The organism is Klebsiella sp. HN106, from assembly GCF_051209435.1.
Lineage (GTDB): Bacteria > Pseudomonadota > Gammaproteobacteria > Enterobacterales > Enterobacteriaceae > Klebsiella > Klebsiella oxytoca.
Map to the genome: position 1 here is coordinate 115,343 of NZ_JBLURD010000003.1, position 57,671 is coordinate 173,013.

Here is a 57,671-nt window from a genome sequence, read left to right on the forward strand (position 1 = left end):
AAAGCTTGGCGTTGACGCTATCTGGCTGACGCCGTTCTATGTCTCGCCGCAGGTGGATAACGGCTACGATGTGGCCAACTATACCGCTATCGACCCTGCCTACGGCACGCTGGACGATTTCGATGAGCTGGTGGCTCAGGCGAAGGCGCGAGGAATTCGTATCGTGCTGGATATGGTGCTGAACCACACTTCGACCGAGCATGCCTGGTTCCGGGAAGCGCTCAGCAAAGAGAGTCCGTATCGCCAGTTCTATATCTGGCGCGACGGCGAGCCGACCACCCCGCCGAACAACTGGCAATCTAAGTTTGGCGGCAACGCCTGGCAGTGGCACGCCGAAAGCGAGCAGTACTATCTGCATCTGTACGCCGTTGAGCAGGCAGATCTGAACTGGGAAAACCCTGCCGTGCGCGCAGAGCTGAAAAAAGTCTGCGAATTCTGGGCCGATCGCGGCGTCGATGGCCTGCGCCTGGACGTGATCAATGTTATCTCCAAAGACCAGTCCTTCCCGTCCGATACCGCTGGCGATGGCCGCCGCTTTTATACCGACGGTCCGCGAGCGCACGAATTTTTGCAGGAGATGAGCCGCGATGTCTTCACCCCGCGAAATCTGATGACGGTGGGCGAAATGTCCTCCACCACGCTTGAACATTGCCAAAAATATGCGGCGCTCGACGGCAGCGAACTCTCGATGACCTTTAACTTCCACCATCTGAAGGTGGACTACCCCGGCGGAGAGAAGTGGACGCTGGCGCGACCGGATTTTGTGGCGTTGAAATCGCTGTTCAGGCACTGGCAGCAGGGAATGCACAATCGCGCCTGGAATGCGCTGTTCTGGTGTAACCACGATCAGCCGCGCATCGTCTCCCGTTTCGGTGATGAAGGGGAATACCGCGTCCCGGCGGCGAAAATGCTGGCGATGGTGCTGCACGGCATGCAGGGCACGCCCTATATTTATCAGGGCGAAGAGATTGGCATGACTAATCCGCACTTTACGCGCATCACCGATTATCGCGACGTTGAGAGCCACAACATGTATATCGAACGCGCGGCTCAGGGCCGGGACGCGGATGAACTGTTGGCGATTCTGGCCAGTAAATCGCGCGATAACAGCCGCACGCCCATGCAGTGGAACCGCGGTGAAAACGGCGGATTCACCGCAGGCGAGCCGTGGATTGCGCTGTGCGACAACTATCGCGAGATTAACGCCGAAGCAGCGCTGGCGGACCCGGAATCCGTGTTTTATGCCTATCAGCAGCTGATTGCGCTGCGCAAGAGCACGCCGGTGCTGACCTGGGGCGATTACCAGGACCTGCTGCCGGAACATCCGTCGCTGTGGTGCTACCGCCGTCAGTGGCAGGGACAAACGCTGGTCGTCGTGGCGAACCTGAGCCGCGAGTTCCAGCGCTGGCAGCCGGAAGTCATGAGCGGCGACTGGCGGACGCTCATGAGCAACTACGCGGAAGTGGCGAACCGCCCTGCCGATATGACCCTGCGCCCGTTTGAAGCGGTATGGTGGCTGCAGGCGTAACCCCCTCCCCGGCTTGCGCTACGCTTAGCCGGGCTTCCGATTCACAGCCGTCTGCGGGCCGGTGGCCCGGACAGGCGCGTCAAGCGCCTGTCCGGGAATACGCTTTAAATACGATCAGCCGCAGACAGCGTCGCGCTGGCTTCCGGCTGCGCGGACGCCTGCTCTTCTTTCGCCTTCAGGCGATCCCATACCCGGAAGAACGGATAATAGATCACCAGCGAGATCGCCAGGTTCACCACCTGCAGCACCGCGCCGGAAATATGCCCTCCGGTCGCCAGATAGCCGCTCATAAAAATAGGCGTGGTAAACGGTAGCGCAATCCCCGCCGGCTTCATCACCAGCCCGGTGGCCATCGCGGTATACGAGACAATCACCAGCAGGACCGGCGTCAAAATAAACGGCAGGAAGAAGTACGGGTTCATCACCAGCGGAATGCCGAATACCATCGGCTCGCTGATATTAAACAGCGCCCCCGGCGCGGCGATTTTTCCCAGCTGTTTCATCTGCTGGCTACGGCTGTGCAGCAGCATAAAAATCACCAGCCCCAGCAGCGCACCGGTACCGCCGGGCGCAATCCACAGATCATAAAACTGCTGGGTAATGATATGCGGGATCGGCAGTCCATTCTGAAACGCTTCCAGGTTTTCCGACATATTCGACAGCCAGACCGGGCGAATAAACACCAGCACAATGGTGTCGCCGTGCAGCCCCAAGGTCCACAGGATACCAATCAGGATCACCGAGATAATCATCCCCGGCAGCGAACCGCCGACGTGCGACATGGGAATACCGATAAGGGTGGTAATCATGCTATTGATATCGCCGAACGGCGAAGCTTCAACGATCAGGCGCAGCGCCAGCACCACGGCCAGCACGCAGAAACCGGGGATCAGGGCGAGAAAAGATTTCGCCACCGCGGGCGGTACGCCGTCCGGCATGCGGATCACCAGATTACGGCTGGCCACCAGGCGATAAATCTCTGTAGAGAGCAGCGAAATCACAATCGCCACAAACAGTCCCTGGCTGCCAATCATCCCCACCGGCAGCACGCCTTTGACGATTTGCGCCGCTGAACCGTCTGCCGGCGTAAAGAGCGTCACCTGGGGGATCGTCATCACAAACGCCACCAGCGACATCGCCCCGGCGCTTAGCGGATCCAGGGTGCGATATTTCTCCGCCAGCCGGTAGGCAATGCCGAAGGCGGAGAGCAGCGCCATGATGTCATAGGTCGCTTTGACCGGGTACAGCATCTTATCGCGCCAGGCATCGCCAAACACGCTGGCCATCAGCTCACCGTAACCAGGGATCGGCAGATAAGCGAATATCAGGAAAAACGAACCGATCAGCATAAACGGCATATTAAGGATAATGCCGTCACGTACCGACAGGACATGCTTCTGCCCGCCGATTTTCAGCGCGGCGGGCATGACATAGCGTTCAATAAATGAAGTACGAGACATAGTGGTATCCCCGAAGGCGGAAAAGTTTAGTTAAACTGCGTTAACCAGGGGCGGTTGATGGTTAACACCTCATCAAGCAGCGCCCGGGCATCGGTCACATTCCCGACCAGCGGGTTACTCACCAGCGCCAGCAGCGCGCTATCCCGGCAGCCGTGGACCGCGGCCTCAATCGTCAAGCGCTCGAAGGCTTTCACCTGTTGCGTCAGTCCGTTCATGATCGGCGGCAGCGCGCCAAAGGCCAGCGGTCGTGCGCCCTGCGCGTCAATAATGCTGTTAATTTCCACCACCGCATCATCATCGAAGCCGTGAATCGCGCCGTTGTTGCGGGTGTTGACGACCATCTCCTTGCCAAGATTGTTGTAGATGGCGTTAATCAGCTCCACCGCCACTTCGGAGTAGTACGCACCGCCGCGGAAGCTCAGCTGTTCGGGCTTTTCATCCAGATCGGGCCGGGCATAGATATCAAACAGCTCCTGTTCCACCTTCATCACCTGCTCTGCGCGGGTGCCTTTGGTTTTTGCCGCTTCAATCTCTTCCGCCAGCATCGCCGGCGTCAGCCAGTAATAGCGATGATAGGGACAGGGGATCGCCTTCAGGGCCCGCAGAAACTCCGCCGGCCACGGCAGCGATTGAATATTGTTCATCGAGAGCGATTGACCGTCACACAGCATGTCGATGACGTTGCTGGTCACCTCTTCCCGCCCCTGCATCACCTTGTGTACCCAGACCATATGATTCAGCCCGGCGAAGCTCAGCCGAACCTCCTCTTCTTTTGCGTCCAGCATTCCGGCAATCATATGCTGCATATTGATGGGCACGTTGCACAGGCCGATGATTTTGGCGCTGCTGTAGCGACTCACCGCTTCCGTCACAATCCCGGCCGGATTGGTAAAATTGAGGATAAAGGCATCGGGCGCCAGCGCTTCCACCTTGCGGGCAACCTGTAAAATCACCGGAATAGTGCGCAGCGCTTTGGCAAATCCGCCGACGCCGGTAGTTTCCTGGCCCAGCAGCTGATACTTCAGCCCCAGACGCTCATCCGCCGCCCGCGCCGCCAGCTGACCAACCCGCAGCTGAGTCAGCACAAATTTAGCGCCGCGAATGGCCTCATCCAGGCTGAAATGCACGCTGACCTTAACCTGTTCGAGGCCATGGCGCTTAAACATACGTTGGGTCAGCGCGGCGATAATCGCCACTTTCTCGCGCCCGGCGTCAACATCGACCAGCGCCAGCTCCGTGACCGGAATCTGCTGATGGCGAAGGATGATGCCTTCGATAAGTTCCGGCGTATAGCTGCTGCCGCCGCCGATTACAGCTATTTTCAATGCTTGCATAGTGGCCTCATTTTTGGCGTACAGATCCCCGCGCAAGGCCGCAGTGGCTTTGCGAAATGAACGCGTTGATGGGAAAGCGTTAGTGGTTCAGCAGAGCGAGCGCTTTATCCAGTACGGCGGCCCCGCGCATCATGCCGTAATCCGCCATGTCGATCACCGCCACGGCTTTTCCGTGCGGGGCAGCAAGCTCCGTCAACCGGGCCGCTTCATATTTCACCTGCGGCCCCAGCAAAATCACGTCGGCATTGGGCAACTCGCGCTCAAACTCGGCGACGGGTACAGCGTAAATCTCCAGCGCCAGCGCGCGCTGTTGCCCCTCGGCTTTCATTTTGTTAACCAGCATGCTGGTGGACATTCCGGCGGCGCAGCACAGGACAATACGTGGCATAATTCCTCCCCATGGGTTTTGCTTGAGCGAGTGCTAAACAGGCACCATCGACTATAGGGCGAGGTGCGGGTACAGAAGAAGGCTATATGAAAATTTTTTTCATGTACGTGATCGAGGCGTTATTTTTCACCCTTATAATTGCCCATAAAAAGCCGAACCAGCAATAATCCCAGGCATTACGCGTGATTAAGTGGTATAAAGAGTCATCATTATTTGAAAAATATTTTCAATCTGGCGGTGGCAGAGAGAGGCTGAAAGCATGGATATCGTAGGACAGTTACAGGAAGGCATGACTCGCTTAAGCGCTCAGGAATCGAAGGTCGCGGCATTTATTCTGCAGAATTTAAGTTTTACCGCCAGCGCCTCGATTGATGAACTGGCGGCGCGCGCTGGCGTGAGCGCAGCCACGATTACCCGCTTTGCCCGCTCCGTAGGCTGCGAGGATATTCGTGATTTGCGTAAGCAGCTGGCGCAGGCTTGCGAACGGCGCACCGGTTGGCTAAACGAAGAGAGCGCCGCGCTGCCCGCCGCGTGGCGCAACAAATTAAGCCTGATTAGCACAAGTCTGGAACAACAGCTGGTAAGCACCCCCGAATCTACGCTGCAAAAGCTGCGCACGCGTCTGCAAAATGCCCGCGCCGTACACTGTTTCGCCCTTGGCGCACAGGATATTGCGCTGGCCACGCTGCTCCAGCACCAGTTGCTCTCCATCGGGATCGTGATGAATCTCTGCCAGGACAGCGCCCTGATGCGCATGATAGCCAGTACCCTTAGTGACGATCATCTTCTGCTGGTGCTGGCAACCGGCGAGGCCGATGCGATTTTGCAGGGCGCGACCCTGCTGGCCCGGGTACAAGAAGCGACAATTTTCGCCCTCACTCCCGCCGACCATTCATTAAGCAATATGGCCTCCGCGCTGCTGCCCCTGCCCGAGAATGCACAAGCCGCCCGCTACGCCCTGCTGCTGCTGGTCGACCTGCTTAACGACGCGCTGCTCGCCTGACGTTATCCCTATCGGGCCTGAATTTCCTGCGTTCAGGCCCCATTTTTGCTTATTTTATAAGCGGATAAATTTACATTAAGCGCAAGCGCCCATCATTCCTGCTCTCCTCTTTTTACTTTGTTCTGCATCAATAAAATTGCAAACATCTTTGATGCAAAGCACTACATATAGAACTTAAAATGCGCCCCGGCCCCACATATTGTATTAATAGTCTATTATGTCACCACAACCCATCGTACCCGGGCGGTGATGGGATGTGGATAAAAAGGGCCGGGATCGGAGGGAAACGGCGGCAGCTATAGCGCCCCGGGACTTCGGTTAACCTTCCGCCTCTGTGGATAACCTGTTCTATAAAAAGTATGGAGTGATCATGACACCGCATGTGATGAAACGCGATGGCTGTAAAGTGCCGTTCAAGTCAGAGCGCATTAATGAAGCAATTCTACGTGCAGCTAAAGCAGCGGGAGTCGATGACGCAGACTATTGCGCCACCGTCGCAGAAGTCGTTAGCCAGCAAATGCAGGGCCGCACCCAGGTTGATATCAACGAGATCCAGACCGCCGTTGAGAATCAGCTGATGTCCGGCCCTTACAAGCAGCTGGCGCGTGCCTACATTGAATATCGCCACGACCGCGATAGCCAGCGTGAAAAACGCGGTCGTCTGAACCAGGAAATTCGCGGCCTGGTTGAGCAGACCAACTCGGCGTTACTCAACGAGAACGCCAACAAAGACAGTAAAGTTATTCCTACCCAGCGCGATCTGCTGGCGGGTATCGTGGCTAAACACTATGCGCGTCAGCACCTGCTGCCGCATGATGTAGTGATGGCGCACGAGCGCGGCCTGATCCACTATCACGATCTCGACTATTCGCCATTCTTCCCGATGTTCAACTGCATGCTGATCGATCTTAAAGGCATGCTGACGCAGGGTTTTAAAATGGGCAACGCCGAGATTGAGCCGCCGAAGTCCATCTCTACCGCCACCGCGGTAACGGCGCAGATTATCGCGCAGGTCGCCAGCCATATTTATGGCGGCACGACCATCAACCGCATCGATGAAGTGCTGGCGCCGTTTGTTACCGAAAGCTTCAATAAGCACCGTAAAATTGCCGAAGAGTGGCAAATCCCCGACGCCGAAGGTTATGCCCGTTCCCGCACCGAGAAAGAGTGCTACGACGCCTTCCAGTCGCTGGAATATGAAGTGAACACCCTGCATACCGCCAACGGTCAGACGCCGTTCGTCACCTTCGGTTTCGGCCTCGGTACCAGCTGGGAATCGCGTCTGATTCAGCAGTCCATTCTGCGCAATCGCATCGCGGGACTCGGTAAAAATCGCAAAACGGCGGTGTTCCCCAAGCTGGTCTTCGCCATTCGCGACGGCCTGAACCATAAGTTTGGCGACGCGAACTACGACATTAAACAGCTGGCGCTGGAGTGCGCGAGCAAGCGCATGTATCCGGATATCCTCAACTACGATCAGGTCGTGAAGGTGACCGGCTCGTTCAAAACCCCGATGGGCTGCCGCAGCTTCCTCGGCGTGTGGGAAAACGAGGACGGCGAACAGGTGCACGATGGCCGCAACAACCTCGGCGTTATCAGCCTCAACCTGCCGCGTATTGCCCTGGAAGCCCGCGGCGACGAAGCTGTGTTCTGGAAACTTCTGGATGAGCGTCTGCAGCTGGCGCGTAAAGCGCTGATGACCCGCATCGCCCGTCTGGAAGGAGTGAAGGCTCGCGTTGCGCCGATTCTGTATATGGAAGGGGCCTGCGGCGTGCGCCTGAAAGCGGATGACGACGTTTCGGAGATTTTCAAAAACGGCCGCGCGTCGATTTCTCTTGGCTATATCGGTATCCATGAAACCATCAACGCGCTGTTCGGCAATAAGCCTATGTACGATAGCGAAGCGCTGCGTGAAAAAGGCGTCGCCATCGTTCAGCGTCTGCGCGAAGCGGTAGACCAGTGGAAAGACGAGACCGGCTACGGCTTTAGCCTGTACAGCACGCCGAGCGAAAATCTCTGCGACCGCTTCTGCCGTCTGGACACCGCTGAGTTCGGCGTGATCGAAGGCGTCACCGACAAAGGGTATTACACCAACAGCTTCCACCTCGATGTGGAGAAGAAGGTGAACCCGTACGATAAAATCGATTTTGAAGCGCCTTACCCGCCACTGGCTAACGGGGGCTTTATTTGCTACGGCGAGTACCCGAATATTCAGCACAACCTGCGGGCGCTGGAAGACGTGTGGGATTATAGCTATCAGCACGTGCCCTATTACGGGACCAATACGCCTATCGATGAGTGCTACGAGTGCGGTTTTACCGGTGAGTTCGAGTGTACCAGCAAAGGCTTCACCTGCCCGAAATGCGGCAACCACGATGCCTCTCGCGTGTCGGTAACCCGCCGGGTATGCGGTTATCTCGGAAGCCCGGACGCCCGCCCGTTCAACGCCGGCAAGCAGGAAGAAGTGAAGCGCCGCGTGAAGCATCTGGGCAACGGGCAGATCGGTTAATTCCAGGTGGTTTAGCCCCTCCCCCTCTCCCCAACGGGGAGAGGGGGCCGGCCCCGTAGCCGTTTGGCCACTAAAGAGCCGTTCCCGGATCGCGGCGCAAAGCGCCTCATCCGGGCTACAACCGCGTATGCGGCTTTTCGTAGCCCGGTCGAGCGCAGCGACGCCGGGAGTTGTTCCCTTTACAAATGCACAGCCCCTCCGTTTTCGCAAAGCAATTAGCGTCAGAGCAAGGCGGTAAACGAGGGAATCCCCGGGAGCGTACATTAAGTACGTGAATGGGGTGAGCGAGCGCAGCCAACACGGCTATGGCGTTAATTGAGAAGCGAAAAATGAATTACCATCAGTACTACCCGGTAGATATTGTTAACGGTCCGGGCACCCGCTGCACCCTGTTCGTTTCCGGCTGCGTTCACGAGTGCCCCGGCTGCTACAACAAAAGCACCTGGCGGCTGAACTCCGGCATGCCGTTTACCGCCGAGATAGCCGACCGCATCATTGCTGACCTCAACGATACGCGCATCAGGCGCCAGGGGATCACGCTTTCCGGCGGCGACCCGCTGCACCCGCAGAACGTGCCGGAGATCCTTAAGCTGGTGCAGCGCGTTCGCGCCGAGTGCCCCGGCAAAGATATCTGGGTATGGACCGGCTACAAGCTGGACGAACTTAACGACGCGCAGATGCAGGTGGTGGATCTCATCAACGTACTGGTTGATGGCAAATTTGTGCAGGATCTCAAAGACCCGGCGCTAATCTGGCGCGGCAGCAGCAATCAGGTTGTGCATCACCTGAGATAGCCTCTCGCGACAGCCGTTTATTGACGTTCCGATAGACGGCTAGTTTTTCTCGTTTTCCCACAGGAATAACCTAAACCTTCAATCACCACCTCATCCCGAACCTGATACACCAGTCGGTATCCCGCTGATTTCAGCTGAATTTTATAGCAGTCGGGTCAGCCGCGAAGATTCAATATGAAGGTTCTCCAGCACAACCGCCAGCTGACTTTTGAACTGCTCTTTTACGGTTTCACCCAGCTTATACCATTCTCTGGCAGCGCATCTCAAAACCGGCTGACGCACTCCATGGCCACCGCTTTAAACTCAGCAAAGCTGCGGGTGGCAGCAAGGCGGGTCATTGCGCGCTCGCGCAGGAAGGTGACGAAAATATCGTAGATCGCCATCGCCTCTTCATACTCGCTTTTACTGATGGCGAGCAGGAAGATGATATGCGCGGTTTCATCGCCCCAGGCGATGCCGTGCGGCGCAATCACGGTATAAACCACGGTCTTTTTTGCCAGCAGCCCGAGGGCGTGAGGTAGCGCGATCCCGTCGCCAAGCATGGTACTGACGATAGCCTCACGCTCCGCGACCGAATCATGGAACTCCGCCCCGACAAACCCCTCCTGCTGCAGCTGCTGGCACAGCGTAGCAAACAGCGCCTGCTGATCCATCGGGGTATCTATCACCTGAAAGTGGGTCTCATCAAAATACTTATTCAGCATCCAGGGACGGGTGCGGTCCACCAGCACCAGCTTGCCGATTTGGTCGAGCTGGTAGTCGGTAGGAAATGGCGCAATGGTAACTACCGGCTTATCTTTCTCGCTGATGCGCACGGTGGAAATGACAAAATCTTCCGCGATCTCTTCCCGCTGTTCATATTCGCGCTGCGAGAGGGTGGCGGCAATTTCCAGCTGCGGATACTTACGCTGCAGGATGGCTTCAATCATCCTCACCATCGCGTTGCTGGTATCGCAGACCAGCAGCACCTGAGGCTGGCGCTGGTAGCCGATATTGTAATGGCGCTCCAGCCCGACGCCGATATGCAGCACCAGAAAGCCGATCTCGTTTTCGCTGATGGCGTAGGGGGTATATTTTCCCCAGCTGGATACCGCCGCCAGGGTCATGTCCCACGCCATGGGGTAGTGCTGTTTGATATTTTCCAGAAGCGGGTTGGGGATCATTATCTGGTAGCGCACGCGGGTGATCATGGTCTTAATATGGGTCAGCAAATCCGCATGCAGCTGGGCATCCTCCAGCAAATTATAGTTATATTGCTGATTGATATAGCGCAGGATGTAGTTCACCAGCGCTTCGTCGTCGTCGGCGCTGATAGTCCCCGGATCGACATCCTGCACCTGGCGGGCGGCAAGGTGGACGCACAGCCACTCCTCTTCCGCCGGAGCAAGCGGTTTGCCCGCCAGCTGCTGCATCGTATTTGCCAGCTCGCGGGCGGCATCGCGTACGTTTTGCGCGACATCCTCGGCGCTAAAATCGGCTAAAGGATATCCTTCGCTCACTCGGCGCACGGCAACCGCGCCGTACAGGCAAATAAAGCGCTCCCCGGCGTCGGTCAGGCGAACGTGATGGCGGGTTAGCGTTTCCTGCAGCACGCCAGCCAGCAGCGTCGGTACGCTGGCATCAAACGCTTCTTCACCGATAAGCGGGTTCAGCGGCCCCTGCTGACTTAGCTCCCACAGCAGATCGGTCAGGCAGGCGCGAATGGAGACCTCGCTGCCGAACAGCTTCATACCGTGACGTGGCCGGGTCTCGAGGGTGAGCTGATAACGCTGAAAGCGCTCGCGTACGTCAACCATATCGCCCTGTAAGGTAGCGCGGCTGACGAACCACGCATCGGCCAGATCCTCCAGCTTGATTGAGAAAGCGGAAGTTAAAAAGCGCACCAGCAAAAAGTGGATGCGATCCGCCGCGGTTCGCGGGATATGCTGCGCTTTCGGCGCACTCTCTGCCAGCGTCTGATAGCGCGACGGATCGTGAATCACCAGCTGATAACCGCTGCCGCGGGTGAGGATAAACTGCGCGCCATAGTGCTGCAGCAGCGCGTTCAACGCGGTGATGTCCGCGCGCACCGTGCGAGTAGAAACCGACAGCCGCTGCGCCAGCTCCTCCTGGGGCAGCGTTTCGTTTTGCAACAGGGTAAACAGCTGCGCTAAACGTTGATTGGGAAATCGCATGTCAGTTCCTTTTTCTTACGGCTCAGGGTTGAGCGGATATCACCATCTGCGACGGGCTGCCAACTGGGGTATAGTCCGGAGAGAACGTCAGCCTGCCATCCTTCGGCGCGACGCGAAAGCGGGTGATGTTGTCGCTACGCTGGTTCATGACGTACAGCCACTGCCCCTGACTGTCGAGCGTCAGCGTGCGCGGATAGTCGCCGCGGGTCCAGATATCGTCCTGATGGCGCAGGCTGCCGTCGGCCAGCACCGTAAAGTGGCCGATGCTGTTATGCAGTCGATTAGCAACGTACAGCTGCTTGCCGTCGCGGCTCAGAACCAGACCGGCGGCAAAACTGGTGCCCTTATACGCTTCCGGCAGCGCCGAGACCGTTTTCCCCTCGCGCAACAGGCCGCTTTGCTTATCGAGATGATAGAAAGTGAGCGTCGACGCCTCTTCGTTAATTAACCATAGCCCGTCGCCCTGCGGCGTAAACACAAAATGGCGCGGTCCGGCGCCGGGAGATGAGGCCGCAATAAACGGCGGATCGTTCGGCGTTAGCTTCCCGGTGGCGTTATCCAGCCGGTACTGATAGATCCGATCCAGCCCGAGGTCGGTGGAGTAAACGAACTTACCGCTGGGATCGGCGGCGATCATATGGGCGTGGGGGCCGTTATGATCGCTAATGGCAAAACTGCCTTCGACGGCTGCCGCCGGGCGTTCCGCACCCGCAGGGCCTTGATCCTGATGCACGTCCACCGCCTCGCCCAGGTTACCATCTTCTTTCACCGGCAGCACGGCGATACTACCGCTGACGTAGTTTGCCACCAGCAGATGGCGTCCATCGGAAGTCAGGGAGAGATAAACCGGCCCGGCGCCGCCGGAAGCGACCTGATTCAGCTCACGCAGTTCGCCGTTACTGCCGATGCGCCACGCCTGCACCACACCCTTTTCCACTTCGCTGGCGGCGTACAGGGTTTTGCCATCCGCCGAAACGGTGAGCTGGGCCAGGTTAGGTAGCTTAGCGACCAGCGCTTTATCGCGCAGTTCCCCAGTCTGGTTATCGACGGTAAAGCGATACAGGCCTTCCCCATTGGGGTTGTAGGTACCGACCCAGGCGTACTGGGTTTGCGCAGCGGCGCCGGCGGCAAGCAGAGAGAGTGAAGCAACAAGCAGGTGACGAGCGGTTGGCATGGTGACTCCTTGATGGTTCGGTGGAGGTTTCCCCTTACCCTAATCCTCGCCCATAGGGCCGAGGGCGCAGTTCGGTATTTCTTCGCGCGATCGGCGCAAAAGGCTCCGTCTCTGCTTTTCTCCCTCTCCCTGTCAGGGAGAGGGCCGGGGTGGAGGGGCAATCGGCGCTATTGTACTAACTGTTTGGTGATCGAAAGCAGCTGACGCACGTCCGCCGGGCGGGTATTACCGCTGGCTTTATCAATAATCGAACTGTAGATATGCGGGATAATTTTACTCACGCCGGCGTCCAGCGCGATCTGCAGGATCTCGCCGTAGTTTTCCAGATCGATCCCGCCGGTGGGCTCCAGCCAGAAATCATGACGGGCGCAGGCCTCGGCCACCGCAATAAACTCGTCACGATGCTTTAGCCCGCCCATCGGAAAGTATTTGATTGAACTGCCGCCCATATCTTTCAGCAGGGCAATCGCGGTTTCCAGCGGCACGATGCCATCCGGCGCGCCGCTGCTGAGCGGACCGGTGGAGATCTTCACCCTTCCCGGCGTACCGGTTGGCGACACCAGGCCGTTAACCACGGTTTCGTTCTGGCCCAGCAGCGCGCGGCTGGTCGCCACGCCGGTAAATACCTGGTTGACGTGCTGCGGCTGCACCTGGCGCGAAATTTCGCTGACCATCGCCGACTGGTTCGGGTCGCCCGCGCCCAGCCCCACGGAGAGCGCGTTATCAATCCGCTGCGCGTATTCACGCATATCGGCAACCGCGCTGGCGACGTCCGGGTAATTTTTGGAGAGCACGCCCACCAGTACATGACCTTCCGCCGCCTCATAAATCTCGCTGGCGTTCTCTTTGCTTCCCGCCAGCACGTTCAGGCAGACGCGGTCACGATAAAAATTAGGGGTCAGTTTCATGCGTTTTTCTCCTTGTTCAAAACCTCTGCGATGCGACGGGAGACAATCTCCAGCTGCTGCGCGTTCACGCTGCGGACATCGGCTTCAATAATGCCTTCATTTGCTTTATAGCCACGGAAGTAGATGGCGTATTCGCCCTGCTTCAGCGCATTGACCAGATCGCCGGTGTTGACGCCGGTCACCGCTTCATCAAACTTAATCTCCGCCCGCGCGATATCGCGGCCGGCGCTGTCCCAGACCACGCGCGCGGTGACGCCATCGAGCGTATTAAGCTGCTGAATAAACGGCGTCATCTTCGCCACCATCTCTTCACCGCTCTCTTTGCTCGCCGTCAGATAGTGTTCAATGGCGCAGGTCAGGCCGAGGATCCCCTCTTTACCCACCTTCATCGCCCGGCCAATGCCGTTCGACTGGCGTTTGACCCACTCAACGTATTGGGTTTTGCCGATAACCAGCCCGCTGGTCGGCCCTTCTATCGCCTTCGCGCCGCTATAAATCACCAGATCCGCGCCGGCGCGATAGTAGGCCTGGAGGTCTTCTTCCGCCGCCGCATCGACAATCAGCGGCAGATTATGGCTCTTCGCCACCGCTGCCGCCTGCGCCACGTTGAGCATGCTTTTCTGCACGCAGTGGTGGGATTTGATATACAGAATGGCCGCGGTGCGCGGGGTGATAGCCGCCGCCAGCTGCCCGGCGGAACATTCGTTGGCGTAGCCCGCTTCCACCAGCCTGCCGCCGCCCAGCGCTACCATGGTGCCCACCGGCGCGCCAAAGTTGACGTTGTGGCCCTTAGGCAGCACGATTTCGTTGTTTTCAATCGGCGTCACGTGCAGGTTTTCCAGCAGCCAGTCGCTGTCTTTTACCAGCACCGCCGCCACCGACTGGGCGATGCCCGCCGAGGCGCAGGAGACAACGGTCGCCCCTTCCACGTCCAGCAGCTTCGCAATATACGCGCCGGTTTTATTGACCAGATCTTTCATCTCGAAGTACTGGTTCATCCCCGCCATCGCGGCTTCCACGACTTCCGGTCGCGGCGTCGAGACGCCGAGAATGGTCATGCGTCCGGAGGTGTTAATGACCTGCTTTAAATCATATTTCTCAAAAATCGAAGGCATTTTCCGCGCTCCCTTGTTCGGTCAGATAGCCCTTGCCCGCGCGAATGGCGGCAAGCGGCAGCAGAATCTTGTCGGCCTGAAGGCTCTCTTTTTCAGCATCCACCAGCACCGTTGGCATCTGCGCGAGAGTAAACAGCGTCAGGTCGGCGTCATAGCCCACTTCCAGCCGCCCTTTATGGGAAAGATGCAGGCCTTCCGCGGCGTTGGCGGTCACGCAGTCGATAACCTGCGGCAGCGACATCCCTATAGCGAGGAATTTCGACATCACCAGCGCCAGCGAGCGCACCGGACCGTCGATACGGTTGCGGCAGTAGATATCGGAGCTGATGGTGTGCGGCAGAATGCCCATGGCAATCGCCCGGCGCGCCACTTCGAAGCTGAAGCTGGCGGTGCCGTGGCCGATATCAAGGCGCACGCCGCGCTGTAGCGCGCGGGTAATCGAACTCTTCAGCTCGCCGGACGGCGTCAGAATGCGATTGGGCTTGCCGTTATAGCAGTGAGTAATAATGTCGCCGGAGGTCAACAGATCGGCGATTTCATCCAGATCGGGCGGATTGTTGCCGATATGCACCATCAGCGGCAGGCCGCCGTTTTCCTGCTGAATTGCCTTTGCGCGCGCCAGCGGCGTAATGCCGTTTTCACCCACCACGCTGCTGCTCATCCGCGCCTTCAGGCCGACGATAAAGTTCGGGTAGCGGTTGACCGCCTGCTTCACCGCCTCTGCGTCAATATTCGCCATATTGGCCAGTTCATTCTGGGCAATCAGCCCGACGCGGGAAATGTTAAGCAGGGCATAAACCTCGGTCGCGGCTTTGCGGGTCAGTTGGTAGAAGTCATCAACGTCGTCCGCACCGGTGCTGCCCGCGTCAATCACGGTGGTCACGCCGGTAGCAACCCCCACGCTGTCCGGCTCATCATGGTAAATCGGCGAGTTCGGATAGCAGTGAACGTGAGAGTCAATCCAGCCTGCGCTGACGTAATAGCGGCCGTCCAGTTCAAGGGTTTTGCGCGCAGGCGCGCTAATCTCGCCAAGCGCCGCGATTTTACCGTCCCGGATGGCGATATCGGTCAGGGTATCGTCGACGAGGCGCGCACGGCGCAGGAGTAAATCAAACATATCTCTCTCCTGTTAACGCGGGCGCCGAGGCGCCCGCAGGACTTAACTAATCGCCACCGGGAAGATTGACCCAAGAAGCATGGCGCCAAGGATCGCGCCGCCGGTGATAGGCTTCTGCCAGATGTAGAACAGCAGCGCGCCCACCAGGGAACCGATGCCGATTGGAATAGAAGCGGTCATGGCGCTGAGGATAATCAACGGTCCGAGGAAGCGGCCTGAGGCGTTACCGGCCCCCATCATGACGTCCGCGCCGTAGGTGGAGTCGCTCTGGTTGATGGTGAATTTGCGCGCCAGGATAATGATGTAGCCAATGGCGAGCCCCAGCACCAGGCCAGTGACCAGTGAGGCGGCAAAGTTGGCGACCGGGAAAACAAAGCCCGCGCCGAGCAGCAGCGCCGGAACGCCTAAGCCGACGCCGGTCTGGATCGCCCCGCCGATATCCAGAATCCCCACCAGTGAGCCTTCGATAATACGCGCGAACAGGAAGCTGGCGCCGAACGCCGCTACCGCGCCGTAGGCACCGGTATCAATTCCCGCTTTCAGCATCGCCACGAAGGCGACTTCATTAAACGCGCCGATGCCGTAGAGGTAGTACATATGCGTCCCGGCAAAAACGCCGGCGGAGAGCAGACCAACAAAGATCGGGAACGACCAGTCGGCATACCAAAAACCTTTATTTTGTTCCATGAGAGGCCCCTGTTATTTACCGCTGAGCGAGTTGTGGATCAGTTCCAGCCAGTTCGGCACGGTCAGATGGAAGGATTCAATCATCTTCATGTCGAAACCGCGGAAGAAGCCGCTCAGAACGAACAGCGCGACGATTGCTACCATCATCACTTTGGTGACGCGGTGCCAGCCGCTCTCTTCCACGCCTTTCCCGATCAGGATGCCCAGCACCAGGCCCGGGACGGCGTTACCCATAATCAGCTGCGCCGCGCCGCCGAAAATCGTCGCCCAAAAGCCCGACTTTTTGCCGGCATCAATCGCCGCCAGCCAGAAGATGACCGGCATCACCGTGTTCACCAGCAGGTTTGCCGCCGGAACCAGCACTTTGACCGCCGTCACCTGTAGCGCTTCCGGTACTGAAGAGGCGGTCAGGTTGAGGAAAGCCACAACGATCATGCCGATAATGCCGCAAGCGATGGCCATCTTTTTCGGATCGTGCAGCGTCTCGCCGACGTTGCGGTTTTTGATCATCAGCGCTGCCGCCCCCCAGTTGGGGATGATGCGGTGGTCAACGTCCTGAGTGAAGGAGCCTGCCGCGACGGAAGAGGCCCAGGCGTTGAAGAAGAAGCCCAGACCAAAAGAGAAGTGTGAAGCCGGATCGCCTTCACATGAATTCAGCTCGCCCAAGGTACGAAACGCCCCCATCCCCTGCGTGGTGGGCGCATGAAACATGCGTGCCGCTCCGGCGCCTACGCCGACGCCGACCAGGCCGCCGATGATGAGCGATTTTATTAAAATTATCAGGAACATAGTCTGACCCTTTGGTGAAAATCAGGTTTGCGTGACGAAATCCACTTTATCGAGATTAATGGCGGTCACGGTGACGGTAACGTTCAGCTCCACGCTGTAGGTCCGTCGCTCACGGCGCAGAAAGAAGAATAAAAATGCCTCTTTCCGTACCGCTTCACGCGCATGAACAACCTCCACATCCTGTGGTTCAATACGCAGTAAGATGTGCGGCGACGTTTTCATCACCGCCGCCTGGACATGGTTCAGGGCATCGGCGAAAGCACGCGTTTTGCTCTCGCCTTTGCCGGTAACGCTCACCGTGGTGGTGAATTGCTCTTTCATACTCACGCGCCGTATTTCTTCTTCCAGGCTTCCACCAGGCGTTCGCCCAGTTCTTCTTTATCCATAAAGCCGAAGCCCAGTACGTTGTAGCCTTCGTTGATCGCGGTGACGCCCTCATCAACGGAACGCATGCCATATTTTGCTTTGTAGCCATGCTTATTCTGCGCGGTGATTGCCCCTGCGCCGCCGCTGCCGCAGAAAGAGATACCGAAGGTAGCGTTTTCGGCTTTCATCATGTCGCCCAGTTTCATATCCGCAGCAACGCCCGGAACGACAACGGCGCGAGCGCCAGCTTTTTCCGCACCTGCGGCAACTTTTTGACCTTTACCCAGGCGATCGCCAATAACAACGGTGATTTGTTCCATTTGTATGCTCCTTACAGGTTATCTTTCGCGACTTCGAAGTGGACGGACAGCAGCCAGGCTTCTTCATCTGGCAGATTGCCGAACTGCGCGACCACTTCGCGGGCCAGCATCATTGAATCTTCTGAGATCTCTTCGAACAGGCTGGCATCCACTTCCGGCAGCGGCTCGCCGCTGATTGACCGATGGGCCATCGCCCGAACGTGGGAAGTCAGCATTTGCTCCTGAACGTCGTTGGGAACGATGTTGCGGCGGCTTAATAGCGCGAAAACCTGCTGCAGCATCCTGTCGGCCAGCTGTTCGGTTAGCGTGGCCTGCTCCTCTGGGACGTGTGTTACCGCTCCGTTATTCACTTGAATTACCCCGTTGATGTCTCTGGGGATAACACTAATGCCGGGGGATAAGAGTTTGTAGCGAGTTGTTTTCCACTTCGAAGTGGAAAGAACGACGGCATGTGTGATTCATTTCACATAACCACAGAGAATGTGTTCACTTAGCCAAATTCGCGTGATGGATATCACATAATCGCAGCGCTGGCGGCGCGGAACGACCTGAAGAGAAAAACGCAAAAATGTGATGGAACAGGTTTTTTATCCGCCCGCCAGGCTGCCTGGACAGCGGAAAGGGTTGGGATCAAGGTTGAGGATAGGAACAGGGCTTGAGGTTACCGACCGAGGATTCAGATTTAGATTTGGGGTCTGGTAAGCCGGGCAAGGCGTCAGCCGCCGCCCGGCAGAAATACCTGAAACCTGCAGACGATTAACGATACTTTTTATGATACGTATTGCGGGTGGTTTTAAACTCTTCCGCTGCGGCCTGAGCCTCTTTGACTTTACCTTCGTCAGCCAGCTTCAGCGCGCCGTCAATCTGGCCGATCAGCACATCAAAACCGTGACGATAGTCCTTCATTTCCGCGCTGTCATCCGCTTTACCTTCCAGCTTCGGCGGCGTCTCTTTCTGGGCGTCAACCGCCGCTGTACGCATCTTATTCAGCGCCGCTTTCAGCTCACCGGCATCTGAAGTTTTCTGCACCACTTGCAGGTTCTCGGCAAGGGTATCCATATCTTCGCCCAGATCGGCGAAAGCCGATGCCGAACCAAGCGCAAAAGCCGATACGGCCAGCATCGCTAACAGTTTTTTACGCATTGCTCACTTCCTTTTTTATTATTAAGCACACAGGTGTTATTGACCGGCGATCTTCATCTCCGGCAGCAGTACAGAACCGCACTGAATGTTGCTGCGCGTTTCGATATCGTCGCCGATGGTCACGATATTACGCCACATATCTTTCAGATTTCCTGCAATGGTTATCTCACTGACCGGATACTGAATTTCGCCGTTTTCTACCCAGAAGCCGGATGCGCCGCGTGAGTAGTCGCCGGTGACGCCGCTTACACCCTGCCCCATCAGTTCCGTGACGACAAGACCGGTCCCCATCTCTTTAAGCAACTTTGCAAAACTCAGGCCGCGACCGTTAATACGCCAGTTATGAATGCCGCCCGCGTGGCCGGTGCTCTTCAATCCCAGCTTGCGCGCCGAGTAGTTGGTCAACAGCCACTGGGTTAGTATGCCGTCTTTAATGATATCGCGGCGTTTCGTACGCACGCCTTCGCTATCAAACGGCGTAGAGGCCAGCCCCTTCAGCAGATGCGGATGCTCTTCAATGGTCAGCCAGTCCGGCAGGATCTGGGTTCCCAGCGCATCAAGCAGGAAGGTGGATTTACGGTAAACCGAACCGCCGGCAATCGCCCCGACCAGATGACCAAACAAACCGGTAGCCACTTCATTGGCGAAAATCACCGGCGCTTTCATCGTCGATAGCTTACGCGGCGCCAGGCGCGACAGGGTGCGGCGGGCGCACTCTTCGCCAACCCACTCCGGCGATTGCAGATCGCCAATCGCCCGGCCAATGGTGTAAGCGTAATCGCGCTCCATATCGCCATTCTCTTCAGCAATCACGCAGCTGGAGAGCGAATGGCGAGTCGAGCAGTAGCTCTGCAGCATGCCGTGGCTGTTACCAAACACTTTGATGCCGTAATGGCTGTTAAAGCTACCGCCTTCGGTATTGCTGATGCGTTTATCAGCTTTCAGCGCCGCCTGTTCCGCGCGGGAGGCCAGCTCAATGGCTTCATCCGGGGAAACATCCGCCGGATGGAACAGGTCCAGATCCGGGGCATCAAAAGCCAGCAGTTCTTTATCCGCCACGCCCGCGCACGGGTCCGGCGAGGTGTAGCGGGCAATATCCAGCGCCGCCTGCACCGTGCGGGCAATGGCCTGCGGGCTAAGGTCGGTCGAAGAGGCGCTGCCTTTACGATTCTGATGATAAACGGTGATGCCTAGCGCACCATCGCTATTGAATTCTACGTTCTCCACTTCGCCGTAGCGGGTGCTAACGCCGATACCGGTGGTTTTGCTGACGGAGACTTCCGCGCCGTCGGATTTGCCTGCCGCCAGTTCCAGCGCCGTGGTCACGGCCTCTTCCAGCGTCTTACGCTGTTGTGCAACTTGAGAGATGACTTTCATCGCTAATGCCATAATGTAAGAAGGAGTTAACTGAAGTCTAACAGAGAACCGTTTTTCAGTGCGCGCCTTAACTGGTAACATTAGTCTCTTTTTTAAGGAGCCTGAGATGACAAAGCAGCCCGAAGACTGGCTCGACGACGTCCCTGGTGATGACGTCGAAGATGAAGACGATGAAATTATCTGGGTCAGTAAAAGTGAAATAAAGCGCGACGCCGAAGAACTGAAGCGTCTTGGCGCGGAAATGGTCGAGCTGGGTAAAAACGCGCTCGATAAAATCCCGCTGGATACCGACCTGCGCGACGCGATTGAGCTCGCCCAGCGTATCAAGAAAGAAGGCCGCCGCCGCCAGCTGCAGCTGATTGGTAAAATGCTGCGCAGCCGTGACGTCGAGCCGATCCGTCAGGCGCTGGACAAGCTGAAGAACCGCCACAACCAGCAGGTTGCGCTGTTCCATAAGCTTGAACAGATCCGCGATCGTCTGATTGATAATGGTGATGACGCCGTTGCGGAAGTGCTGAACCTGTGGCCTGACGCCGACCGTCAGCAGCTGCGTTCGCTTATCCGCAACGCGCAAAAAGAGAAAGAAGGTAATAAACCGCCGAAATCCGCGCGGCTTATCTTCCAGTATCTGCGTGAACTGGCCGAAAACGAAGGCTAATTCTGCATGACTCCCCCGGATTACGGCGCTTGCCCGATCCGGGCGACCCGCCCGCCCGTACAAGCGACATTATCGATCTCTCCCTTCTCCTTTCCCCTGCATTCTGATTGGTTTTAATTTTTCATTTTAATTTCTAATAAGCGTTTAATTTTAACCTTTATTTCACAATAAAACCTGACACGGCAAGACAGCCAACCGCTCTCTTTTCACCACCCTTGAAAAATTAAAATTATAATCACATGATTTTAATGAATTAAATAATATCACCTCGCCTTTAACAGGCTGCCTTTAACAGCAGTTTGCTTATCTTTGATCCATCTCTCAAAACGGTTTTTGTATTTCATACATCATTATAATGAAAAATTAATTTCACTAGCGAGCGAATAAACGCAACGGTACCCGAGAAGTTTCTGGTCAGTCAGTTCTGTTAATTAAAACCAGGCATCTGCAGTGGCGGAAGGTTTGGCGTCATTACAGGAAAGGCACATGTTTTACTTAAGAGAATTCAATCCCTTACGGAGAAAACTTATGTCACTCATCACCAGTAATGACGACCTCGATGCCCTGGTCGCGCGGGTACGAAAGGCGCAACAGGCCTATGCCAGCTTTTCTCAGGAGAAGGTCGATAAAATCTTCCGCGCCGCCGCGCTGGCCGCCGCCGATGCCCGCATTCCGCTGGCCAAAATGGCGGTTGCCGAGTCCGGCATGGGCATCGTGGAAGATAAAGTCATCAAAAACCACTTTGCCTCCGAATATATCTACAACGCCTATAAAGATGAGAAAACCTGCGGGGTGCTGTCTGAAGATGACGCCTTTGGCACCATGACCATTGCCGAACCCATCGGCCTGATCTGCGGGATTGTCCCCACCACCAATCCGACCTCCACCGCCATTTTTAAGTCGCTGATTAGCCTCAAAACCCGCAACGGCATCGTTTTCTCCCCGCACCCGCGGGCGAAAAACGCCACCAACCGTGCGGCGGAGATCGTGCTGCGCGCGGCGGTAGAGGCCGGCGCGCCGCCGGATATCATTGGCTGGATTGACGAGCCGACCGTGGATTTGTCCAGCCGCCTGATGCACCACCCGGACATCAACCTGATCCTCGCCACCGGCGGGCCGGGCATGGTCAAAGCGGCCTACAGCTCCGGTAAACCGGCGATTGGCGTCGGCGCGGGCAACACCCCGGTGGTGATCGATGAAACCGCCGACGTGAAGCGCGCGGTGGCTTCGATTCTGATGTCAAAAACCTTCGATAACGGCGTCATCTGCGCCTCCGAGCAGTCGGTGGTGGTCGTGGATGCGGCCTACGACGCGGTACGCGAACGTTTCGCCAGCCACGGCGGCTATCTGCTGCAGGGGCAGGAGCTGAAGGCCGTGCAGGGGATTCTGCTGAAAAACGGCGCACTCAACGCGGCTATTGTCGGGCAGTCAGCGGTCAATATTGCCGGAATGGCCGGGATCGCGGTGCCTGCGGACACCAAAATCCTGATTGGCGAAGTCCGGGACATCGACGACAGCGAGCCTTTTGCCCACGAAAAGCTGTCGCCCACGCTCGCCATGTACCGGGCGAAGGATTTCGCCGATGCCGTGGAGAAAGCGGTGAAGCTGGTGGATATGGGCGGCATCGGCCACACCTCCTGCCTGTATACCGACCAGGATAACCAGGCGGATCGCGTCAGGCTGTTTGGCGAAAAGATGAAAACCGCGCGCATCCTGATCAACACCCCGACCTCCCACGGCGGGATCGGCGACCTCTACAACTTTAGCCTCGCCCCTTCCCTGACCCTCGGCTGCGGCTCCTGGGGCGGCAACTCGATCTCGGAAAACGTCGGGCCGAAGCACCTGATTAACAAGAAAACCGTGGCTAAGCGAGCTGAAAACATGTTGTGGCACAAACTTCCGAAATCTGTCTACTTCCGTCGGGGCTCACTGCCAGTCGCGTTGGACGAAGTGATCACCGATGGTCACAAACGCGCGCTGATCGTCACCGACCGCTTCCTGTTTAACAACGGCTACGCGGATCAGATCACTTCCGTACTGAAAGCGGCTGGCGTTGAAACAGAAGTTTTCTTTGAAGTGGAAGCTGACCCGACTCTGACCATCGTCCGTAAAGGCGCTGAGCTGGCGAACGCTTTCAAACCGGACGTGATTATCGCCCTGGGCGGCGGCTCCCCGATGGACGCGGCGAAAATCATGTGGGTCATGTACGAACATCCGGAAACCCACTTCGAAGAGCTGGCGCTGCGCTTTATGGATATCCGTAAACGTATCTACAAGTTCCCGAAAATGGGGGTTAAAGCCAAAATGGTGGCGATCACCACCACGTCTGGTACCGGCTCGGAAGTGACGCCGTTCGCCGTTGTTACCGATGACGCCACCGGGCAGAAGTACCCGCTGGCTGACTATGCCCTGACCCCGGATATGGCGATTGTTGATGCCAACCTGGTCATGGAAATGCCGAAGTCCCTGTGCGCCTTCGGTGGTCTGGACGCGGTGACCCATGCGCTGGAAGCTTACGTTTCCGTACTGGCTTCCGAGTTCTCCGACGGCCAGGCGCTGCAGGCGCTGAAGCTGCTGAAAGAAAACCTGCCGGCGTCTTACCATGAAGGTTCTAAGAACCCGGCAGCGCGCGAGCGCGTACACAGTGCTGCAACGATCGCCGGTATTGCGTTTGCTAACGCCTTCCTGGGTGTATGTCACTCCATGGCGCACAAACTGGGTTCTCAGTTCCACATTCCTCATGGTCTGGCGAACGCGCTGATGATTTGCAACGTCATTCGCTATAACGCCAACGACAACCCGACCAAACAGACGGCATTCAGCCAGTATGACCGCCCGCAGGCCCGTCGTCGCTATGCGGAAATCGCCGACCACCTGGGTCTGACTGCACCGGGTGACCGCACCGCAGCGAAAATCGAAAAACTCCTTGGCTGGCTGGAAGCACTCAAAGCTGAACTGGGCATACCAAAATCCATCCGCGAGGCGGGGGTGCAGGAGGCCGATTTTCTCGCCCACGTCGATAAGCTGGCGGAAGATGCGTTCGATGACCAGTGCACCGGCGCCAACCCGCGCTATCCGCTGATTTCTGAATTGAAACAGCTGCTGACAGACAGCTTCTACGGCAATCAATACGCTGAAAAATCACCGACCGCAGCCGGAAAATCGCAAAAAGCGGAGGCCGTTGTCCGGAAATAAGCGCTTATTCAATATTCAAGAAAGTGGCTGACCCGGCGGTAAGTGATTTACCGCCGCTCAGAGGCTGATTATGAGAGAAAGTCGACAGATATTATCATGGAGAAAAATATGACTACTGTACCAAGACTGAAATATTTCGTTGATGGTCAATGGCGCGTTTCGCAGACCGAACGCTATATGGACGTCTATAACCCAAGTACCGGGGAAGTCATGGCTCAGGCCCCCTGCTGCACCGAGCAAGAAGTGCTGGATGCCGTTGCCGCGGCGCGCAAAGCCTTTCCGGCGTGGTCAGATACTCCGGCGATTAAACGCTCGCAAATTATGTTTCGCGTTCGTGAATTATTAATCCAGCATCAGGATCGCTTAACCGAGCTGGTGGCGAAAGAAAACGGTAAAGCCTGGGGAGATGCTCAGGGCGATGTATTAAAAGCGAAAGAGGGCACCGAGCTTGCCTGCTCTATCCCGACTCTGCTGGCGGGTGAAAATCTGATGGACGCGTCAGCCGGGATCGACACCAACCTTTACCGTGAGCCGATTGGCGTGTTCGCCGGCATTGTGCCGTTTAACTTCCCGGCGATGATTCCGATGGGATGGATGGCGCCGCTATGCGTCGCATCCGGTAACACTATGGTGATTAAAGCGGCCAGTATGACGCCGATGACCTGTATGGAAATCACCAAACTCTATCAGGAAGCGGGCGTACCGGATGGCGTGATTAACATCGTGACCTGTTCACGTAACGAAGCCGATATTCTGCTGACCCATCCGGACGTTAACGGCGTCTCATTCGTCGGCTCGACGTCCGTCGGCCTGCACGTATACTCCAAAGCCGCCGCCCACGGCAAACGCGTCCAGGCGCTGTGCGAAGCAAAAAACCATGCCCTGGTGCTGGCCGATGCGCCAATTAACCGTACCGCCGCCGGTATTATCAACGCCGCGTTCGGCTGCGCGGGCGAACGCTGTATGGCGCTGCCGGTCGTCGTGGTGCAGGAAGAGATTGCCGACAGGCTGATTGCCGCCGTCGTCGAAAAAGCCAAACAGCTGAAAATCGGCCCCGGCTATCTGCGCGATACCGACATGGGTCCGGTGATTTCTAAAGACCATAAACAATCCGTCATCAACTGGATTAATAAAGGCATCGAAGAGGGTGCGAAGCTGGTGCTCGATGGTCGCGATATTAAGGTGCCGGGCCAGGAAAAAGGCTTCTATGTCGGGCCGACTATACTCGATGGCGTGACCGAGGAGATGAGCGTCGGGACGCAGGAAATTTTCGGGCCGGTCCTGTGCTTTAAGCGGGTAAAAACCTTCGAAGAAGGTCTGAAATTAATGAACAATAACCCGTTTGCCAACGGCTCGGTTATTTTCACCCAAAGCGGCTACTACGCCCGCGAGTTCCAGAAACGCACCCACGGCGGTATGGTCGGTATTAACGTCGGCATCCCGGTGCCGGTCGGCGTATTCCCCTTCTCAGGTCATAAACAGTCGTTCTTCGGCGACCTGCACTGCCTGGGCAAAGATGGTGTTCGTTTCTATACAGAGTCCAAATGCGTGACTTCGCGCTGGTTTGATGAAGAAGAAGCAAAACGCGAAAAAGTCGACTCCTGGGACGGTACGATTTAATAGCCATTTAAACCCAACATATAACGAGTTGCGGGACAGGTAGCAACCCAGCGAATCCTCAGTCATTTACTGGCGTAAATGGCTGAGGTCAACAAATGCGGGCAACGTACAAGCAGCTTGAAATATGACGGTCAGCTCCCTCCAGATATTGCTTCGGCAGTATCTGGAGCATTAATTCGATTTTTTTATTCTGCACGTGTCGCTGAATCGTTAATAACGACTGCACACTAAAAAAATCCTTAATATTAAATGGAGTTTCCTATGACCCAGGCCTTCTCAATTCCTCGCAGTATTATTTATGGCGAAAATGCTTTAGAGCATCTTTCCACCCTGAGCGGAAAAAAAGCCGCATTAGTCACCGGCGGCAGTTCAATGAAGCGTTTTGGCTTTCTGGATAAAGCCGTCAGCGAACTCAATAAAGCGGGTATAGAGTGCATTATTATCGATAATGTTGAACCCAATCCGTCCATTAAAACCGTCTGGCGCGGAGCCAAAGCGATGCTGGCCTTTGAACCTGACTGGATAGTGGCCATTGGCGGCGGTTCCGCGCTGGATGCCGCTAAAGTTATGTGGTGTTTCTATGAACATCCGCAGCTGAAGTTTGAGGATATTATTCCCGTCGGTGCCATGCCGCCGCTGCGCAGCAAAGCACGGTTTGTGGCGATCCCCTCCACCAGCGGCAGCGCGTCCGAAATCACCGCCTTCTCGGTGATCACCGATACGGCAAATCATATCAAATACCCGATTGTTGCCGCCGATCTGGTGCCGGATATCGCCATTCTCGACCCCACTATTCCGGCAAAAATGCCGCCTCACGTGACGGTTCACACCGGCATGGACGTTTTGACCCATGCGATTGAAGCCTACGTCTCCACTGCAGCCAACTCGTTTACCGACCCTTATGCGGTAGAGGCCATTCGGCTGGTATTTAAGCATCTGGAAACCGCCTGGCGCTCACCCGATGATTTAAATGCCCGCATGCATATGCATAATGCTTCCGCGCTGGCGGGAATCGCCTTCACCAATGCGTCACTGGGATTAGTGCATTCGATGGCGCATAAAATTGGCGGTGAATTTGGCATTACTCACGGTCTGGCGAATGCGATTATGTTGCCGTATATCATTCAATATAATGCGAAGTTCACCAAAAAATATCGTCAGCTGGAAGCCGCATTAGGTATGGATAATTTAATTGCCGCGATCAATGCGCTGAATCAACGGCTGGGCGTCCCGAAAACGCTGAGCCAGTGTGACGAAGTGGAAATCAATGAAGTGACCTTTGTTAATGTGCTCGACCGAATGAGTCGCCATGCCGTCGACGATCCCTGTACATTAACCAATCCTAACTATCCGTCAGTTCAGGACGTTAAAGGGTTGTACACCCAGGCATTCTACGGCGCTTGATAGCCTCAGCGCTGCGATGTTGTGAACGGTAAAGCCACGTTGCCTAAGGCTGCAGGGAATAGCGACTCCCTGCAGCCATCCCTTTTATCCCGCCTCGGTATTTCTGCAATGAACCCAAGCTGAATCGTTAAAGCAAAAGACGATAGTAATCACATAATTTCAGCAACGAAATTCAATATCACTGACGAAAAGAGATTTATATCTCATTTAAAAATATAAAAACGCCTGTTTTCTCACCAGGTGAGACACTTCACATTTTCATAATCCACTTGCAACTAAATTCCCTGCATCAGTGACACAATCGATTCAGCAAAAGGGATGAAAAATGAAAAAGACATTAGCTTTGACGGCCATTGCCGCGCTTATTTCTACGCCGGTAATGGCAAAAACGTGGGTGCTGACAAGCGCTGAAAGCGGCATAGATAAAGGAAACTGGCAAATAACCAGCGATCAGCTGAAGATAAAAGAGCATAACTTCAGCATTGAGCAAAAAGTCCTTCACGGCGGTAAACAAGAAGGCAGTAAAATCCTTGTGATCCATAGTAAAGACGGCCTGACCATCGCGCTTAGCCCGACCCGCGGCATGAACCTGCTAAAAATCGAAGGCTTTGGATCGCGAATGGGCTGGGATTCGCCGGTCAAAGAAGTGGTTAATCCCGCCTTTATTAACCTCGAAAGCCGTAACGGACTGGGATGGCTGGAGGGTTTCAATGAAATGATGGTACGCTGCGGCTACGAATGGACAGGCCACCCGGTGACCGCCGATGGGCAGATTTACACCCTGCACGGCAAAGTCGGCAACACGCCGGCTTCCCAGGTAGAAGTTGAAGTGGCGGATACCGCGCCATATGAAATTCGCGTTCGTGGACTGGTGAAGGAGAGCACCTTCAAGAAAGCAGATTTGCAGACCATGACCGAACTGCGCTACGTGCCAGGCAGCAATAGCTTTAGCCTGCACGATGTCCTGACCAACCATGCCGACTATCCGCATGACTATCAAATTATCTATCACAGCAACTTTGGCAAGCCGATCCTCGAAGAAGGCGCCCGCTTCCTGGCCCCGATCGCCAGCATCAGTCCATTCAACGACTACGCCAAAGCGGGCTTAAAAAGCTGGCAAACCTACGCCGGACCAACGAAAGATTTCGATGAAATGGTGTTTAATATGCAGCCTCTGGCGGATGAAAATCATCAAACGCTAGCCGCAGTGGTCAACAAAGCCGGCGATAAAGGGGCATCTATTCAGTTTGATACCCGCCAGCTACCGGTGCTGACCCTGTGGAAAAATACCGATACCGAGAAACAGGGTTACGTCACCGGTATTGAGCCAGGCACCAGCTACGCCTATCCGGTCACTATCGAGCGGGAGCAAAAACGCGTTAAGCAGCTTCAGCCCGGGGAAAGCGCCCAGTTTGATCTGACCTATACGCTGTTGCACAGCAGCGAGCAGGTTGCCGAGGTGGAGAAGAAAATCGCGGCTATTCAGGGCGATAGCAAAGTGGCGGAAAACGAAACGCCTATCGCGAAAGAGTAATTTAACGCGTTAAGCATGTTCCGGGCGACAAAACACGCAGACGGCGGTGAACTTGTTGTCCGGCTAAGCGCAGCGCGAACCGGAAGAAAAGCGGAGGCCGTATTACGCACGGCTTCCCGGAGGCGGCGCTTGACGCGCCTTGTCCGGACGACAAAAACTCAAAACACGCGGACCTTTAGCCCAGCTCAGGCATCAGCCGCAACCGGGGATTTTCCCGGAGGCGGCGCCTGGCGCACCTTGTCCGGGCGACAATACCTCGATCGCACCAGCCTGAGCCATGACCACCAAACGCAAATCCCGCGCAAAGCGCTGATACCGCGCCTCATCAATCGGCTGCGGGTAGCTCAACACGATCAATTCATGATCGGCAATACCCTGATGATAGGTCGGATGGCGATGCGCCCAGGGATTCGCGCAAAACCCCATGGTTTCATAAAAGCGCAGACGCTTATGGGCAATCTCGCTGGTCAGCGGATCGATTTCGAGAATGGTCAGCGGCGCACGCTGAAGTATTTCAGCTAACAGCCGCTTGCCGTAGCCACGCGATCGTAACGTATCGTCGATGGCCAGATGTTCAATGTAACTATAGTCAGCAAACCGCCAGCAGCCGCTCAGGCCGATAAACAGACCATCATCGAACCAGGCTTCCAGTACATAATGGGGATTATCAAGCGCCTGCTGTTTAGCCTCGGCTTCACGCTGTTCGTGCCACGGGAAGGCCCTGCCGTACAGGGCGTCCAGCGCGGGAAAATAAGCGGAATCGGTAGAGGTCACTCTTTGTGAAATCAACATGAACCATCCGTAACTATCCGCCCTCACGCGGAGGGCGGACCAACGCGGAGAATGGCCTATTCGGCCGCCTCGGCTTTTTTCGCCAGCTTATCGAGCAGCTTCTGATGAATGCCGCCAAAACCACCGTTGCTCATGACCAGAATGTGGTCGCCAGGATGCGCGGTCTTCACAATCATATCCACCAGCGTATCGACATCGGCGCTCCAGTGCGCGGGCTGTACGCAGGCGTCAGCTACTTCAGCTACCTGCCACGGAATATGCTGCGGCTGCAGCAGGAAGACCTCGTCGGCACGACCGAGAGACGGCGCCAGGTCGTCTTTGCAAATGCCCATTTTCATGGTGTTGGAACGGGGTTCAAGCACGGCAAGAATTCGCGCGGTACCGCCAACTTTGCCGCGTAGCGCCTGCAGAGTCGCCAGAATCGCCGTCGGGTGGTGGGCAAAATCGTCGTATACGGTGACGCCGTTGGCTTCGCCGCGTAGTTCCAGACGGCGGCGGGCGTTGATAAAGCTACCCAGCGCATTGGCCGCATCGGCAGGCAGCACGCCGACATGACGGGCGGCGGCAATGGCCATCAGGCCGTTATGCATATTATGTTCGCCGACCAGCGCCCATTTCACCTCGCCCACTTTCTCGCCGTCCAGCCACACTTCCCATGAGGAAGCATCGGTGGTCAGCTTTTTCGCCTGCCAGTGGCCCTGTTCGCCGACCAGTTCCTGCTCGCTCCAGCAGCCCATCGCCATCGTCTGTTTCAGGTTGATGTCGTTCTCAGGCAGAATGATTTTGCCCTTGCCCGGCACAATGCGCACCAGATGATGGAACTGTTTCTGGATGGCCTTCAGGTCGTCAAAAATGTCCGCATGGTCGAACTCAAGGTTATTGAGAATCAACGTACGCGGGCAGTAGTGAACGAACTTAGAGCGCTTATCGAAGAAAGCGCAGTCGTATTCATCGGCTTCAATCACGAAGAACGGGCTGTCGCCAAGGCGCGCGGACACCTCAAAGTTGCCCGGTACGCCGCCGATGACAAAGCCCGGCTTGTAGCCGCAGGCTTCAAGGATCCAGGTCGCCATTCCGGCAGTAGTGGTTTTACCATGCGTCCCGGCAACCGCCAGCACCCAGCGATCGCGCAGGACAAAGTCGTGCAGCCACTGCGGCCCGGACATATACGGGATGTTATTTTCCAGCACCGCTTCCACGCACGGGTTGCCGCGCGTCATCGCGTTACCGATGATCACCAGATCCGGCTGAGGATCCAGCTGGCTGGCATCATATCCTTGAATTAACTCAATTCCCTGGGTTTCCAGCAGGGTACTCATTGGCGGATAGACGTTTGCATCCGACCCCGTTACCTCATGACCGAGGGAACGCGCCAGCATCGCCAGCCCCCCCATAAACGTGCCACAGATTCCTAAAATATGAATGCGCATTCGTCATTTCCTTCTCTTATCTGAAGCACAGTTTACCGGGATGTTGGGGCTGAAAGAAATGCATTTCAGGGGAATCCGTATTTTGCTGGCGCGATTCACCTGTGCGAACTTTTTTTATTCTTTGTTAAGATTGTTTTGTTCGTTTTACTTCACATAAACATGCAGGGAACGGGTTATGAAAACGTTAGGTGAATTTATTGTCGAAAAGCAGCACGAGTTCTCTCACGCAACGGGCGAGCTGACTGCTTTGTTGTCGGCGATAAAGTTAGGCGCCAAGATCATCCACCGCGATATCAACAAGGCCGGTCTGGTCGATATCCTGGGTGCCAGCGGTGCTGAAAACGTTCAGGGCGAGGTGCAGCAAAAACTCGACCTGTTTGCCAATGAAAAGCTGAAAGCCGCACTGCGAGCACGCGATATTGTTGCCGGGATCGCCTCTGAAGAAGAAGATGAAATCGTCGTCTTTGAAGGCTGTGAACACGCCAAATACGTGGTGCTGATGGACCCTCTGGATGGCTCCTCTAACATCGACGTTAACGTCTCCGTCGGGACGATTTTCTCTATCTATCGCCGCGTCACGCCGGTGGGTACTCCCGTCACCGAAGAAGACTTCCTGCAGCCGGGTAACCGCCAGGTCGCCGCCGGCTATGTGGTTTACGGTTCCTCGACGATGCTGGTTTATACCACCGGCTGCGGCGTCCACGCCTTTACCTACGACCCGTCCCTTGGCGTGTTCTGCCTGTGCCAGGAACGCATGCGCTTCCCGGAAAAGGGGAATACCTACTCGATTAACGAAGGTAACTACATCAAGTTCCCGATGGGCGTGAAGAAGTACATCAAGTACTGCCAGGAAGAAGATAAAGAGACCCAGCGCCCGTATACCTCGCGCTATATCGGCTCGCTGGTAGCGGATTTCCACCGCAACCTGCTCAAAGGCGGCATCTACCTCTACCCGAGCACCGCCAGCCACCCGGACGGTAAACTGCGTCTGCTGTACGAGTGCAACCCGATGGCGTTCCTCGCTGAACAGGCGGGCGGCAAGGCCAGCGACGGTAAAGAGCGCATTCTGGATATTATCCCGGAAAGCCTGCACCAGCGCCGCTCTTTCTTCGTCGGCAATAACCATATGGTCGAAGACGTCGAGAACTTTATTAAAGAGTTCCCGGACGCGTAATATTCAGACGCCGGATAATTCCGGCGTCTATTTGCTTTAGTTCACGAAGGTGAGTTTGACGCGTTTCGACAGGTGGAAATAAGGTATCCAGATGATTATCTGCAGCGCGCATGAGGCCAAAATTTTTATATCTTCAACCTCCAGCCCTACACCATAAAAATGCGCAGCAATCCAGCAGTCGATGGCGTAGAGAATCGTGGTGAACAGAACCCAGACAGTATAATAATTTGGCAACTGACGTTTCTTCCTGAAAAACAACATCGTCGTATAAACTACCAATAACCAAAGAAATAGTGCCCCAGCCGCTTCAAACAGCGCAAACGCTCTAAACTCCTCTTCAACATCCAGAAAAACCGTTACCGTATTACATATCCCGACGATCTGTAAAAGCGAGCTGAGCGTCAGGGTTAAAGCCGGCAGATAAAGCCAGCCGCCGATACCGGTATATTTTTTATCCTTACAGGTTTTGCAATAACGCGCCGGAGGCAATACCTTTTGCCCACAGCTGGCGCACTTGCCTGATAATCCTTCACATTCAACCATATCCATTAATAGCGTTCCTTTGCTCAAAATATCCCTTTTCAGGGTGCCTGTTGTATCAGGCACCTATCATGGATGAACATGGCGAGTACGTACATAAGTTGAGCGAAAAACCAGAATACTACTCAGCAGTCGCACGCACATTTACCCTTGTCACCGGCGAACTCTGCCGATTCTCCCACAGCACCGTCAGGCCGCGCTGCAGCGCGATAAAGATAAACAGCAGAATACCGATGGCGATCTTGGTCCACCATGAACTAAGCGTACCGTCGAAGTTGATATAGGTTTGAATCAGCCCCTGAATGGCGACGCCAAACAGGGTGCCGAGAACCGTGCCCACGCCACCGCTTAACAGCGTGCCGCCGATCACCACCGAAGCAATGGCGTCCAGCTCGACGCCAACCCCTGCCAGCGCATAACCCGCCTGGGTATAAATAGAGAAGACGATCCCCGCCAGCGTCGCCAGACCGGTAGAGAGCATATAGATGCGAATCGTCGTGCTCCGCGTGGAGATCCCCATCAGGTTGGCCGACGTCGCGTTGCCGCCAATGGCGTAAACCTGATTGCCAAAGCGGGTGCGGTGGGCCATAAAAATGCCACCGATCACCACCAGCAGCATCAACAGCCCCATGGCGCTCAGACGACCGCCGCCGGGGATGGTCCATGCCAGTCCGGAAAGCGCGTCATACACCGGATGATTGATGGGAATCGACTCCTCCGAAACCAGATAGCTGACGCCGCGCAGAAAAAACATCCCGGCAAGCGTGATGATAAACGCCGGGATCTTCAACGCATCGATGAGCAGCCCCATAAAGGCGCCAAAAGCGCAGCCCATCACCAGCACTAGCGGAAATGCCACCAGCGGCGAGATCCCCCAGAAACCGATCGCTTTGGCGAGGAATACCCCGGTGAAGGCGATCACCGACCCCACCGACAGATCGATCCCGCCGGAGAGGATCACGAACGTCATGCCGACGGCGATGATCCCGAGAAAAGCATTGTCGGTCAGGATATTGCAGATCACCCGCGTCGAGGCAAAGCCGGGAAACTGCGTCAGGCAGTAAAGGTATCCCAGTACGAAGACCGCGAGGGTAATCATTAACGGTAAATTACGTTTTATCATGGCCACGCATCCCCTTCAGTATGCTGATAAAGCGCGGCGACTGGACGATCAGTACGCACAGCACCACCACCGCTTTGACTACCTGATTAAGCTCCGGCGGGAAACCGGACAGCAGGATCCCGGTATTCATGCCCTGGATAATCAGTGCCCCGACAACCGAGAGCAGCAGATTAAAGCGCCCGCCCATCAGCGAGCCGCCGCCGATAACGACCGCCAGAATGGCATCCAGCTCCAGCCATAGCCCGGCGTTATTGGCATCCGCGCCGCGAATATCCGCCGCGACGATAATGCCGGCGATGGCCGCGCATACTCCGCTCAGCACGTAGGCCAGCATCACGACGATGCGGGTATTTACCCCAGCGTTTTTCGCCGCACGAATGTTAATCCCCACCGCTTCGATAAACATCCCCAGCGCGGTTTTGCGGGTAAACAGCCAGAACAGCACCAGCGTAACGATGGCGATTATCACCGGCGTCGGGAACAGCAGCAGCGATCCGCTGCCCAGCCAGGCCAGCGGCGGGGAGTCAAAAGTGACGATCTGCCCGGAGGTGATCAGCTGCGCCACGCCGCGTCCGGCGACCATCAGGATCAGCGTGGCGACAAACGGCTGGATCTTCAGCACCGCCACAAGGATACCGTTCCACAGGCCCGCCAGCGCGCCGGCTCCCAGCGAAGCCAGCAGCACAACCGGCAGGCTGTGTCCCGCCACGGTCATCGACGCCGCCGTTGCGCCGGCAATCGCCATCACCGCCCCGACGGAGAGGTCAATCCCGCCGGTGGCGATAACCAGCGTCATGCCGATCGCCAGCAGCGCCACTGGCGCGGCGCGGTTCAAAATATCAATCGGGCTGCCGAACAGTCGCCCCTCCTGGAGCACGATCTGGTAGAAATGCGGGGCGACCAGGCTGTCAACCACCAGCACCAGCAGCAGCGCAAGGATCTGCGGCATCCCTTTGGGCCAGTTAACGCGCCGTTTCGGCTGGCCGGTTTTCGGAACAGATTGAGGCATCATCGGTTACTCCTTATGCCGCAATAGCGTTCATGATCGCCGGCACGGAGAGCTCGCTCAGAGCCAGCTCCGCCACCTGCTGGCGATCGCGCATGATAATCACCCGATCGGCGTAACCCACCAGCTCTTCCAGCTCTGAAGAAATAACCAGCAGCGCCAGACCATCGGCGCACAGGGTTTCGATCAGGCGGATGATCTCGGCGTGGGCACCCACGTCAATACCGCGGGTGGGTTCATCGAGGATCAGGAACTGCGGTTTCGTCAGCAGCCAGCGGGAGAGAAGTACCTTTTGCTGATTACCGCCGGAGAGAAATTCGATCGGCTGTTCGGCGCTGGGGGTACGAATACCCAGCTGACGAATAAAACGTTCGGCAATCTCATTTTGTTCGCGCCGCCCAATCGGCCGCAGCCAGCCGCGCTGCGCCTGTAGCGCGAGAACAATATTTTCCCGCACCGAGGCGGCGGCGATAATGCCGTCGGTTTTGCGGTCCTCCGGGCAGAAGCCGATCCCGAGACAGGATGCCTGATGCGGCGAGCGCAGGGTTTGCGGCTTGCCTTTGATCCACGCTTTGCCGCTGTCGGCGGGTTTAATGCCGAAGATTACCTCCGCCGTTTCCGTGCGCCCCGAGCCTAACAGACCCGCCAGGCCGACGATTTCACCGGGACGGACCTGCAGACTAAACGGTGCAATGGTGCCTTTTTTGCCAAAATCTTCGAAGGCGGCCACCGGCTTATCGCTGAGCAGGGTGCGGCCCGCGCGCTGCAGGGCGTTATGCTCCAGCTCGCGGCCCAGCATCATCTTCACCAGCTCAATTTGCGGCAGCTCGCGGGTTTCCCGGCAGCCGACAAAACCGCCGTTGCGCAGCACGGTGATACGATCGCTGACGGCGTAAACCTGGTCGAGGAAATGGGTGACGAAAATCAGGCTGACCCCGCTATCGCGCAGCTGGCGCATCAAGGTGAAGAGCATCTCCACCTCCTGGGTATCCAGGCTGGCGGTCGGTTCATCAAGAATTAACACTTTTGCTGACAGGTCAATCGCCCGGCAGATGGCGACAATCTGCTGCATCGCCACCGAAAAGCGGTTCAGCGGCTCGCGTACATCAAGGGAAAAACCGTAGGATGCCATCAGCGCGGTGGCGCGCTTTTCCATCTCTTTACGCCGCAGCAGGCCAAAACGCCGGGGCTCACGGCCGATAAACAGATTATCCGCCACCGACATGTTAGGCAGCAGGTTCACTTCCTGATAGACGGTACCAATCCCCAGTTGTTGGGCATGGGCGGTGTTTTTCGGCGAAATCGCCTGGCCTTCCAGCCAGATTGTCCCGCGGTCGGCGTGATAGACGCCGGTCAGCGCTTTAATCAGGGTAGATTTACCCGCGCCGTTTTCGCCTAGCAGAGCCATGATTTCGCCCCGGCGCAGGCTGAAATTAACGTTATCCAGCGCTTTCACGCCGGGGAAAAACTTGCTGAGCCCTTCCGTACGAAGGATTTCCTGATGCGATTCGCCGTTCATGCTCCCCCCTCACCTTTGCCCTCTCCCCGAGGGGAGGAGAGGGAAATCAGCCGTGCTATAGCGACCGGGGAAATCCCGGAGGCGGCGCTGCGCGCCTGTCCGGGCTACCCGCTCCGCAGACGGCGGTGAAACTGTAGCCCGGTCAGCGTAGCACCACCGGGAACGTGGCCTGTTCTTAGCTACGACTCAGTAGCCCATATTTTTCTTCTTCTCTAACTCTTCTTTCGCCGTATCCGGCAGGTAGAGCGTCGATTGAGTGATGGTGACTTTTTCAGGCAGGGTGCCGTCTTTTTTGTATTTCTCCAGCGCATCGAACGCCGGGCCGGCCATATTCGGCGTCAGCTCGACGCTGGCGTTAGCTTCACCGGCCATCATCGCTTTATAAATATCCGGCACGCCGTCGATAGAGCCGGTGAGGATATCTTTGCCCGGCTTCAGCCCGGCTTCTTTAATCGCCTGAATAGCGCCAATCACCATGTCGTCGTTATGGGCGTAAACCATGCAGATGTTCTTGCCGTTGTTCTCCGCTTTGATAAAGCTTTCCATCACTTCTTTGCCCTTACTGCGGGTAAAGTCGCCGGACTGGGAACGGATAATTTTGATATTAGGGGCTTTAGAAATGGCTTCGGCGAAGCCTTTCTTACGGTCAATCGCCACGCTGGCGCCTACGGTCCCCTGCAGCTCAACAACGTTACACGGTTTGCCATCGACGGTTTTCACCAGCCACTCGCCGATCAGCTGGCCTTCCAGCACGTTGTTGGCGGTCACGGTGGTCATGTAGAGGTCTTTATCTTTAACATCAATGGAGCGGTCGAGCAGGAATACCGGGATTTTGGCCTCTTTCGCTTCTTTCAGTACCGGTTCCCAGCCGGTCGCCACCACCGGAGCGATGAAGATGGCATCGACGCCCTGAGCGATAAAAGAGCGGACGGCTTTAATCTGGTTTTCCTGTTTTTGCTGCGCATCGGCAATCTTCAGAGTGATACCGCGCTTCGCGGCTTCCTCCTTCGCGACGTTGGTTTCTGCCGCACGCCAGCCGGATTCAGAGCCGACCTGTGAAAAACCCACGGTCAGAGGGGCAGCCATGGCCATAGACGACATAGCTGCGGAAACTGCGGTGACAAGAAGTAAGCGCTTCCACATAAGAGGATCCTCGTAGGGTTATTGTTGGATAAAGCCTCACCAGCGGACAAACTATAGACAATCGGAGATGTAACTGAATGCGTTACATCACACTTCAAAAAAGTTAACTAGATGTTAATCGGTGCGTTACTCTTCAGCGGAGAGCCGGTGAGGCTTCGCGACCCGCGCGAGCTTCGCCGTTTATGACGAAATTTTGCGCGCTTTGAGATATCAAGCATATGCAATGAAAACGGTTACATAATTTTATTCAGTATGCGGCTATGTTTATGGATTTTCAGGCTGTATTAAGCCGAAAAATTCGGACTCCACCCACCCGTTCTGGGGAAAAAGAAGCGAAGACATTCGATGTGAGTTGGCTATAATACCGGGCACTTGTTTGCCATACATTTTAAAGGAAACAGACATGAGCTTACTCAACGTACCTGCGGGCAAAGATCTGCCGGAAGACATCTACGTCGTGATCGAGATCCCGGCGAACGCAGATCCTATCAAATACGAAGTCGACAAAGAGAGCGGTGCACTGTTCGTTGACCGTTTCATGTCCACGGCGATGTTCTATCCGTGCAACTACGGCTACATCAACCACACCCTGTCCCTGGACGGCGACCCGGTTGACGTTCTGGTCCCGACGCCGTACCCGCTGCAGCCGGGTTCCGTTATCCGCTGCCGTCCGGTTGGCGTACTGAAAATGACCGACGAATCCGGTGAAGATGCGAAACTGGTTGCGGTACCGCACACCAAGCTGAGCAAAGAATACGATCACATCAAAGATGTGAACGACCTGCCGGAACTGCTGAAAGCGCAGATCACCCACTTCTTCGAGCACTATAAAGACCTCGAAGCAGGCAAATGGGTTAAAGTTGACGGCTGGGACAACGCTGAAGCGGCGAAAGCCGAAATCGTGGCTTCCTTCGAGCGCGCTAAGAAGTAATTCTGCCGCACTCAGGTTCGCAAAAACACCGCCTCCGGCGGTGTTTTTTTTGGCGTTGCTCTATTGCTGAGCGGCGGCTGATGCCTTAGCGGGCCGACAACATCCCCCCATAAAAAACAACGCCACCCGAAGGTGGCGTTATCGTTATTAATACTGGTCTTTGTCCAACCAGTTGCCGCTTTCTATCAGCGTGAAGCCCTCAACGGGGCGCTGATAGACATACATCCAGGCGCTACCGTAGGGCGTCTGGATCAGGTGACGAGCATACTCGCCGCCTTTAGTACGCAGCGCATCCAATTCAGCCAGCGTCGATGCGTCAATACGATAGACCTCACCATGTACCGTGCCATCGCCGGGCACCGCGCCTGGATAGTGGCCCAGGCTGTACAGTTGATAATCATTGACACTATGATCGCCCAGCCACTGAGCGTTGGTCATCCAGTGGCTGTTGCCTTGTTTGCGTCGTAAACTGCCGTAAACAAATATTCGCATTGCTAAAACTCAAACTGATAGAGCAAATCGAGAGCCTGGTCTACGCCAGACACGGCTTCCATATATAGCTTAGGCATCAGGCGATAACGTAACGTCAACGTCGCCAGGGAGTCAAAGATCCCTACCCCATATTTTACCTGCAGACCCGGCAGCACGTAGCCGCTGACCACCACCTGGGAGGAGTCGCCCACCCCTTCGGTATCCAGCGCCAGATTACTTACGCCAAACGTCTCGCCGATTTTACCCACAACCTGACCACTTTGTGCAACCCCCATACCAATAAGCATGGAGGTCATTGCCGCACTATCGCTCTGTCCGCTGCCCAAACCCTGCCCGCGCAGCAGGTAAGAGAGCGCTTCCTGCTGCGACATGGCCGGATCGGAGAAAATTTCCGCTTTCGGCTGATCGGCCGAACCGGTCACGCGAACGCCGGCGATCACGTCGTCTTCCGTGGCATCCGGATTACGAATGGCTTCGATGTTCAGCAGCGGCTGATCCGGCGGTCCGGAGAACAGCAGTTCGCCTTTACGCACGATCAGATCCTGGCCGTAGGCATGGAAGCGGCCTTCCGGGATATTAATCTGCCCGTTGAGGCCCAGCCCCTGTTTATCCTGAGCCACTTTCAAATCGCCGGTCAGACGCGCTTTCAGCCCAAAGGCGTCGAGGCGAACGTTGTTGCCTACATGAATCGTCAGGTTGCTGTTAATCGGAATACCGGCGCTCTGCTGCTTAATCGGCTGCAGATTTTTATCCAGCATGACTTCGTCAGAAGAGACCCCAACGGCGCTTTCCGGCACTTCATTGACGACGATTCTTGCCCAGGGCACGTCAACGCTACCATCCAGGTTAAACAGGCTTGGCGTGGCGGTAAAGACGACATCTGGCGAAACATCCAGGCGCACCATCGGCGGCACGGTTATCCGCACCCGGCTGCCCTTCGCGGCAATCTGCGCGCGCCAGTTGTCAATCTGCGTCCAGTCGGCGTTACCGCTGAGCGCAATATGGCCCTGGCTGGTATTCACCGTCCCTTGTAGGGTCGAGCGGGTACCGGTGAAATTCATCGCCAGCTGGCTCGGCTGCATATCGAACGGCATAAAGTTGCCGTCAATATCCACGCCATTCAGCTGCATCTGCCCGTACAGCTGCGGGCTCTGTACGTTGCCGCCCAGCGTCAGACGCGCATTGAGCCGCCCTTCCGCCTTTTCACCGCGCGAGAAGATAGGGTTGATCATCGCCAGCGAGAAGTTGCTGATATTCACGTTCCCGCCCAGATTACGTCGGCCCTGCGGATCGGTGACCTGCACCTGCCCATCCAGTTGACCATTGTTGGTCAGGCGAATCAGCCAGCCCAGCTGGGCGCGATTGTTGTGCAGATCGGCCGTAAGATTCAGGGTATCGAACGCCACCGGCAGCGGCGCGTCGTTGACCGTCTGGGTCACCTTCACGTTACGTCCGCTCAGGGTGACCTTGCCCTGCGGTAGCCCCTCTTTGGTGGTGTCCCAGCTCACGTCGGCATTGCCGCTAAACACGCCGCTGGCCTGCGTCTCTTCCGGCATAAACGGCTTCAGCATCGCCAGGTCGAAACGGTTGAGATTCACTACCGCGCGCCCGCTCGCGCCGGCGTCAATGGTCTGCGGTACGCACAGTTCGGCATTCGGGTTAGTCCAGCAGTGCGGTCCAATGCTGATTTTCTGCTCGAGGTTACGGTAATCCAGCGCGATGTTGCGCGTCAGCGCCACCGGCCCTACCGGCGTCTGGAAGCGGGTATTGCTCAGCGTGCCTTTCCAGCGCTCCTCTTTGCGGTCAAAACTGCCTGCCAGCGACAGCTGTCCGGAAACCGGATCGCCCTGCACCCGCAGCTGCAGGTCGTGCTGTTTCTCGTTGCCCTTCGCGTTGAGCTGCACCAGGCTGATATTCACGCCCGGCTGGCTAATGCGGTCCACGCGTACGTCAAGATGACCGCCAATCTGGTCGGTGGATTTCACATCGCCCTTCACGTTCACCTGAGCCACCGATAGCTCCTGCCAGCGCAGCGCCCGGGCGGTGATATCCGCCAGCAGCTGCGGTGCATCGACGGTGCCGCGAACTTTTACTAATCCCTTCGCCGTCCCGCCCAGGCCCGGCAGGGCGTTATCGAGATGCGGCGCGTCAATGGTGGCGTCGAGGTTAAGATCTTTAACTCCCAGCTCGCCTTTCACGTCGGCGCTGTTGGGGCCCAGAGCCAGATGCAGGCCGGGGATTTTCCACTGCATATAGCTGTTGCCCTGCAGCGAACCGCTCACGTCGACTTTGTTTTGCTTCACGTTACCGGTGATTTTCAGCTCCGGTACCGACATCTGCCAGCTGCCGCCGTACAGGCTGCCCTGGGTCTTAATCAGTCCGTTGAGCTTCGACGGCCAGTCCGGTACCTCTTTAGCGGTGTTGATACTGTTAAGCGTCAGTTCGCCGCGCCAGCTGATCGCCTGCTGCCAGTCGAGCAGCGCTTTCAACTCGGTTTTTCCTTCGAGGGCGGCGACGGTGAGCTTGTCGAGATTCACCTGCTGCTCGTTGCCCTTCGCGTTCAGGCTAATTTTCGCTGGCGGCAGCGACTGCCCTTTCACCGCGGTGCTGAAGGCCAGCGTGTAGTCGGTCATCTTGCCGTTAAATTTCAGCAGTAGGTCGTCAGCCTGATACGCTTTCTCGCCGGTAAATGGCCAGTAAAGCTGCTTGCTTTTCACCTCCATATCCAGCGGCAGGCCGGCCTCCGCCAGCTGCGTTTCGGCGCGCAGCGTCATGGCGACAGGGCCGTTCAGATCCACGCCGAGCGTGAGCTTTTTACGCACTTCGCCGCCCACTTTGAGCTGCACTTTCTCGCCCTTGAGCGGGTCTACATTCAGCGTACCGTTGAGGGTGATATCGACCGGCCAGTTATCCTGCAGTTGTGCATTACCGGAAGCCGTCACTTTGCCCTGGTCAGAATCCACGTCCAGCGCGTCCAGCTTCATCTGCCCATCAATGCTGCTGACTTTGAGCAGCAGCGAGTAGATGGTCATATCGGTATCGCCGGTCAGACGCAGCTGCTCGCCGCGAAACTCCTGAATATTGAGATTCAAGGGCAGATGGACATCGGTCATTTCCGGCAGCACCGGCTTCGAGAACAGGTCTTTCATCGTCTCGCCGAGCGGCTTTTCTTCCGGCTGCGGATTGTCAATTTTCGGCTCAACGACCTGCTCCTGGGCCACTTTCGCCACCTTCGGCAGCGCGATAAGCAGCCCCTGCAGCGAGGTTGGCGTCAGGGTCAGGTTTTTCTCTTGCCAGTTAAGCCCCGTGGAAAAATCGCGCAGCGAAACGGCCGTATCGTCAATTTTCACGTTGACGTTATGCAGCGCCACCCGGCTCAGGGTGATGGGGTAAGGCGTGGAGAGATTCAGCGGTCCGCTATCTTCTTCTTCAACCGGCGCCGCTGGCGGCATTTTGCTGGTATCGATCGCCACATAGATATCGCGCAGAGAAATATCGTTGACGCACAGGCTACTGTCCCACAGGCAGCGTAGCTTAACGCCAAGGTGGAACTGCCCGGCGGTGACCGCCACGCCCGGCTGCTCAAAGCGCACGTTCTCCAGCGTCAGATCGCGCCAGCCGCCGGTGGCTTTGCCAATTTCCAGCCCAGGGACCCAGCGATCGGCGGCTTTGATAACCAGATGCAGGCCAGTCGTCGTCCCCACCAGGAATCCTACCGTCCCCAGCAGCAGCACCAGAAAAATCAGTACGCCGAGGCTTATCTTCTTCCATAAACTCATAATTCAGGCCCCAGGCCGATATAAAACTGTAAACCGTGTTCTTCTTTGTCACCGATCGGTCTGGCGATATCCAGCTTGATTGGACCGACCGGGGACTGCCAGCGTACGCCGAGGCCAGCGCCGGTTTTAAAGTTGCTTTCGCGGATATCGCTCACCGCTTCGCCGCTATCGACGAACACCGCGCCCCACCATTTGCCGCTCACGTTGTACTGATACTCCAGCGAGCCGGTGGCCAGCTTCGAAGCCCCCATCAGCTTGCCGTCATCATCTTTTGGCGAGATAGATTTGTATTTATAACCGCGAATGCTGCGGTCGCCACCGGCGAAGAAACGCAGATCCGGCGGGACTTTGCTGAAGTTATCGGCCTCAATCCAGCCAAGGTTGCCGCGTACCACGAAGCGGTGGCGGTCATAAAGGGTGCGGATCCAGACGTCCTGCGCCTGCATCACGATAAAGTTAATATCCGAGCCCCACATGGTGTTGGAGTAGTCCACCGAATAGCGCTGTGAATCGCCCCAGGTCGGCATCAGGCCGCCGCGAGAACGGGTCCGGTTCACCGACACGCCGGGATAGATCAGCATCGTGGTATTGGTGACGTTGGCCTGGGTAAAGTGGTCGAGACTCCAGCGCAGGTTCAGCGCGCGCTGCCAGCCGCTCGACATCTCCCAATAGCGCGACACGGCCAGGGTGGTAGAATCCGCCTGGGTATCATTGAGATCGGTACGCTTAAAGCCGCCCTGCATCAGGTAGTACTGTTCAAGCGGGCTTTTTAGCAGCGGTACCTTGTAGCTGAAATCAAGCTGCTGTTCAGGAGCGGACAGGCTGAGGCTGGAGGTCAGGCTGTGGCCGTAGGAGTTCATCCACGGCTTTCTCCAGGTCCCTTTGACGCGCGGCCCGACGTCGGTTGAGTAGCCGACCCCGGTCTCAACAGTATTCTCTTTGCGCGGAGAAACCACGCCCTGCAAAGGCAACACTTTCGTCTGGCGGGACTTCTCAAACTGCGGCGCCACGACGACGGAACTGAACCAGCCGGTCGCCGCCAGGCGGCGGTTGAGTTCGGCGAGATCCTGCGAGGTGTAATAGTCGCCCTGCTTAAACGGCACCAGATTTTGCAGATATTCGTCGCGAATTTGCGAGCCCTCAAAGGTCACCGGGCCAAAGCGGTAGCGCTCGCCGCTGTTGTAGTCGATATCCCAGAAGGCCTGATGACGGTCAAGAGAAACCCCAAGCTGGCTTTTATTAAACTCGCTATCGAAGTAGCCCTTACGCAGCGCGACCCGGGTCAGAGAGCTTTTAAAGCTGTCATAATCACCGTGATTGAGGATGGTACCGATGGCCGGTCGCGTGTTTAACAAATCCAGATAGTCGCGATCGGTTCGGGCTCCGCCGCGTAAAATGACTTCCGTACCGCCAATGCGCACCGGTTCGCCAGGCGTGACTTTGGCGATCAGTACCTGGCGCCCCTTCGCCGGCGGCGGACGTAAATCAAAATCGATGGTGGGCTCATAGTAGCCGAGCGCTTTCAGACCTTCGCGGATAGCATCATCCACGCGCGCGCGAAAGCGCCGGTCCGGCGTAACTTCATCGCTCTGGATCGTAGAGAGTTGGGCGCGGACGTTTTTTTCCAGTTCCCCGGATAACCCCTCAACCTGCAAACGCACGTTCGCTGCGCTGGCGACCCCGCTGACCAGCAAAAGGCTGGTGATACATAACTGGCGGATTTGTAGCACGTTTTCTCCTGAATATCCTTGTTTCCCCCCGAAGGAAACGAAAGTGCCGCTCCACGGCTTAACAAAACCCTAACAACTAAGGGTTGAAAAATAGACGTTAACCCAAATAATTCTTATGTTTAAATCTAGACGTATTAAGCGTGGTTATTGTGTTAAAAGTCACGCTTGGTTACAACCTTAACCACATTTTCTGTTAGAGAGGCCCACCGTGAGTCTATTTGATAAAACGCATCTTGTCGCCCAAGCGGACGCGCTGCCGGGACGCAATACGCCGATGCCGGTGGCTACGCTCCACGCCGTCAATGGCCATTCGATGACCAACGTCCCCGCCGGAATGGAAGTCGCTCTGTTCGCCATGGGCTGTTTCTGGGGCGTCGAACGCCTGTTCTGGCAACTGCCCGGCGTTTATAGCACCGCCGCAGGTTACACCGGCGGCTACACGCCAAACCCCACCTATCGTGAAGTTTGCAGCGGCGAGACGGGCCATGCTGAGGCCGTGCGCGTGGTCTACGATCCGCAGGTTATCAGCTATGAGCAGCTGCTTCAGGTCTTCTGGGAAAATCACGACCCGGCGCAGGGCATGCAGCAGGGTAACGACCGCGGCACGCAGTATCGTTCCGCTATTTATCCGCTGACGCCGGAACAGAGCGAAGCCGCGAAAGCCAGCCTCGCGCGTTTCCAGGCGGCAATGAAGGAAGCCAACGACCCGCGCGCTATCACCACCGAGATCGCCACGGCAAAGCCGTTCTATTATGCGGAAGACGATCATCAGCAGTATCTGCATAAAAACCCCTACGGATACTGCGGTATCGGCGGGATTGGGGTTTGTTTACCGCCGCAGCCCTGATGCCGTTGACCCGTAATAGCAGGCTGCCGGATTGAATAATTTACGCTCTGGCGGCTTTACAGTACCTTACGCTATACTACGCCGTGTTATCGCCGGTCCAGAGCCTTCGGACCGGCTTTTTGTGAATTCCACTTAGCGTTATCCACTTCCCTTCCGAGGATCTGATCTCAACGGTCAGATAAGATATGTTAAACAGTATTTTAGTAATACTTTGTCTGATAGCCGTCAGTGCGTTCTTTTCGATATCGGAAATCTCGCTGGCCGCATCACGTAAAATCAAACTCAAGCTGCTGGCCGATGACGGCAACGTCAACGCTCAACGCGTGCTGAAGATGCAGGAAAACCCCGGTATGTTCTTTACCGTGGTGCAAATCGGCCTCAACGCGGTAGCGATTCTCGGCGGTATCGTCGGCGATGCTGCATTTTCGCCGGCGTTTCACGGCCTCTTTAGTCGCTATATGTCCCCCGAGCTCTCCGAGCAGCTGAGCTTTATTATCTCCTTTACCCTGGTCACCAGCCTGTTCATTCTGTTTGCTGACCTGACCCCGAAACGCATCGGTATGATTGCGCCTGAAGCCGTCGCTTTACGCATCATCAACCCGATGCGCTTCTGCCTGTTTCTCTTCCGCCCGCTGGTGTGGTTGTTCAACGGCATGGCCAACAACATCTTCCGCCTGTTCAAAATTCCGATGGTGCGTAAAGACGACATTACCTCCGATGATATTTACGCCGTAGTGGAAGCCGGCGCGCTGGCCGGGGTGCTGCGTAAGCAGGAGCATGAGCTGATTGAGAACGTGTTTGAGCTGGAGTCGCGCACCGTGCCTTCGTCCATGACTTCGCGTGAAAACGTCATCTGGTTCGATCTCCATGAAGATGAACAGAGCCTGAAGAATAAGGTTGCAGAGCATCCGCACTCTAAGTTCCTGGTGTGTAACGAAGATATCGACCACATCATCGGCTACGTTGACTCCAAAGACCTGCTGAACCGCGTGCTGGCGAACCAAAGCCTGGTGCTGACCGGCGGCGTGCAGATTCGCAATACGCTGATTGTCCCGGATACCCTGACGCTGTCTGAAGCGCTGGAAAGCTTTAAAACCGCCGGTGAAGACTTCGCCGTGATCATGAACGAGTATGCGCTGGTCGTCGGGATTATCACCCTTAACGACGTGATGACCACCCTGATGGGCGATCTGGTCGGCCAGGGCCTGGAAGAGCAGATCGTCGCACGCGATGAGAACTCCTGGCTGATTGACGGCGGCACGCCGATCGACGACGTGATGCGGGTGCTGGATATCGATGATTTCCCACAGTCCGGAAATTACGAGACTATTGGCGGCTTTATGATGTTTATGCTGCGTAAAATTCCCAAGCGGACCGACGCGGTGAAGTTCTCCGGCTATAAATTCGAGGTGGTGGATATCGACAACTACCGCATCGATCAGCTGCTGGTGACCCGCATCGACAATAAGCCGACGGTGCTGGTGCCCAAGCTGCCGGACGCGGCGAACAGTGATAAAGAGTCAGCGTAACGCTTTCTCGCGAACGCTGTTCTCCCCCCTGTTGCCGGGCGGCGGCTAACGCCTTGCCCGGCCAATAAAGATCGCAATCTCGTCAGATTACGCATTGCCCATCGATATACACTCAAGTCTGCGTATGCCGACCAATCTGGGGCTGATGCCGGGTCCAGAAACATCAACGGCTCCCTGGGGGAGCCGCCTTTTTACCGTGTAGTCATACCACTTTTCAGGTTATGCCATCTCTGTTTGTAGACGGCTGACCTGGCGGTTGACTTCGGACATCACTGACAAATGCAGCTTGTCCTTAACCTTCGGGATAAGGATTTTGCCCTTATCAAACTCAAAAGCGCCAACGTCCTTGATATACAAACGTCCACGGAACAGGATCTTCACGTACTTCGCTACTTGTAGCGGGTTGTAGCGTTGGAAAATTTTCATTGTTGTCTCCTGCCAGGGTTACGCTCCTGTGGTGCCACAGTTAGCCCACGTACCGGAATCGCAAATTTTAATGCCCTGAAACTATAGTCCAGAATCTGAGTGATACCCAGTTTGTATAAGTTTATTTACCTTATGATGACAATAATTCAGAGTTTTCGTTTCAGGCATCCGATGAAGGTAGTATAAGTCGCCGATTTTAGACGGAATTGTGCGTCAACACGCAAACTGGCACCATCATTGCGGGTAATGCCGATAAATCGCACTTATGATTAAAGCAGACCAAGTGGTCGGATCACCTGCAAAGATAATAAAAGGAAACACCATGACCCTACGTAGATTACTGGCCGTTTCATGTCTCCTGTTCCCACTGTTGGCCTCGGCGCATAACTTTGTCGACGGTCAGCGCGTTGCGCCGGTCGGCGTAGCGGATCGGGGAGAACTGGTGCTGGATAACGATAAATTTAGCTATAAAAGCTGGAATAGCGCGCAGCTGGCGGGAAAAGTGCGCGTCGTGATGCACATTGCCGGTCGCTCGTCGGCAAAAGAAAAAAACGCGACCTTAATTGAAGCCATTAAAAGCGCGAAGCTGCCGCACAACCGCTACCAAACGACGACTATCGTCAATACCGATGACGCTATCCCAGGCTCGGGAATGTTTGTCCGCAGCAGTATCGAGAACAATAAGCAGCTCTACCCCTGGTCACAGTTCATCGTCGACAGCAACGGCGCGGTGCGCAAAGCGTGGCAGCTCGAAGAAGAGAGTTCGGCCATCGTGGTGCTGGACAAAGAGGGTCGCGTGCAGTGGGCTAAAGACGGCGCGCTCAGCCAGCAGGAGGTGCAGCAGGTAGTGGGCCTGCTGCACAAGTTGCTTAATAAATAGAGACCCGGAAGCCGGGGTTGAGGAACGATTCACGCGGCGTGTAATCAAGAGTACGCCCCTGCCAGTCGTGAACGTGCGCCCCGGCGGCGCTGGCGACCGCATGACCGGCCGCGGTGTCCCAGGTACTTGTCGGCCCGAAGCGTGGGTAAAGCTGGGCCTGCCCTTCAGCGACCAGACAGAACTTCAGCGACGAACCAATTGAGGTGGTCTGGTGTTCGCCAAGCTGCTCAAGATACTCCTGCAGCTCCGGGTCATTGCCGTGTGAACGGCTAATCACCACCAGCGGCGGGCGCGCATCGCGGACCTGAATCTGCTTGCGAACGCCGCACTCCTCTTTCCATGCTTTACCCTTTTCCGCGCTGTACATCACCTTCATCACCGGCGCGTAGACCACGCCCAGGGTCGGTTTACCGTTTTCAATCAAGGCGATATTGACGGTAAACTCGCCGTTGCGCTTGATAAACTCTTTGGTGCCGTCCAGCGGGTCCACCAGCCAGTAGCGCTGCCAGTGCTGGCGCACCTCCCAGGCCGGCGGATCCTCTTCCGACAGAACCGGAATATCGGGCGTCAGGGCCAGCAGGCCGCTGATAATCACCTTGTGCGCCGCAATATCCGCGGCCGTGACCGGAGAATCGTCCTTCTTGCTGGTAACGTCCATCGGCTGTTTTCCATCGTAAACTTCCATGATGGCATCGCCCGCATTCCGTGCAAGCTGACATACTTGTTCTAACATTCTCCACCTCGTCTGGTTACAGTGGCGTTAACTCGTTGTTTTATTTATATCGCATCATTGTGAGTTCCGCTATCTGTGATAACGATGGCGGTTTCCTTCACCGCTTTTCTGGCATGATTCACATTTCTGTAAGCAACAGAATGTAAATACATTTTCTTCTGTGCCACTGCTCATATAAAAAGGACGCCACTGATGATTAAGTTTAGCGCAACGCTACTGGCCACGCTGATCGCCGCCAGCGTAAATGCGGCAACGGTCGATTTGCGGATCATGGAAACCACCGATCTGCACAGTAATATGATGGACTTTGACTATTACAAAGATGCCGCCACGGAAAAATTTGGCCTGGTGCGTACCGCAACCTTGATTGAGAAAGCGCGTCAGGAAGTCAGCAATAGCGTACTGGTCGATAACGGCGATGTTATTCAGGGCAGTCCGCTGGGTGACTATATGGCCGCAAAGGGTCTGAAAGAGGGCGATGTTCACCCGGTCTACAAGGCAATGAATACCCTGGATTATGTCGTGGGCAACCTCGGCAACCACGAGTTTAACTACGGGCTCGACTTCCTGCATAAAGCGCTGGCAGGGGCGAAGTTCCCCTACGTGAACGCCAATATTATCGACGTCAAAACCGGCAAACCGATGTTTACGCCTTATCTGATTCAGGATACCCAGGTGAAGGATAGCGACGGCAAAACGCAGACGCTGCGCATTGGCTATATCGGCTTCGTACCACCGCAGATAATGACCTGGGATAAGGCCAATCTTAGCGGCAAGGTGACCGTTAACGACATTACTGCAACCGCACGCAAGTTTGTCCCGGAAATGCGCGAAAAAGGCGCGGACGTGGTGGTGGTCATTGCCCACTCCGGCCTCTCCGCCGACCCGTATCAGGCCATGGCGGAGAACTCCGTTTACTATTTAAGCCAGGTGCCTGGGGTCGATGCCATTATGTTCGGCCACGCTCACGCCGTCTTCCCGAGCAAAGATTTTGCCGGTATCAAAGGCGCGGATATCGCGAAAGGTACGCTGAACGGCGTACCGGCAGTGATGCCGGGCATGTGGGGCGATCACCTTGGGGTGGTCGATCTGGTCCTTAACAACGACAGCGGCAAATGGCAGGTCAGCGCAGCGAAAGCCGAAGCGCGGCCGATCTACGACTCGGTGGCGAAGAAATCGCTGGCGGCAGAAGACAGCAACATGGTGGCGGTATTAAAAGCCGACCATGACGCCACCCGCGAGTTTGTCGGCAAACCGATTGGTAAATCCTCGGATAATATGTACAGCTACCTGGCGCTGGTGCAGGACGACCCAACCGTACAGGTGGTCAATATGGCCCAGAAGGCCTACGTTGAGCACTACATTCAGGGCGACCCGGATCTGGCGAAGCTGCCGGTACTCTCCGCCGCCGCGCCGTTTAAAGTCGGCGGACGTAAAAATGACCCGGCCAGCTTTGTTGAAGTGGAAAAAGGGCTGCTCACCTTCCGCAACGCCGCCGACCTCTACCTGTATCCCAACACCCTGGTGGTGATGAAAGTCAGCGGTAAAGAGGTTAAAGAGTGGCTGGAGTGCTCCGCCGGACAGTTCAATCAAATTGATCCCGCCAGCAGCAAGCCGCAGTCGCTGATTAACTGGGACGGCTTCCGCACCTACAACTTCGACGTGATTGACGGCGTGAACTACCAGATCGATATCACCCAGCCGGCGCGCTACGACGGCGAATGCAACAGCGTGAATCCGCAGGCCGAGCGAATTAAGCATCTGACCTTTAACGGCAAGCCAATCGATCCGAACGCCACTTTCCTCGTCGCGACCAACAACTATCGCGCTTACGGCGGTAAATTCCAGGGCACCGGCGAGGATCATATCGCGTTCGCTTCACCGGATGAAAACCGCTCGGTGCTGGCGGCGTGGATTGGCGCGGAGTCGAAGAAAAACGGCGAGATCCATCCGGCGGCGGATAACAACTGGCGCCTGGCGCCGATCCACAGCACAGTACCGCTGGATATTCGCTTTGAAACCTCACCGGGCGACAAGGCCGCGGCATTTATCAAAGAGAAAGCGCAATACCCGATGCGCCAGGTGGCTACCGACGATATCGGCTTTGCTATTTATCAGCTGGATTTGAGTAAATAATTGCCGGTTCCCCGGTTGTGCTGCGCTTACCGGGGCTACACTGACATCAACCTCAGGCTACCTGTTCGTGGTTCGCCAGAACCGCGGGCAGGTTCAGTTCAATCCAGTCCGCCAGCGCCGCCACCTTCTCGCTCACCTGCTCACCGAGCGGAGTCAGACTATATTCAACGTGCGGCGGCACCACCGGATACGACACGCGGTTAAGAAAGCCGTCCTGTTCCAGCGCCTGGAGCGACTGGGCCAGCATCTTTTCGCTGACGCCGCCGATCTTACGCCGCAGATCGCTAAACCGATGGGTGCCATCGCGCAGGGACACCAAAATCAGTACGCCCCAGCGGCTGGTCACGTGTTTGAGCACTTCCCGCGAGGGGCACTGTTCGGCAAACAGGTTGCCGTTACGTAGCTGCTCGCTCAGCGTCAGATTCGCCATATTCATACTTACCTTTTTGTACGTACTTACTAAAAGTTAGTTAAGGTGTTAGCTTACCATAACTGCCAATGAACACGAAGGAGAAGACCCATGATCGCAATTACCGGCGCAACCGGCCAGCTTGGCCAACACGTCCTGGAAAACCTGTTAAAAACCGTCCCCGCGGGCCAGGTTGTGGCTATCGTGCGCAACCCGGCAAAAGCCGAATCGCTGAGCCAAAGGGGCATAGGGGTTCGTCAGGCCGACTACAGCGATGAAGCGGCCCTGACCGCCGCCCTACAGGGCGTGGACAAACTGTTGCTGATCTCTTCCAGCGAGGTCGGCCAGCGCGCCGTCCAGCACCGCAACGTGATTAATGCAGCGAAAGCTGCCGGCGTGAAATTTATCGCCTATACCAGCCTGCTGCACGCCGATACCTCCCCGTTGGGGCTGGCGGATGAACATATCGCCACCGAGCAGATGCTCGCCGACTCCGGCATTGCATATGCCCTGCTGCGCAACGGCTGGTACACCGAAAACTATCTCGCCAGCGCGCCGCCGGCGATTGAGCACGGCGTGTTTATCGGCGCTGCCGGTAACGGCAAAATCGCCTCTGCTACCCGCGCGGATTACGCCGCCGCTGCCGCTCGCGTTATCGCCGAAGAGGGCCACGCCGGAAAAGTGTATGAACTGGCGGGCGATGAGGCGTGGACTTTGAGCGAACTCGCCGCTGAGCTGAGCAAACAAAGCGGTAAAAACGTGGTGTATCAAAACCTCAGCGAAGCCGACTTCGCCGCCGCGCTGAAGGGCGTCGGCCTGCCCGCAGGCCTGGCTGATATGCTGGCGGATTCTGATACCGGCGCCTCCAAAGGCGGGCTGTTCGACGATAGCCGCACCCTGAGCGCGCTGATTGGCCGCCCGACCACCACCCTCGCTGATAGCATCAAAGGCATCCTGTAAAAGTTACAGGCTGGTTAATTTTTGTAGCATCCCGGCGGACCATCCTCAATAATGTACGGATGTCCGTCGGGAGTTATCGCATGCAAGGCGTACCGGAACAGTTTAATGATGAAAGAGACAGCGCGCGCTTTCGCCATCTGGCGCAGCTGCCCGGCGTTGAGCTGTATCATGCCCACATCTCCCGCTACGCCTTTGAACCGCACACCCATGAAGCCTTTGGTATCGGCGCGATAGAGCTCGGCGCCGAGCGTTTTCGCTATCGCGGCAGCCAGCATGTAGCTACGGTTAACTCTATCGTCACCATGAATCCCGATGAACTGCATACCGGCGAGGCGGAGACTGCCGACGGCTGGCGCTATCGGATGATTTATCTCGACCCGGATACGCTGGAAAAGGTGACCGGCGTGCGCCACTGGTGGTTCAGCGAAGTGGTGCGTCAGGACCCGCTTCGCTCCCGGCAAATCGGCAATCTCATCTACGGCCTGTGGCATACTGACGATCCGCTCGCGCAGCAGGGTCTGCTGCTGGATTTAATCGATACCTTCCGGCCATTCGCTCACCACGCCGCTGCGCTGCCCGAAGCTCGCCACCGCTTCGAGCGGGTACGAGACTATCTGCATGATAACTATATGCGTACGGTGACCCTCGATGAGCTGGCGCAGGTGGCGGCGCTGAGCCCGTACCATTTCCAGCGCCAGTTCAAAGCGCACTTCCACGTTACGCCGCACCAGATGTTAATGGCCATTCGCCTGTGGCGCGCCAAAGCGTTTCTCACCCACGGTATGCCCGCTGCCGACGTCGCTCTCGCCGCCGGACTGACCGACCAGTCGCACCTGACCCGCGCGTTTACCCGCCGTTACGGCATTACCCCGGTACGTTATCAAAAGCAGGTTCTCCCGCGCTAATGCGCAACCTCATACAATATTCCCGCTAAAGCCTCTCCTACACTGTCGCCAACCAAAAGAGTAATGGAAAGCATGATGATTAGTGGTGTGCTGTACGCCCTGCTGGCAGGGCTGATGTGGGGATTGATATTCGTGGGCCCTTTACTGGTGCCGGAATACCCGGCTGTTTTACAGTCGATGGGGCGCTATCTGGCGCTGGGGCTGATCGCCCTGCCGCTGGCCTGGCTGGGCCGCGCACGGCTGCGCCAGCTCGCCAGGAAAGAGTGGTGGACGGCGCTGGGACTGACCCTGATGGGCAACTTAATCTATTACGTCTGCCTGGCCAGCGCGATTCAGCGTACCGGCGCGCCGGTGTCGACCATGATTATCGGCACTCTGCCGGTCGTGCTGCCGGTTTTCGCCAACCTGCTCTATAGCCAGCGCGATGGAAAGCTGCCGTGGCGGCGACTGTTCCCGGCGCTGGTCTGTATTGCCTTCGGCCTGGCATGCGTCAATATCGCTGAACTGCATCAGGGCTTACCCGATTTCAGCCCGTGGCGCTACGGCTCCGGTATCTTGCTGGCGTTGATCTCGGTGGTGTGCTGGGCCTGGTACGCGCTGCGCAACGCCCGTTGGCTGCGGGAAAACCCGGATAAACCGCCGATGATGTGGGCTACCGCGCAGGCGCTGGTGACCCTGCCGGTATCGCTGGTCGGATACCTTATCGCCTGCGGGTGGCTGCATGGACAGCACCCGGACTTCCCGCTCCCCTTCGGCCCGCGCCCGGCGGTGTTCGTCACCCTGATGCTGGCGATCGCTATCTTCTGTTCATGGGTTGGGGCGTGGTGCTGGAACGTTGCCAGCCAGCGTCTGCCAACGGTGATCCTCGGGCCGCTGATCGTCTTCGAAACCCTTGCCGGACTGCTGTATACCTTTATTCTGCGCCAGAGCCTGCCCCCGCTTCTGACCCTAAGCGGTATTCTGCTGCTGGTGATCGGCGTGGTGTCTGCCGTGCGTGCTCGTCCGGAAACACCCATGCTGCAGAAACTGGTCAGCGAGAAAAAATAGCCTGGTACCCTAAAGGGGTATTCCCTGGAACATAAGATGCATTTAAAATACAACTTATATTCTTGATGACGAGGTAACTGCTATGGCTTTCCGTGACCAACCTTTAGGCGAGCTGGCGCTGACGATTCCGCGCGCCTCCGCGCTGTTCCGTAAGTACGATATGGACTACTGCTGCGGCGGCAAACAGACGCTGGATCGCGCGGCATCTCGCAAAGAGCTGGACGTCGCGGTGATTGAAGCCGAGCTGGCAAAACTGGCGGAAGAGCCGGTAGAGCGCAACTGGCGGGTTGCGCCCTATGCGGAAATTATCGATCACATTATCGTTCGCTATCACGACAGGCATCGCGAGCAGCTGCCGGAGCTGATTTTACAGGCCACTAAAGTCGAGCGCGTTCACGCCGACAAGCCCAACGTTCCGAAAGGCTTAACCAAGTATCTGACCATGCTGCACCAGGAGCTTTCCAGCCATATGATGAAAGAGGAGCAGATTCTGTTCCCGATGATCAAACAGGGCATGGGAACGCAGGCCGGCGGTCCTATCAGCGTGATGGAAAGCGAGCATGATGAAGCGGGCGAGCTGCTGGAGGTGATTAAGCACATCACGCAGAACGTGACGCCGCCGGCGGAAGCCTGCACCACCTGGAAAGCGATGTACAACGGTATCAACGAGCTGATTGATGACCTGATGGAGCACATCAGCCTTGAAAATAACGTGCTGTTCCCGCGTGCCCTCGCAGGTAAATAGCAAGTAATAAAAAAGGCGCCCGAAGGCGCCCTCGACATTGTCAGTCTTATTGGCCACCCCGGGTGGCCTTTTTTATGACGGGCGCCCTGCCCCCTTCGGGCCGTTGCAAGCAACGTTAAACATCTCTCCCGAGGATTTTTTATTTCGCCAGACGCTTCTTGCCGGCAAAAAGCCAGCCCGCGCCGAGCAGTATAAACCACAGCGGGGTCACCATCAGCGCTTCGCGGGTATCGGCTTCCAGCGTCAGCAGCACCAGCACAAAGACGAAGAATGCCATGCACACCCAGCACATCAGTTTGCCCAGCGGCATCTTATATTTGGACTGCTCATGCAGCTGCGGACGTTTCCTGCGATAGGCCAGATACGAGCACAGGATAATTGTCCAGACGAACATAAACAGGATCGCCGACACCGTAGTAATCATGGTAAACGCCGCAATGACGCTTGGATTGACCATCAGCATGACCACGCCGCCCAGCAGACACATACAGGAGAAGGTCAGGCCTTTCGCCGGTACCGCGCGTTTCGACAGCTTGGCGAACATTTTCGGCGCCTGCCCGTCCTGCGCCAGACCAAACAGCATACGGCTGGTAGAGAATACGCCGCTGTTAGCGGAAGAGGCCGCCGAGGTCAGCACCACGAAGTTGATCAGGCTCGCCGCCGCCGGCAGCCCGACCAGCACAAACAGCTCGACGAACGGGCTCTTTGACGGCACGACTGAGCTCCACGGAGTCACCGACATAATGACGATCAGCGCAAAGACGTAGAACATAATGATACGAATGGGAATCGAGTTAATCGCCCGCGGCAGGGATTTCTCAGGATCTTTCGTTTCCGCCGCCGTGGTTCCCACCAGTTCGATGCCCACGAAGGCGAAAACGGCGATCTGGAAGCCGGCAAAGAATCCGCTGATGCCTTTCGGGAACCAGCCGCCGTCATTCCACAGATGGGCGAAAGAGGCTTCCACGCCGGTCGGTGACTGGAAGTGCATCAGCACCATCACCAGGCCGACCACGATCAGCGCCACGATAGCGACAATTTTGATCATCGCAAACCAGAACTCCATCTCACCGAACATCTTCACGGTGGCGAGGTTAAGACCCAGCAGCAGCAGGATGACCGCCAGCGAGGCGACCCAGTCGGAGAGTCCCGGGAACCAGAACTGCGCGTAGGCGGTGATCGCCACCACGTCCGCCATCCCGGTCACCACCCAGCAGAACCAGTAGGTCCAGCCGGTGAAATAACCTGCCCAGGGGCCCAGCAGGTCGGCGGCAAAATCGCTGAATGACTTGTATTCGAGATTCGACAGCAGTAATTCACCCATGGCGCGCATGACGAAAAACAGCATGAAACCGATGATCATATAAACAAAAATAATTGACGGCCCGGCAAGGCTGATAGTTTTGCCTGACCCCATAAACAGCCCGGTGCCTATCGCACCACCGATAGCGATAAGCTGAATATGCCGGTTAGTGAGATTTCGCCGCAGCGACTGTTCAGTCGGCGCCTGTTCGTCGGCTACGACTTTTACCTGATCTACCATGTGATTTTTCCTGTTGTACCTGTCTGTGTTGTTCGGGCTCTATTGGCCCTTCATTCGTATTAACCCCGGAACGAGGGTTTATCGATATTAGGTAAGAATCGGAGGGATGAATACTATGATTTAGAGATAATGTTAATTTTATGTTTAAAGTGAGTGTTATATCACTCCGGTTACGCGAAACAGCTCACAAAAATACACCCATTCAGCAGATATGCAATATAAAGCTCCAGCAAATGCTCAACTTAAGGGTTTTACACTATTTAAAGCGGCTCCCTCCCCCATACGGAAGAGGAAGCACCAGCTATTTAAATAATGTCCAGCAGTTCAACTTCAAAAATCAGGGTACTGAACGGAGGAATGGATGCGCCCGCGCCGCGCTCGCCGTAGGCCAGGTTGTGCGGAATCGTCAGTTCCCATTTAGAGCCTACCGGCATCAGGGTCAGCGCTTCAATCCAGCCGCCGATCACGCCGGTCACCGGGAACTCAGCCGGTTCGCCGCGCGCAACAGAGCTATCGAAGACGGTGCCATCGATCAGTTTGCCGGTGTAGTGAACGCGAACGCGGTCAGTACGCGCCGGGATCGGGCCTTCACCCTGGGTCAGTACGCGGAACTGCAGGCCAGATTCGGTGCTGTTCACGCCTTCGCGCTCGCGGTTTTCTTCCAGGTATTTCTCGCCATCCGCGGCCATTTCCTGGAAACGTTCGCGACGCACGGCGTCAGCGCGTTCGTGAATTTCACGCAGCGCGCGGTGAACGGCTTCCACCGGCACCTGCGGCTGTTTACCTTCCAGCGCGTCAGCAATACCCGCGACCAGCGCTTCCGGCAGCAGCCCCTGCAGGCCAGATTCGCTCAGCTGTTGTCCAACCTGCAAGCCGATACCGTAACTTGCCTGTGCTTCAATCGTGTCAAAAGTAGGGGTTGCCATCTTTGTTCCTTTTTTGGGTGAGAATTTCATATTCCACGGCTTCACGCAGCATAAGCAGAAAAGCCGGAACATATACCCTAAATAATTCGAGCTGCAGCCAACGCATCTGCAACCTGAAGTATGACGGGTATAAAGAGGTGGGCAGCATATCAGCCACAGCACGACGGGTAAAACTTTGTCGGCAGGATGATGACAAATCTGACGGAAACAGAAACAATAGAGAGATAAGGTTAACCTCACGAAACATATCTTTGTCTCGTCCTTCAGAAAGTTAGCCATCTATACTCTAGAGACAGCAGGATAAAAATATGCGGAGCAGGAGGAAAGCC

At 56.3% G+C, this 57,671-nt stretch carries 49 protein-coding genes and 1 pseudogene (1 of these 50 cut by a window edge); 19 read left to right on the plus strand and 31 right to left on the minus strand.

Features of this window, described 5'->3' with window-relative positions; translation table 11 throughout:
- Positions 1-1,528, plus strand: partial view of an alpha,alpha-phosphotrehalase gene (gene treC, locus ACSIPU_RS11510; RefSeq protein ID WP_108704284.1) — the 3' portion only. It extends 128 nt beyond the left edge of the window; 1,528 of the gene's 1,656 nt are visible here — the last part of the coding sequence; the start codon falls outside the window, past its left edge; it ends in the stop codon at positions 1,526-1,528.
- Positions 1,529-1,632: 104 nt separating this feature from the next.
- Here treC and celB read toward each other — a convergent pair whose 3' ends face one another.
- The 3 genes from celB to ACSIPU_RS11525 all read right to left on the minus strand — a co-directional run bounded on the left by celB (position 1,633) and on the right by ACSIPU_RS11525 (position 4,710).
- Entirely contained in the window at positions 1,633-2,988 is a 1,356-nt protein-coding gene (gene celB / locus ACSIPU_RS11515; protein WP_047720430.1) for a PTS cellobiose transporter subunit IIC, read from the minus strand.
- A gap of 26 nt (positions 2,989-3,014) precedes the next feature.
- Complete coding sequence (locus tag ACSIPU_RS11520; protein ID WP_196557792.1) at positions 3,015-4,322, minus strand: 6-phospho-beta-glucosidase; 1,308 nt, start codon at positions 4,320-4,322, stop codon at positions 3,015-3,017.
- Positions 4,323-4,401: 79 nt separating this feature from the next.
- Positions 4,402-4,710 carry a PTS sugar transporter subunit IIB gene (locus ACSIPU_RS11525; protein ID WP_435322034.1) on the minus strand — a complete coding sequence of 103 codons (309 nt, stop codon included), beginning with the start codon at positions 4,708-4,710 and terminating at the stop codon, positions 4,402-4,404.
- 259 nt (positions 4,711-4,969) lie between these two features.
- Here ACSIPU_RS11525 and ACSIPU_RS11530 point away from each other — a divergent pair, with 259 nt between their 5' ends.
- From ACSIPU_RS11530 to nrdG, 3 genes are all read left to right on the plus strand, one after another.
- On the plus strand, positions 4,970-5,713 hold the full coding sequence (locus ACSIPU_RS11530) for a MurR/RpiR family transcriptional regulator (RefSeq protein ID WP_004117516.1): 744 nt from the start codon (positions 4,970-4,972) through the stop codon (positions 5,711-5,713).
- Positions 5,714-6,083: 370 nt separating this feature from the next.
- Positions 6,084-8,222: an anaerobic ribonucleoside-triphosphate reductase gene (nrdD, locus tag ACSIPU_RS11535; RefSeq protein WP_004108965.1), complete on the plus strand. Its 2,139-nt coding sequence runs from the start codon at positions 6,084-6,086 to the stop codon at positions 8,220-8,222.
- A gap of 329 nt (positions 8,223-8,551) precedes the next feature.
- Positions 8,552-9,016, plus strand: a complete 465-nt coding sequence (nrdG, locus tag ACSIPU_RS11540; protein ID WP_004108967.1) for an anaerobic ribonucleoside-triphosphate reductase-activating protein — start codon at positions 8,552-8,554, stop codon at positions 9,014-9,016.
- 10 nt (positions 9,017-9,026) lie between these two features.
- On the opposite strand, the pseudogene ACSIPU_RS11545 reads toward nrdG, so the two are convergent.
- The 13 genes and pseudogenes from ACSIPU_RS11545 to pmbA all read right to left on the minus strand — a co-directional run.
- A pseudogene (locus ACSIPU_RS11545) lies at positions 9,027-9,298 on the minus strand (type II toxin-antitoxin system RelE family toxin); the annotation flags it as partial.
- Positions 9,280-11,190 carry a BglG family transcription antiterminator gene (locus ACSIPU_RS11550; RefSeq protein WP_016809337.1) on the minus strand — a complete coding sequence of 637 codons (1,911 nt, stop codon included), beginning with the start codon at positions 11,188-11,190 and terminating at the stop codon, positions 9,280-9,282. The gene ACSIPU_RS11550 and the pseudogene ACSIPU_RS11545, both read right to left, overlap by 19 nt.
- A gap of 22 nt (positions 11,191-11,212) precedes the next feature.
- Complete coding sequence (locus tag ACSIPU_RS11555; RefSeq protein ID WP_064352007.1) at positions 11,213-12,364, minus strand: lactonase family protein; 1,152 nt, start codon at positions 12,362-12,364, stop codon at positions 11,213-11,215.
- Positions 12,365-12,531: 167 nt separating this feature from the next.
- A complete protein-coding gene (gene dagF / locus ACSIPU_RS11560; protein WP_004108976.1) occupies positions 12,532-13,272 on the minus strand; it encodes a 2-dehydro-3-deoxy-phosphogluconate aldolase in 741 nt (246 codons plus the stop codon).
- Positions 13,269-14,387: a DgaE family pyridoxal phosphate-dependent ammonia lyase gene (locus tag ACSIPU_RS11565; protein WP_004108979.1), complete on the minus strand. Its 1,119-nt coding sequence runs from the start codon at positions 14,385-14,387 to the stop codon at positions 13,269-13,271. Before ACSIPU_RS11565 ends, dagF begins: the two co-directional genes overlap by 4 nt.
- Positions 14,371-15,504 carry an amidohydrolase/deacetylase family metallohydrolase gene (locus ACSIPU_RS11570; RefSeq protein WP_017145069.1) on the minus strand — a complete coding sequence of 378 codons (1,134 nt, stop codon included), beginning with the start codon at positions 15,502-15,504 and terminating at the stop codon, positions 14,371-14,373. Before ACSIPU_RS11570 ends, ACSIPU_RS11565 begins: the two co-directional genes overlap by 17 nt.
- Positions 15,505-15,546: 42 nt before the next feature.
- Positions 15,547-16,191, minus strand: a complete 645-nt coding sequence (locus ACSIPU_RS11575; protein WP_016809340.1) for a DUF4310 family protein — start codon at positions 16,189-16,191, stop codon at positions 15,547-15,549.
- Between the two features lie 12 nt (positions 16,192-16,203).
- On the minus strand, positions 16,204-16,980 hold the full coding sequence (locus tag ACSIPU_RS11580; protein ID WP_004098075.1) for a DUF4311 domain-containing protein: 777 nt from the start codon (positions 16,978-16,980) through the stop codon (positions 16,204-16,206).
- Positions 16,981-17,001: 21 nt separating this feature from the next.
- A complete protein-coding gene (locus ACSIPU_RS11585; protein ID WP_004108982.1) occupies positions 17,002-17,301 on the minus strand; it encodes a DUF4312 family protein in 300 nt (99 codons plus the stop codon).
- Between the two features lie 2 nt (positions 17,302-17,303).
- Positions 17,304-17,666 (minus strand): SFCGS family glycine-rich protein, encoded by a 363-nt coding sequence (locus ACSIPU_RS11590; protein ID WP_004098072.1) that lies wholly within the window; start codon positions 17,664-17,666, stop codon positions 17,304-17,306.
- An 11-nt stretch (positions 17,667-17,677) separates the two neighbouring features.
- Complete coding sequence (locus ACSIPU_RS11595; RefSeq protein ID WP_004108984.1) at positions 17,678-18,016, minus strand: glycine dehydrogenase; 339 nt, start codon at positions 18,014-18,016, stop codon at positions 17,678-17,680.
- Between the two features lie 406 nt (positions 18,017-18,422).
- Positions 18,423-18,809: a cytochrome b562 gene (gene cybC / locus ACSIPU_RS11600; protein ID WP_004108991.1), complete on the minus strand. Its 387-nt coding sequence runs from the start codon at positions 18,807-18,809 to the stop codon at positions 18,423-18,425.
- 36 nt (positions 18,810-18,845) lie between these two features.
- Positions 18,846-20,198 (minus strand): metalloprotease PmbA, encoded by a 1,353-nt coding sequence (gene pmbA, locus ACSIPU_RS11605; RefSeq protein ID WP_032757027.1) that lies wholly within the window; start codon positions 20,196-20,198, stop codon positions 18,846-18,848.
- 94 nt (positions 20,199-20,292) lie between these two features.
- On the opposite strand from pmbA, the gene yjgA reads away from it, so the two are divergent.
- The 5 genes from yjgA (at position 20,293) to ACSIPU_RS11630 (ending at position 28,597) form a co-directional block, all read left to right on the plus strand.
- Positions 20,293-20,844: a ribosome biogenesis factor YjgA gene (yjgA, locus tag ACSIPU_RS11610; RefSeq protein ID WP_016809342.1), complete on the plus strand. Its 552-nt coding sequence runs from the start codon at positions 20,293-20,295 to the stop codon at positions 20,842-20,844.
- A gap of 528 nt (positions 20,845-21,372) precedes the next feature.
- Positions 21,373-24,039 (plus strand): bifunctional acetaldehyde-CoA/alcohol dehydrogenase, encoded by a 2,667-nt coding sequence (gene adhE / locus ACSIPU_RS11615; RefSeq protein WP_163525014.1) that lies wholly within the window; start codon positions 21,373-21,375, stop codon positions 24,037-24,039.
- Between the two features lie 108 nt (positions 24,040-24,147).
- Positions 24,148-25,659, plus strand: coding sequence for a CoA-acylating methylmalonate-semialdehyde dehydrogenase (locus tag ACSIPU_RS11620; RefSeq protein WP_196557790.1), 1,512 nt, complete (start codon positions 24,148-24,150; stop codon positions 25,657-25,659).
- Between the two features lie 261 nt (positions 25,660-25,920).
- Positions 25,921-27,063 carry an iron-containing alcohol dehydrogenase gene (locus ACSIPU_RS11625; protein WP_196557788.1) on the plus strand — a complete coding sequence of 381 codons (1,143 nt, stop codon included), beginning with the start codon at positions 25,921-25,923 and terminating at the stop codon, positions 27,061-27,063.
- Positions 27,064-27,388: 325 nt separating this feature from the next.
- Positions 27,389-28,597, plus strand: a complete 1,209-nt coding sequence (locus ACSIPU_RS11630) for an aldose 1-epimerase family protein (RefSeq protein WP_016809346.1) — start codon at positions 27,389-27,391, stop codon at positions 28,595-28,597.
- 192 nt (positions 28,598-28,789) lie between these two features.
- Here the strand turns inward: ACSIPU_RS11630 and ACSIPU_RS11635 are convergent, their stop codons facing one another.
- Together ACSIPU_RS11635 and mpl are read right to left on the minus strand one after the other, a co-directional pair.
- Positions 28,790-29,389 carry a GNAT family N-acetyltransferase gene (locus ACSIPU_RS11635; protein ID WP_047720435.1) on the minus strand — a complete coding sequence of 200 codons (600 nt, stop codon included), beginning with the start codon at positions 29,387-29,389 and terminating at the stop codon, positions 28,790-28,792.
- A gap of 56 nt (positions 29,390-29,445) precedes the next feature.
- Entirely contained in the window at positions 29,446-30,819 is a 1,374-nt protein-coding gene (mpl, locus tag ACSIPU_RS11640) for a UDP-N-acetylmuramate:L-alanyl-gamma-D-glutamyl-meso-diaminopimelate ligase (RefSeq protein WP_004109005.1), read from the minus strand.
- A gap of 175 nt (positions 30,820-30,994) precedes the next feature.
- Here mpl and fbp point away from each other — a divergent pair, with 175 nt between their 5' ends.
- Positions 30,995-31,993, plus strand: coding sequence for a class 1 fructose-bisphosphatase (fbp, locus tag ACSIPU_RS11645; protein ID WP_004109008.1), 999 nt, complete (start codon positions 30,995-30,997; stop codon positions 31,991-31,993).
- A 36-nt stretch (positions 31,994-32,029) separates the two neighbouring features.
- Here fbp and ACSIPU_RS11650 read toward each other — a convergent pair whose 3' ends face one another.
- From ACSIPU_RS11650 to ytfQ, 5 genes are all read right to left on the minus strand, one after another.
- Positions 32,030-32,542: a DUF2569 domain-containing protein gene (locus tag ACSIPU_RS11650; RefSeq protein ID WP_047720436.1), complete on the minus strand. Its 513-nt coding sequence runs from the start codon at positions 32,540-32,542 to the stop codon at positions 32,030-32,032.
- A 112-nt stretch (positions 32,543-32,654) separates the two neighbouring features.
- A complete protein-coding gene (gene yjfF, locus ACSIPU_RS11655; RefSeq protein ID WP_004109013.1) occupies positions 32,655-33,656 on the minus strand; it encodes a galactofuranose ABC transporter, permease protein YjfF in 1,002 nt (333 codons plus the stop codon).
- Positions 33,643-34,668, minus strand: coding sequence for a galactofuranose ABC transporter, ATP-binding protein YtfT (gene ytfT, locus ACSIPU_RS11660; RefSeq protein ID WP_032705181.1), 1,026 nt, complete (start codon positions 34,666-34,668; stop codon positions 33,643-33,645). The genes yjfF and ytfT overlap by 14 nt, the downstream gene beginning before the upstream one ends.
- 10 nt (positions 34,669-34,678) lie before the next feature.
- A complete protein-coding gene (ytfR, locus tag ACSIPU_RS11665) occupies positions 34,679-36,181 on the minus strand; it encodes a galactofuranose ABC transporter, ATP-binding protein YtfR (protein ID WP_004109019.1) in 1,503 nt (500 codons plus the stop codon).
- Between the two features lie 186 nt (positions 36,182-36,367).
- The gene (gene ytfQ / locus ACSIPU_RS11670) at positions 36,368-37,324 is read right to left on the minus strand and encodes a galactofuranose ABC transporter, galactofuranose-binding protein YtfQ (RefSeq protein ID WP_004109022.1); all 957 of its coding nucleotides are present in this window, start codon (positions 37,322-37,324) and stop codon (positions 36,368-36,370) included.
- Positions 37,325-37,727: 403 nt separating this feature from the next.
- Between ytfQ and ppa the strand changes: the two genes are divergently transcribed.
- Positions 37,728-38,255, plus strand: a complete 528-nt coding sequence (gene ppa / locus ACSIPU_RS11675; RefSeq protein ID WP_004109025.1) for an inorganic diphosphatase — start codon at positions 37,728-37,730, stop codon at positions 38,253-38,255.
- A 147-nt stretch (positions 38,256-38,402) separates the two neighbouring features.
- Here the strand turns inward: ppa and ACSIPU_RS11680 are convergent, their stop codons facing one another.
- Genes ACSIPU_RS11680 through tamA form a run of 3 tightly spaced genes read right to left on the minus strand, consistent with a single transcriptional unit; the run spans position 38,403 to position 44,256 of the window.
- A complete protein-coding gene (locus tag ACSIPU_RS11680) occupies positions 38,403-38,747 on the minus strand; it encodes a gamma-glutamylcyclotransferase family protein (RefSeq protein WP_004098039.1) in 345 nt (114 codons plus the stop codon).
- Between the two features lie 2 nt (positions 38,748-38,749).
- Entirely contained in the window at positions 38,750-42,526 is a 3,777-nt protein-coding gene (gene tamB / locus ACSIPU_RS11685) for an autotransporter assembly complex protein TamB (protein WP_032728789.1), read from the minus strand.
- Complete coding sequence (tamA, locus tag ACSIPU_RS11690; protein ID WP_004109036.1) at positions 42,523-44,256, minus strand: autotransporter assembly complex protein TamA; 1,734 nt, start codon at positions 44,254-44,256, stop codon at positions 42,523-42,525. The genes tamB and tamA overlap by 4 nt, the downstream gene beginning before the upstream one ends.
- A gap of 208 nt (positions 44,257-44,464) precedes the next feature.
- On the opposite strand from tamA, the gene msrA reads away from it, so the two are divergent.
- Together msrA and ACSIPU_RS11700 are read left to right on the plus strand one after the other, a co-directional pair.
- Positions 44,465-45,103: a peptide-methionine (S)-S-oxide reductase MsrA gene (gene msrA, locus ACSIPU_RS11695; protein WP_004109039.1), complete on the plus strand. Its 639-nt coding sequence runs from the start codon at positions 44,465-44,467 to the stop codon at positions 45,101-45,103.
- 185 nt (positions 45,104-45,288) lie between these two features.
- A complete protein-coding gene (locus ACSIPU_RS11700; protein WP_004109043.1) occupies positions 45,289-46,632 on the plus strand; it encodes a hemolysin family protein in 1,344 nt (447 codons plus the stop codon).
- Between the two features lie 219 nt (positions 46,633-46,851).
- Here ACSIPU_RS11700 and ACSIPU_RS11705 read toward each other — a convergent pair whose 3' ends face one another.
- Positions 46,852-47,058 (minus strand): DUF1107 domain-containing protein, encoded by a 207-nt coding sequence (locus ACSIPU_RS11705; protein ID WP_004098023.1) that lies wholly within the window; start codon positions 47,056-47,058, stop codon positions 46,852-46,854.
- Between the two features lie 322 nt (positions 47,059-47,380).
- Between ACSIPU_RS11705 and ACSIPU_RS11710 the strand changes: the two genes are divergently transcribed.
- On the plus strand, positions 47,381-47,938 hold the full coding sequence (locus ACSIPU_RS11710; RefSeq protein ID WP_004109045.1) for a YtfJ family protein: 558 nt from the start codon (positions 47,381-47,383) through the stop codon (positions 47,936-47,938).
- On the opposite strand, the gene cysQ is transcribed toward ACSIPU_RS11710, so the two are convergent.
- Positions 47,928-48,671 carry a 3'(2'),5'-bisphosphate nucleotidase CysQ gene (gene cysQ, locus ACSIPU_RS11715; protein WP_004109048.1) on the minus strand — a complete coding sequence of 248 codons (744 nt, stop codon included), beginning with the start codon at positions 48,669-48,671 and terminating at the stop codon, positions 47,928-47,930. The genes ACSIPU_RS11710 and cysQ overlap by 11 nt on opposite strands.
- Positions 48,672-48,863: 192 nt before the next feature.
- On the opposite strand from cysQ, the gene ACSIPU_RS11720 reads away from it, so the two are divergent.
- On the plus strand, positions 48,864-50,807 hold the full coding sequence (locus ACSIPU_RS11720; protein ID WP_196557786.1) for a bifunctional 2',3'-cyclic-nucleotide 2'-phosphodiesterase/3'-nucleotidase: 1,944 nt from the start codon (positions 48,864-48,866) through the stop codon (positions 50,805-50,807).
- Positions 50,808-50,859: 52 nt separating this feature from the next.
- On the opposite strand, the gene ACSIPU_RS11725 is transcribed toward ACSIPU_RS11720, so the two are convergent.
- On the minus strand, positions 50,860-51,237 hold the full coding sequence (locus tag ACSIPU_RS11725; RefSeq protein WP_004098015.1) for a winged helix-turn-helix transcriptional regulator: 378 nt from the start codon (positions 51,235-51,237) through the stop codon (positions 50,860-50,862).
- Positions 51,238-51,327: 90 nt separating this feature from the next.
- On the opposite strand from ACSIPU_RS11725, the gene ACSIPU_RS11730 reads away from it, so the two are divergent.
- The 4 genes from ACSIPU_RS11730 to ytfE all read left to right on the plus strand — a co-directional run bounded on the left by ACSIPU_RS11730 (position 51,328) and on the right by ytfE (position 54,873).
- Positions 51,328-52,176 carry an SDR family oxidoreductase gene (locus ACSIPU_RS11730; RefSeq protein WP_049593784.1) on the plus strand — a complete coding sequence of 283 codons (849 nt, stop codon included), beginning with the start codon at positions 51,328-51,330 and terminating at the stop codon, positions 52,174-52,176.
- Positions 52,177-52,256: 80 nt separating this feature from the next.
- The gene (locus tag ACSIPU_RS11735) at positions 52,257-53,081 is read left to right on the plus strand and encodes an AraC family transcriptional regulator (protein WP_017145077.1); all 825 of its coding nucleotides are present in this window, start codon (positions 52,257-52,259) and stop codon (positions 53,079-53,081) included.
- Positions 53,082-53,156: 75 nt separating this feature from the next.
- On the plus strand, positions 53,157-54,128 hold the full coding sequence (locus ACSIPU_RS11740; RefSeq protein WP_196557841.1) for a DMT family transporter: 972 nt from the start codon (positions 53,157-53,159) through the stop codon (positions 54,126-54,128).
- Positions 54,129-54,210: 82 nt separating this feature from the next.
- The gene (gene ytfE / locus ACSIPU_RS11745; RefSeq protein ID WP_196557784.1) at positions 54,211-54,873 is read left to right on the plus strand and encodes an iron-sulfur cluster repair protein YtfE; all 663 of its coding nucleotides are present in this window, start codon (positions 54,211-54,213) and stop codon (positions 54,871-54,873) included.
- Between the two features lie 139 nt (positions 54,874-55,012).
- Here ytfE and cycA read toward each other — a convergent pair whose 3' ends face one another.
- Complete coding sequence (gene cycA / locus ACSIPU_RS11750) at positions 55,013-56,416, minus strand: D-serine/D-alanine/glycine transporter (protein ID WP_064370801.1); 1,404 nt, start codon at positions 56,414-56,416, stop codon at positions 55,013-55,015.
- A gap of 305 nt (positions 56,417-56,721) precedes the next feature.
- Positions 56,722-57,342: an FKBP-type peptidyl-prolyl cis-trans isomerase gene (gene fklB / locus ACSIPU_RS11755; RefSeq protein WP_004109064.1), complete on the minus strand. Its 621-nt coding sequence runs from the start codon at positions 57,340-57,342 to the stop codon at positions 56,722-56,724.
- Positions 57,343-57,671: the final 329 nt, after the last annotated feature.

Coding starts and splice junctions, on each gene's coding strand:
- ACSIPU_RS11520 (WP_196557792.1), bottom strand. CDS start 4,322: ATGCAAGCATTGAAAATAGCTGTAATCGGCGGCGGCAGCAGCTATACG.
- ACSIPU_RS11565 (WP_004108979.1), bottom strand. CDS start 14,387: ATGCCTTCGATTTTTGAGAAATATGATTTAAAGCAGGTCATTAACACC.
- fklB (WP_004109064.1), bottom strand. CDS start 57,342: ATGGCAACCCCTACTTTTGACACGATTGAAGCACAGGCAAGTTACGGT.
- ACSIPU_RS11635 (WP_047720435.1), bottom strand. CDS start 29,389: ATGTTGATTTCACAAAGAGTGACCTCTACCGATTCCGCTTATTTTCCC.
- dagF (WP_004108976.1), bottom strand. CDS start 13,272: ATGAAACTGACCCCTAATTTTTATCGTGACCGCGTCTGCCTGAACGTG.
- ppa (WP_004109025.1), top strand. CDS start 37,728: ATGAGCTTACTCAACGTACCTGCGGGCAAAGATCTGCCGGAAGACATC.
- ACSIPU_RS11580 (WP_004098075.1), bottom strand. CDS start 16,980: ATGTTCCTGATAATTTTAATAAAATCGCTCATCATCGGCGGCCTGGTC.
- ACSIPU_RS11585 (WP_004108982.1), bottom strand. CDS start 17,301: ATGAAAGAGCAATTCACCACCACGGTGAGCGTTACCGGCAAAGGCGAG.
- ACSIPU_RS11550 (WP_016809337.1), bottom strand. CDS start 11,190: ATGCGATTTCCCAATCAACGTTTAGCGCAGCTGTTTACCCTGTTGCAA.
- ACSIPU_RS11740 (WP_196557841.1), top strand. CDS start 53,157: ATGATTAGTGGTGTGCTGTACGCCCTGCTGGCAGGGCTGATGTGGGGA.
- ACSIPU_RS11620 (WP_196557790.1), top strand. CDS start 24,148: ATGACTACTGTACCAAGACTGAAATATTTCGTTGATGGTCAATGGCGC.
- ACSIPU_RS11525 (WP_435322034.1), bottom strand. CDS start 4,710: ATGCCACGTATTGTCCTGTGCTGCGCCGCCGGAATGTCCACCAGCATG.
- ACSIPU_RS11680 (WP_004098039.1), bottom strand. CDS start 38,747: ATGCGAATATTTGTTTACGGCAGTTTACGACGCAAACAAGGCAACAGC.
- ACSIPU_RS11555 (WP_064352007.1), bottom strand. CDS start 12,364: ATGCCAACCGCTCGTCACCTGCTTGTTGCTTCACTCTCTCTGCTTGCC.
- cybC (WP_004108991.1), bottom strand. CDS start 18,809: ATGCGTAAAAAACTGTTAGCGATGCTGGCCGTATCGGCTTTTGCGCTT.
- ACSIPU_RS11575 (WP_016809340.1), bottom strand. CDS start 16,191: ATGGAACAAAATAAAGGTTTTTGGTATGCCGACTGGTCGTTCCCGATC.
- ACSIPU_RS11735 (WP_017145077.1), top strand. CDS start 52,257: ATGCAAGGCGTACCGGAACAGTTTAATGATGAAAGAGACAGCGCGCGC.
- nrdD (WP_004108965.1), top strand. CDS start 6,084: ATGACACCGCATGTGATGAAACGCGATGGCTGTAAAGTGCCGTTCAAG.
- yjfF (WP_004109013.1), bottom strand. CDS start 33,656: ATGATAAAACGTAATTTACCGTTAATGATTACCCTCGCGGTCTTCGTA.
- ytfE (WP_196557784.1), top strand. CDS start 54,211: ATGGCTTTCCGTGACCAACCTTTAGGCGAGCTGGCGCTGACGATTCCG.
- mpl (WP_004109005.1), bottom strand. CDS start 30,819: ATGCGCATTCATATTTTAGGAATCTGTGGCACGTTTATGGGGGGGCTG.
- ACSIPU_RS11570 (WP_017145069.1), bottom strand. CDS start 15,504: ATGTTTGATTTACTCCTGCGCCGTGCGCGCCTCGTCGACGATACCCTG.
- ytfQ (WP_004109022.1), bottom strand. CDS start 37,324: ATGTGGAAGCGCTTACTTCTTGTCACCGCAGTTTCCGCAGCTATGTCG.
- cysQ (WP_004109048.1), bottom strand. CDS start 48,671: ATGTTAGAACAAGTATGTCAGCTTGCACGGAATGCGGGCGATGCCATC.
- ytfT (WP_032705181.1), bottom strand. CDS start 34,668: ATGATGCCTCAATCTGTTCCGAAAACCGGCCAGCCGAAACGGCGCGTT.
- ytfR (WP_004109019.1), bottom strand. CDS start 36,181: ATGAACGGCGAATCGCATCAGGAAATCCTTCGTACGGAAGGGCTCAGC.
- cycA (WP_064370801.1), bottom strand. CDS start 56,416: ATGGTAGATCAGGTAAAAGTCGTAGCCGACGAACAGGCGCCGACTGAA.
- ACSIPU_RS11705 (WP_004098023.1), bottom strand. CDS start 47,058: ATGAAAATTTTCCAACGCTACAACCCGCTACAAGTAGCGAAGTACGTG.
- yjgA (WP_016809342.1), top strand. CDS start 20,293: ATGACAAAGCAGCCCGAAGACTGGCTCGACGACGTCCCTGGTGATGAC.
- ACSIPU_RS11625 (WP_196557788.1), top strand. CDS start 25,921: ATGACCCAGGCCTTCTCAATTCCTCGCAGTATTATTTATGGCGAAAAT.
- ACSIPU_RS11590 (WP_004098072.1), bottom strand. CDS start 17,666: ATGGAACAAATCACCGTTGTTATTGGCGATCGCCTGGGTAAAGGTCAA.
- tamB (WP_032728789.1), bottom strand. CDS start 42,526: ATGAGTTTATGGAAGAAGATAAGCCTCGGCGTACTGATTTTTCTGGTG.
- ACSIPU_RS11720 (WP_196557786.1), top strand. CDS start 48,864: ATGATTAAGTTTAGCGCAACGCTACTGGCCACGCTGATCGCCGCCAGC.
- ACSIPU_RS11530 (WP_004117516.1), top strand. CDS start 4,970: ATGGATATCGTAGGACAGTTACAGGAAGGCATGACTCGCTTAAGCGCT.
- ACSIPU_RS11650 (WP_047720436.1), bottom strand. CDS start 32,542: ATGGATATGGTTGAATGTGAAGGATTATCAGGCAAGTGCGCCAGCTGT.
- celB (WP_047720430.1), bottom strand. CDS start 2,988: ATGTCTCGTACTTCATTTATTGAACGCTATGTCATGCCCGCCGCGCTG.
- ACSIPU_RS11730 (WP_049593784.1), top strand. CDS start 51,328: ATGATCGCAATTACCGGCGCAACCGGCCAGCTTGGCCAACACGTCCTG.
- adhE (WP_163525014.1), top strand. CDS start 21,373: ATGTCACTCATCACCAGTAATGACGACCTCGATGCCCTGGTCGCGCGG.
- ACSIPU_RS11710 (WP_004109045.1), top strand. CDS start 47,381: ATGACCCTACGTAGATTACTGGCCGTTTCATGTCTCCTGTTCCCACTG.
- ACSIPU_RS11725 (WP_004098015.1), bottom strand. CDS start 51,237: ATGGCGAATCTGACGCTGAGCGAGCAGCTACGTAACGGCAACCTGTTT.
- nrdG (WP_004108967.1), top strand. CDS start 8,552: ATGAATTACCATCAGTACTACCCGGTAGATATTGTTAACGGTCCGGGC.
- pmbA (WP_032757027.1), bottom strand. CDS start 20,198: ATGGCATTAGCGATGAAAGTCATCTCTCAAGTTGCACAACAGCGTAAG.
- fbp (WP_004109008.1), top strand. CDS start 30,995: ATGAAAACGTTAGGTGAATTTATTGTCGAAAAGCAGCACGAGTTCTCT.
- ACSIPU_RS11630 (WP_016809346.1), top strand. CDS start 27,389: ATGAAAAAGACATTAGCTTTGACGGCCATTGCCGCGCTTATTTCTACG.
- ACSIPU_RS11700 (WP_004109043.1), top strand. CDS start 45,289: ATGTTAAACAGTATTTTAGTAATACTTTGTCTGATAGCCGTCAGTGCG.